Origin of the sequence: Streptomyces sp. NPDC094032, assembly GCF_040303965.1 — a bacterium.
In the GTDB taxonomy this organism is placed as follows: Bacteria; Actinomycetota; Actinomycetes; order Streptomycetales; family Streptomycetaceae; genus Streptomyces.
On sequence record NZ_JBEOUE010000030.1, the window covers coordinates 1 to 57,671 of the forward strand.

The window sequence follows — 57,671 nt, forward strand, 5'->3', positions numbered from 1 at the left end:
CGTAGTCGAGCTCCCTGCCGTCGACCAGCAGCCCCTCCACCGTGCGCGTGTCGGGATCGATGTCGGCGACCAGGCCGTGGCCCTCGTAGATCGGTCGCAGTCCGGACACCCCCACCCCCGCGGAGGTACCGGCCCCCGTGGGGCACGGGGTGAAGCGGTAAAGCCGCGAGAACCGCAGGCCCGGCGAGATCCCACCCCCACAAACAGGCCACACACCGACCCGCCCCACCCGGCCTCGTAGAATCAATCCACCATGGCTTACCTCGACCACGCCGCGACCACGCCCATGCTCCCCGAGGCGATCGAGGCGATGACCGCCCAGCTCGCCGTCACGGGCAACGCCTCCTCGCTGCACGCCGCAGGCCGGCGCGCCCGCCGGACCGTCGAGGAGGCCCGCGAGACGCTGGCGAGCGCGCTGGGCGCCCGCCCCAGCGAGGTCGTCTTCACCTCCGGCGGCACGGAGGCCGACAACCTGGCGGTGAAGGGCCTCTACTGGTCCCGCCGCGCCGCGGACCCGCGCCGCACCCGCGTCCTGTCGAGCCCGGTGGAGCACCACGCCGTGCTGGACGCCGTCGACTGGCTGGCCACGCACGAGGGCGCGACGGTCGAGTACCTCCCCGTCGACGCGTACGGCAGGGTGCACCCCGAGGCCCTGCGCGAGGCGATCACCCGGGACCCGGACTCGGTGGCCCTGGCCACCGTGATGTGGGCGAACAACGAGATCGGCACGATCATGCCGATCCGCGAACTGTCGGACGTAGCGGCGGAATTCAACGTCCCCCTGCACGCCGACGCGGTCCAGGCCTTCGGCCAGATCGAGGTCGACTTCGCGGCCTCGGGCCTGGCCGCGATGACCGTCTCGGGCCACAAGATCGGCGGCCCGTACGGCATCGGCGCCCTGCTGCTCGGCCGCGAGTACACCCCCGTACCCGTGCTGCACGGCGGCGGCCAGGAGCGCCACGTCCGCTCCGGCACGCTGGACGTCCCGGCCATCGCGGCCTTCGCCGTGGCGGGCCGCCTGGCGGCGGAGGGCCGGGAGGAGTTCGCCCGCACCGTCGGCGCACTCCGCGACGAGCTGGTCACGGCCGTCCGCACGGCGGTCCCGGACGCGCTCCTGGGCGGCGACCCGGAGAACCGCCTCCCGGCCAACGCGCACTTCACGTTCCCCGGCTGCGAGGGCGACTCCCTGCTCCTCCTCCTGGATGCCGCGGGCATCGCGTGCTCGACGGGCTCCGCCTGCACGGCGGGCATCGCGCAGCCGAGCCATGTGCTGCTGGCGACGGGCGCGGACCCGGACCTGGCCCGCGGCACCCTGCGCTTCACGCTGGGCCACACGTCCACGCGGGAGGACGTGGCGGCGGTGGCGGAGGCGATCGGCCCGGCGGTGAAACGAGCGAGGACCGCGGGCCTAAGCTGACGAGGCCGAGGCCGACGGAGCCCGACGGAGCCCGACGGACCTCAGCCGGTCGAGGCGGTCGCCCGGTCCATCCGGTCCCGCTCCTTCCGCACAAGCCCCATATACCGCTCCCAGTCCCAGTGCGCCCCGGGATCGGTGTGATCGGTCCCCGGCACCTCCACATGCCCGATGACATGCTCCCGGTCGACGGGTATCCCGTACCGCCGGCATATGTCGGCCGTCAGCTTCGCCGAAGCCGAGTACATCGCCGCGGTGAACCCCTCGGGCCGGTCGACGAACCCCTCGTGCTCGATCCCGACACTGCGCTCGTTCATGTCCCGGTTGCCCGCGTGGAAGGCGACGTCGAGCTCACGCACCATCTGGGCGATGTGCCCGTCCTTGCGCACGACGTAGTGCGCGGCGGCGGCGTGCCCGGGATCCTTGAAGACCCGCACGGCCGAGTCGTAGCTCCCCTGCACGACATGGATCACGACCCGATCGATCACATAGTCGTCGGGCCGGTCCGCCCGCCGCCAGTTGTACCGGGACGCGGCGGTCCACTCGGCCCCCTTGTGATCGAGCGCGCCCTCGACCCGCTTCCGCTCGGTCCCGGGCAGCCGCCACCACAACCGCGCCAACTCGTCCCGAGCCAGCACGGCGGTACCGACGACGGCGACCCCGCCCCCGATCAGAAACGCCCGCCGCGAGGCCCCACCCTGCACACTCTTGCCACTGTTCCGCTTCCCCATATGACCGAGAACGCTTACTCCGGCGACCACGGTTCCCCGGCCCCGTACCCTGGTAGGGCTATGACTCAGACCCCGCAGCAGCGCCCCCTCCGTGTCCTCGCCGCCATGTCCGGCGGAGTCGACTCCGCCGTGGCCGCGGCCCGTGCCGTGGAGGCGGGCCACGACGTCACCGGCGTCCACCTCGCCCTGTCCGCGAACCCGCAGTCCTTCCGTACCGGAGCGCGGGGCTGTTGCACGATCGAGGACTCGCGCGACGCCCGCCGGGCGGCGGACGTGATCGGCATCCCCTTCTACGTGTGGGACCTGGCCGAGCGCTTCCGCGAGGACGTCGTGGACGACTTCGTAGCGGAGTACGAGGCGGGCCGCACGCCCAACCCGTGCCTGCGCTGCAACGAGAAGATCAAGTTCGCGGCGCTCCTGGACAAGGCCCTCGCGCTCGGCTTCGACGCCGTGTGCACCGGCCACTACGCGACGGTGCTGCTGCGCGAGGACGGCACGCGCGAGCTGCACCGGGCCTCGGACATGGCCAAGGACCAGTCGTACGTCCTGGGCGTCCTCGACGAGAAGCAGCTGGCGCACGCGATGTTCCCGCTGGGCGACACCCTGACGACCAAGGACGAGATCCGCGCGGAGGCGGAGCGGCGCGGCCTGGCGGTCGCCAAGAAGCCCGACAGCCACGACATCTGCTTCATCGCGGACGGCGACACGCAAGGCTTCCTGGCGACCCGCCTGGGCACGGCGGAAGGCGACATCGTCGACGAGTCGGGCACCAAGCTGGGCACCCACGAGGGCGCCTACGGCTTCACGATCGGCCAGCGCAAGGGCCTCCGCATCGGCCACCCGGCAGCCGACGGCAAGCCCCGCTACGTCCTCGACATCTCCCCGGTGAACAACACGGTCACGGTAGGCCCGGCGGAGTCCCTCGACATCACCGCCCTCACCGCGATCAAGCCCCGCTGGTGCGGCACGGCCCCCGAGGGCCCGGGCCGCTACACCGCCCAGCTCCGCGCCCACGGCGGCGAGACCCCGGTGAACGCGGAGCTGACCGACGGCGAGCTGAAGGTCACCTTCGACACCCCGGTCAGGGGCGTGGCCCCCGGCCAGGCGATCGTCCTGTACGACGACACCCGCGTGGTCGGCTCGGCGACGATCGCGACGACGGTCCGCCGCCCGGCGACGCAGCCGGCCTGAGTACGCGGCGCGGGGAGATGAGCACGCGCGCCCATGCCGGGCGGGCGGCCCAGAGGTGACGCTGGGGTCCACCTGACCCGGAGGAGCCGATCATGAACCCCGACACGTACGACGCCCTCTACGGCCCCTACCGCCCGGCGGCGCGGCGCCGGGGGACCGGGGTCGCCGTGCTGGCGGGCGTGCTGTGGGCGCTGGCCCTGCACCTACTCGCAGGGATCGCGTTCCTGGCGATGTGGGCGGAGGCCGATGCGGGGCCGACCGACGGGCTCCCCGTCCGATGGGTGGTGATCGGCCTGGCCGTCGCCGCCGCGCCGATCGGCCTGGCCCGCACGCCCGCGGTCCGTCGCCTGACCGTCCCGGGCCGGGCGCTGGTCACCGGTCTCGCCAGCTTCCTGATCGCGATCGGCCTCGCGGTCTGGGCCTGCGTTCAGAACTAAGGCGCGCCGCGCCCGGTCTACGCCGTGTAGAAGTCGGCCAGCACCGGCGCCAGGACATGCGGCGCCACTTCGTACGTCTGCCCGGTCAGCGTCCGATGCCGCCCCCGGGGAACGGCCGCGGCGACCGTACGCGCCGCCCTCCGCGTCCCGGCCGGGCTGGCGCCGCCGTCGACGACGAGGACGCGCGCGGGGACCCGCCCGAGCCGGTCGGCGGCCTCCGCCTCGTAGGGCGGCTCGTAGACCGACACGGCCCCGACCGGCACCCCGGCCGCCGCGGCGGCGAGCACCAGGTCGCCGCCGGACGCCGTCCCGTGCACGGCGGCGACGCCGCCCAGGGCGTCCACCAGGGCGGCGAGAGCGGCGATCCCGTTGCCTAATGGATCGGGCCCGCCGGGCCGCTCGTAGAGGATGACGGGGAAGCGCCGGGCGAGGAGCCCGGCGAGTGCCCGCTCACCACCGCCCCGCTCGCCCCCGCCGACCAGGATCACCGGGTCGCCGCCCCCGGCCCCGTACCGCTCGTACGAGAACCGCGTTCCGTCCTGCGCCGTGAAGTACACCTCGTCCATGGAAGCTCAGACCGGGACCGCTCCCCGAACTCATCGCTCCCCGGCGGAACTTCCCGGCAGAAATCTCGCCGCCGCCGCGAAGGCCTACCGTGGACCCCATGAACATCTGCGTCTTCCTCTCCGCCGCCGACCTCGACGAGCGTTACACCACCCCGGCCCGCGACTTCGCCACCCGCCTCGGAAAGGCGGGCCACACCCTGGTCTGGGGCGGCTCGGACACGGGCCTGATGAAGGTCGTGGCGGACGGGGTCGAGGAGGCGGGCGGGCGTCTGGTCGGCGTCTCGGTCGACTTCCTCGCGGCGAAGGCCCGCTCCCGCGCGGACGAGATGGTCATCACGAAGGACCTCGCCGAGCGCAAGGCTCAGCTCCTCGCCAAGTCCGACGCGATCGTCGTGATGGTCGGCGGCACGGGCACCCTCGACGAGGCCACCGAGATCCTGGAACTGAAGAAGCACGGCAAGCACACGAAGCCGGTCGTCCTCCTCAACACCGCCGGCTTCTACGACGGCCTCAAGTCCCAGTTCCGCCGCATGGAGGAGGAGGGCTTCCTCCCGCTCCCGCTCACCGACCTGGTCTTCTTCGCGGAGGACGGGGCGGCGGCGCTGACCTATCTGAAGGAGGCCGTGGGCGCGCGCGGATGATGCGAGCATGGGCCCCATGGCAACTCATGTGATCACCGGAGCGGGCTCCGGCATCGGTGCCGCCGTCGCGCGGCGGCTGCACGCGCGGGGGGACGAGCTCGTGCTGCACGCGCGGGACGCGGGGCGGGCGAAGGAGCTGGTGGCCGAGTTCCCGGGGGCGCGGACGCTCGTCGGGGACCTGGCGGACCCGGACCGGCTGTCGTGGGCGTTCTCGCATCAGAGCCTGCCCGAGCGGATCGACAGCCTGCTGCACATCGCGGGCGTCATCGATCTGGGGGCGGTCGGCGAACTCACGCCGAAGGCGTGGCATCACCAGCTCAACGTCAACCTGATCGCCCCCGCCGAGCTGACCCGGCACTTCCTGCCCCAACTGCGCCTCACCAAGGGGCACGTCGTCTTCGTGAACTCGGGCGCCGGCCTCAACGCGCACGCCGAATGGAGCGCGTACGCCGCCTCCAAGCACGGCCTGAAGGCGCTCGCCGACTCGCTGCGGCACGAGGAGCACGGCAACGGGGTGCGGGTCACCTCCGTGTACCCGGGGCGCACGGCCAGCCCCATGCAGGCGAAGGTGCACCAGCAGGAGGGCAAGGAGTACGACCCCGAGAAGTGGATCGACCCCGAGTCCGTGGCGACGACCATCGTCATGGCGATCGACCTGCCGCGCGACGCCGAGGTCAACGACCTGTCGGTCCGCCCGGGACGCTGAGCCGATGACGGGGGGCGGGGCGGCGGCGTACAACTCGGTCACCGGCGGGACGCACGGCACCGTCGTCCAGGCCGGGCACATCGAGCACCTCGTCGTGCGGCAGGCCCCGCCGCCGCCCGACGAGGTGACCGTCGCCCCGCCCTGGGGACGCCGGGGCACCCCGCTCCGAGGGCGGGACGAGCTGCTCGCGCGGCTCCGGGCGGCCGACGGCACGCATGTCGTGTACGGGCTCGGGGGCGTCGGCAAGACCAGTCTCGCCCTGGAGGTCGCGAGTGGCTTCGCGGCCGAGGGGGCGCCCGTGTGGTGGGTCGCCGCCCAGGACGCCGGGCGGCTCGCGGACGGGCTGCGCGCGGTCGCCCGGCGGGTGGGCCTGCGCGAGGACGACCTGGCCGCCGGGCAGACCGCCGACCTGCTGTGGGAGCGGCTGGCGTCCTTCGCCGGGCGCTGGCTGCTCGTCGTCGACAACGCGGACGAGCTGGCCCTGCTCGACGGACCCGGCTCCCTCGCCGCCGGTACGGGGTGGGTGCGCGTCCCGGCGGGCGGGGGCGGGGGCGGGCTCGTGCTCGTCACCACACGGGACGGCGACCCGGCCGCCTGGGGTACCGGGCCCGTACTGCACCCGTTGAGCGCGCTGCCGGGGGAGGAGGGTGCCCGGGTTCTCGTGGACCGGGCGGGGGAGGAGTCGGGGCCGCCTGCGGACGCCGAGTCGCTCGCCGTACGCCTTGGTGGGCTGCCGCTCGCCCTGGATAGCGCCGGTCTCTATCTGGCCTCCGTCACCGAACGCCCGGCCTTCCTCCGTACCCCCGGCGAACCCGCCACGTACGGGGCCTATCTCGCCGCCCTGGGGTCCGGGGACCTCGCCGTGGACGGGGACGGCACCCTCGCCCGTATCTGGGCCATGTCCCTGCGGCTGCTGCGCGACCGGGGGCACGCCCATGCCGAGGAGCTGCTGCGCCTCCTTGCCGGTTTCGCCGACGCGCCCGTGCCGCTGCGGGTCTTCGCGCCGGAGCGGCTCGCGATCCCGCCCGGCGAGCTGTGGAGCTGCCTCCAGGCCCTGGACCTGCTCGGCCTCGCGTCCCTGCGCGCGGAAGGGGAGCCGGTGGTGACGCTGCATCCGCTGGTGCGGGACGCCTACCGGGGGGAGCGGGAGCGGCTGTCGCAGGAGCTCGGGGTGCGGATCGAGGACCCGAAGGGGCTGGATCCGCTGTGGCCCCTGCTCGTCCCGCACCTGCTGCACGACCTCGGGCCGGGCGTCGGCGAGTCGGGCTGGATGGGCGCCGTCCGCGCGGTGCGGTCGCTGAGCGCGCGGGGCCTGGTCCTGGAGGCCGTGGAACGGGGTCTCGCCGTCCACGAGGGCGCGGCGCGCCACCTCCCGGCGGGCCACCGCACCCTCCTGGCGGCGGGCTGCGAGTACGCGGACGCGCTGCTGGCCTCGGGGCGGGAGGACGAGGCCCTGCACGTCCTCGACCGGCTCATCGGGGAGTCGGCGGCGGCCGAGGCGCCCGACGAGCTGCTCGTGGCGCGGGCCCGGAACCTGCGGGGCGTGGCCCTGCACCAGTGCGGCGATCTCGAAGCCGCCCGGGCCGAGTTCACCGCCCTGATCGAGGACGAGTCCCGCCTCCTGGGGGACGACGACCAGCAGACCCTGGCGGCCCGCGCCAACCTGGCCATGATCCTCGCGCTGCTCCAACGGACCGAGGACGCCCTGGCGGAGATGGACATCGTGCTGGCGGCGGAGACGCGGCTGCTCGGTCCCGACGACCGGGACACGCTCACGACCCGGATGAACCGGGCGTGGCTCCTGGGGGAGCTCGGCGACGAGGAGACGGCCCGCCGGGAGGCGGAGGCCGTCGTCGAGGCCCGGAGCCGGCGCTTCGGCCCCGACCATCCCGACACCCTCGCCGCCCGCTTCAACCTCGCCACCCTGGGCGACCCCGCGACCGCCCACGCCGAACTCACCGCCGTCCTCGCCGCCCGCACCCGCGTCCTCGGCCCCGACCACCCGGTCACGCTCGCCACCCGCGAGGCCCTGGAGCGCACGCCACGTACGCTTCCCGAGTGAGCGACAAGAGCGACAGCAGCGAGAAGAGCGTCTTCCCCTGGGGCCCCGCCACCGGGGTCGGGTCCATGCCGGGCGGGGACGCCCGGGAGGCCGCCAAGACCGTCACCGGGTCCTTCGAGGACTTCCCGTTCCTGGCGGAGCTGCCCGCGCGCGGGCCCGGCGCGGACATGATCGGGCGGACGGCGGGGATGCTCGTCGAGCTGTACGCGCATGTGGAGCCCAGCGGCTGGCGGATCAGTGACCGGCCGGGCCGGGACACCCGGCGGGCCAGGTCCTGGCTGGGGGAGGACCTGGACGCCCTGGAGGAGTTCACCCAGGGGTACGAGGGGCCGCTCAAGGTGCAGGCGGTGGGGCCGTGGACGCTCGCCGCCGCGCTGGAGCTGCGGGGCGGCGAGGCGATGCTCGGCGACGCCGGGGCCGTACGGGATCTGGCGGGCTCGCTCGCGGAGGGGCTGCGCGGGCATCTCGCGGAGCTGCGCAGGCGGGTCCCGGGGGCGCGGCCCGTGCTCCAGCTCGACGAGCCCTCGCTGACCTCCGTGCTGCTCGGGCAGATCCGTACCGCCAGCGGCTACCGCACCCACCGGGCCGTCGACCGGCAGGTCGTGGAGGGCACGCTGCGCGACGTGATGGCGGCGCACGACGGTCCCGTGGTCGTGCACACCTGCGCTCCCGGCGTCCCGTTCGGGCTGTTGCGGCGGGCCGGCGCGGCCGGTGTCTCGTTCGACTTCGGGCTGCTCACCGAGCGTGACGAGGAGCCGATCGGCGAGGCGGTGGAGGGCGGGACCGTGCTCTTCGCCGGTGTGGTGCCGTCGACGGACCCGGCCTCGGGGGCATTGTCGGACCCGGGCGGTAGCGTCATGGGTGTCAGGACGTTGTGGCGCAGGCTGGGGCTGAATCCGGGGACTCTCGCGAAGTCCGTGGTGGTCACCCCGACCTGTGGCCTCGCGGGCGCCTCTCCGGAGTACGCCCGCAAGGCGCTCGCCCACAGCGCCCGGGCGGCGAGATCGCTCGCGGACAACCCAGAGTGACCGGGGTGACCGGGTTTCAGGCATCGGGAGGACGAGAAACGGTGGCAGTCGAGCAGGGGGCCCCCGCCGAGGCGCGGGAGAAGCACGCCGAGCTGGCGGAGCAGGTCGAGGAGCACCGCTTCCGGTACTACGTGAAGGACCAGCCGGTCGTCAGCGACGCGGAGTTCGACCGGCTCCTCAGGTCCCTGGAGGCCCTGGAGGAGGAGTATCCGCAGCTGCGGACGCCGGACTCGCCGACGCAGAAGGTCGCGGGGGCGTACGAGACCGAGTTCACCTCCGTGGAGCACCGCGAGCGGATGCTCTCGCTGGACAACGCGTTCGACGACGAGGAGCTGGCCGCCTGGGCCGAGCGCGTCGGCCGGGACGTCGGCACCTCCGACTTCCACTATCTGTGCGAGCTGAAGGTCGACGGCCTGGCCGTGAACCTGACGTACGAGCACGGGCGGCTGACCCGCGCGGCGACCCGGGGCGACGGGCGCACGGGCGAGGACATCACGCCGAACGTGCGGACGATCGCGGACGTCCCGGACCGGCTGCGCGGCGACCGCGTCCCGGATCTCGTGGAGATCCGCGGCGAGGTCTACTTCCCGATGGACGCCTTCGAGGGGCTGAACGCGCGCCTGGTCGAGGCGGGCGACAAGCCCTTCGCCAATCCGCGCAACGCGGCGGCGGGTTCGCTGCGCCAGAAGGACCCGAAGGTGACGGCGACCCGCCCGCTGCACATGGTGGTGCACGGCATCGGCGCCCGCGACGGCTTCGACATCGACTGCCTGTCGCACGCCTACGAGCTGCTGCGCGAGTGGGGCCTGCCCACCGCCCGGCACAACCGGGTGGTCGACACGCTCGACGGCGTACGGGACTTCATCGCGTACTTCGGTGAGAACCGGCACTCGGTGGAGCACGAGATCGACGGCGTCGTCGTCAAGCTGGACGAGATCCCGCTCCAGGGCCGGCTCGGCTCCACGGCGCGCGCCCCGCGCTGGGCCATCGCCTGGAAGTACGCGCCGGAGGAGGTCAACACCAAGCTGATCGACATCAAGGTCGGTGTCGGCCGCACCGGGCGCGTCACGCCGTACGCGCAGGTGGAGCCGGTGACGGTGGCGGGTTCCGAGGTCGAGTTCGCCACCCTGCACAACCAGGACGTGGTGAAGGCCAAGGGCGTGCTGATCGGTGACACGGTCGTGCTGCGCAAGGCCGGTGACGTGATCCCGGAGATCCTGGGCCCGGTGGCGGATCTGCGGGACGGCAGCGAGCGCCCGTTCGTGATGCCGGCCGAGTGCCCGGAGTGCGGCACGCCGCTGAAGCCGATGAAGGAGGGGGACATCGATCTGCGCTGCCCCAACGCGCGGACGTGCCCCGCCCAGCTGCGGGAGCGGCTGTTCTTCCTGGCCGGGCGCCAGTGCCTGGACATCGAGAACTTCGGCGCGGTGGCGGCGGCGGCGCTCACCCGCCCGCTGGAGCCGGCCGAGCCGCCGCTGGTGGACGAGGGCGATCTCTTCGACCTGACGATCGAGCAGTTGCTGCCGATCAAGGCGTATGTGCTGGATCCGGACAGCGGGCTGCCCAAGCGGGACCCGAAGACGGGCGAGGAGAAGATCGTCACGGTCTTCGCCAACCAGAAGGGCGAGCCGAAGAAGAACGCGCTGGCGATGCTGGAGAACATCGCGGCGGCGAAGACGCGCCCGCTGGCCCGCTTCATCAACGGTCTGTCGATCCGCCATGTGGGCCCGGTCGCGGCCGAGGCGCTGGCCCGCGAGTTCCGTTCGCTGGAGCGGATCGAGCAGGCGAGCGAGGAGGAGCTGGCGGCCGTCGACGGGGTCGGCGGGATCATCGCGACCGCGGTGAAGCAGTGGTTCGCCGAGGAGTGGCACCGGGAGATCGTGCGCAAGTGGCGCGCCGCCGGGGTGACTCTGGAGGACGAGGGGGCCGGTGAGGAGATCGGGCCGCGTCCGCTGGACGGTCTGACGGTGGTCGTGACGGGCACCCTGCAGAACTTCACCAGGGATGGCGCAAAAGAGTCCCTGCAAGCCGGTGGAGCGAAGGTGACAGGTTCCGTTTCGAAGAAGACCGCCTTTGTCGTTGTCGGTGACAACCCGGGTTCGAAGTACGACAAGGCGATGCAGCTGAAGGTTCCGGTTCTGAACGAGGAGGGCTTCGCCGTCCTGCTGGAACAGGGCCCCGAAGCCGCCAGGGAGGTGGCCCTCCCGGTCGCCGAGTAGCCTCTCGACGGGCCGCGGAGGCTCACCCGTTCAGCGCATACCAGATCGTTACGGGTGGCCGGGTCGCATTCGGGCAAGAGAAGAAGAGCGCTGCCCGTAGAAGCCCTCCGCGGCCTAGTGTGGTGACCGTGCGTCCGCCGCGCACGGCTGTGTGAGGGCCCTGCCGGGTGCGGGAGCAGGACACGCGGTACGACGAGCGGCGGCACGACGGCCCAGTGGCATGACGACGGCCCCCGCGTTGCGACGGCACCGCCGGCTGTGAGAGGGACGGGAATGAAACCGACCGAGAGTGCCGCCCCGGTCGCACGGCCGCAAGGCCGTGCGGCGTTCGTGGGCATCACCTCCGGGCTGCCCGGAGCGCTGGTGGGCATCGCCGCCGTCGTGCTCGCCGCAGGGCTGTACCGGACGCTCAGCACCGGCCAGGGACTCTTCCCCGGCGGCGCCGCCGGCTGGTCCCTCGCCGTCCTCACCGGGCTGATCGTCGGCCATCTGGTCGCGCTCGGCCGCGACCGCTGGTGGGGCGGCACCGGCTCAGGCGCCGCCCTCACCCTGGCCGTCCTGCTGCTCTACGGCTGGGTGCCGGCCTGTCTCGTCTCCCTCTCCGTCGTCCTGCTCGTCGCCGCCGCCCGCCGGCACCGCTGGCGGCACGGCCTGCTGCACGGCGCCGTCGACGTGATCGGCGCCTGCGCCGCCGCCCTCGTCCTCGCCACCTTCGGCGACGTCCCGACCGTCGCCGACCCCTGGAGCCCCCTCGACTGGGGGATCGGCGACCTGCCGGAAGTCGCGCTCGCCGCCGTCGCCTACCTCGTGGTGACCCGGCTGCTGCTCTGGTACGCGCTCGCCCCCCAGGGCGGCGCCCTGCCCACCGCCGCCCGCACCGCCCTGCTCCGCCAGGGCCTGGTCGCCGTCGCCCTGCTCGGCATCGCCCCCCTCATCTGCGTCGTCGCCGTCGCCGTCCCCGCGCTGCTGCCGCTCTTCGTCGTCCCGCTGATCGCCCTCGACTCCACCCTGTGGATCGCCCGCGCCCGCGCCGAGGAGCAGCTGCGCGACCCGCTCACCGGACTGCCCAACCGCCAGTGGCTCCTGGAGCGCACCTGGACCGCCCTGGAGGAGGCCGAGGGCGAGGGCGTCCGCTCCGCGCTCGTCCTCATCGACCTCGACCGCTTCCGCTCGGTCAACGACACCCTCGGGCACCTCGCGGGCGACCGGCTGCTCCTCCAGATCGCCGAACGGCTCCGGCTCGCCCTGCCCCGCGGCGCCGAGGCGGCCCGGCTCGGCGGCGACGAGTTCGCCGTCCTGCTGCCCACCGCCGACTCCACCACCAGCGCCCAGCGCGTCGCCCGCCACCTCGTCGCCGAGCTCTCCTCCCCGCTCGACCTCGACGGGCTCACCCTCGTCCTGGAGGCCAGCGCCGGAGTCGCCGTCTTCCCCGAGCACGCCCTCGACGCCGAGGGCCTGCTGCGCCGCGCCGACGTGGCGATGTACCAGGCCAAGCGGGACCGCACCGGCGTCGAGGTGTACGAGTCGAAGCGCGACTCCAACACCCCCGACCGCCTCGGCCTCCTCGGCGACCTGCGCCGCGCCCTCGACGCCGGCGAGGTCGAGCTGCACTACCAGCCCAAGGTCCGCTTCGACGGCCAGGTGGCCGGCCTGGAGGCGCTGGTCCGCTGGGTCCACCCCGAGCGCGGCAAGGTCCCGCCGGACGAGTTCATCGCCATCGCCGAGTCCTCCGGCCTGATGCCCCACCTCACCGAGTACGTCCTGGAGACCGCCCTCGCCCAGGTCGCCCGCTGGCGCGCCCAGGGCCTCAACGTGCCGGTCGCCGTCAACGTCTCCCCGCGCGACGTGCACACCCCCGGCTTCGCGGGCGCCGTCGCCGCCCGGCTCGCCCGGCACGGCGTACCGGCCGGCGCGCTCCAGCTGGAGATAACGGAGCACGTCCTCCTGGAGGACCCGCAGCGGGCCGCCGACACCATGGCCGGGCTCACCGGGCACGGCGTCAAGATGTCGCTCGACGACTTCGGCACGGGCTACTCCTCCCTCGTGCACCTGCGCCGCCTCCCGGTCAGCGAGCTGAAGATCGACCGCTCCTTCGTCGCCCGGCTCGCCGTCGACAACGAGGACGCCGAGATCGTCCGCTGCACCGTCGACCTCGCCCACTCGCTGGGCCTGCTCGTCGTCGCCGAGGGCGTCGAGGACGACGAGACCTGGGAGCGTCTGCGGGACCTGGGCTGCGACGCGGTCCAGGGCTGGCTGGTCGCCGCCGCCATGCCGCCCGGCGAGACCACCGCCTGGCTGCGCGCCCGTGGCGAGCACGGCTGGCGCCGCCCCTCGGAGATCGCGGCGGCGGCCGCCGCGGCCGCCGCCGTGGCGCAGGCCGAGCACCCCTCGGGGCACGTGGTGCAGTGACCCGCGCCCCCGGCCGGGGGACCGGCCGGGGAGCGTCCCGGGACACCCCGGCGGACCGTCCCGGGCAAACCGTTTCACGGGCAGCGGTGCGGGCCCCCTAGGATTGGGCCAACACCATCAAGCACCCCTGAGGATCCGCATGCCTGGCATCACGCGCGAGGAGGTCGCCCACCTCGCCCGGCTGGCGCGTCTGGAACTCGCCGACGAAGAGCTCGATCACTTCGCCGGCCAGCTCGACGACATCATCGGCGCGGTCGCCCGCGTCTCCGAGGTCGCCGACCAAGACGTACCGCCGACCTCCCACCCGCTGCCGCTGACCAATGTCATGCGCGCGGACGAGGTCCGTCCGTCGCTCACCCCCGAGCAGGCGCTCTCCGGCGCCCCGGCCCAGGAGCAGCAGCGTTTCAAGGTGCCGCAGATCCTGGGGGAGGACTAAGAAGTCATGACGGACAACAGCATCATCATCAAGCTCACCGCCGCGCAGATCGCGGCGAAGATCGCCTCCGGCGAGCTCACCGCCGTCCAGGTCACCGAGGCCCACCTGGCCCGGATCGAGGCCGTGGACGAGAAGGTCCACGCCTTCCTGCACGTCGACCGCGAGGGCGCGCTGGCCCAGGCCCGCGCCGTGGACGAGAAGCGTGCCCGCGGCGAGAAGCTGGGCCCGCTCGCCGGTGTCCCGCTCGCGCTGAAGGACATCTTCACCACCCAGGGCATCCCGACCACGGTCGGCTCCAAGATGCTCGAAGGGTGGATCCCGCCCTACGACGCCACGCTGGTCAAGCGCCTGAAGGCCGCCGACGTGGTCATCCTGGGCAAGACCAACATGGACGAGTTCGCCATGGGCTCCTCGACGGAGAACAGCGCGTACGGCCCGACCGGCAACCCCTGGGACCTGACCCGGATCCCCGGCGGCTCCGGCGGTGGCTCCTCGGCCGCGCTCGCCGCGTACCAGGCCCCGCTCGCCATCGGCACGGACACCGGCGGTTCCATCCGCCAGCCCGCCGCCGTCACCGGCACGGTCGGCGTCAAGCCGACCTACGGCGCGGTCTCCCGCTACGGCATGGTGGCCTTCTCGTCCTCGCTCGACCAGGGCGGCCCCTGTGCCCGTACGGTCCTCGACGCGGCCCTGCTGCACGAGGCCATCGCCGGCCACGACCCGCTGGACTCGACCTCCATCGACGCGCCGGTCCCGCCGGTCGTCGAGGCGGCCCGCAACGGCTCGGTCGCCGGGATGCGCGTCGGCGTCGTCAAGCAGTTCCGCGGCGAGGGCTACCAGGCCGGTGTCGTGCAGCGCTTCGACGAGTCCGTCGAGCTGCTGAAGTCGCTCGGCGCCGAGATCGTGGAGCTGGACTGCCCCACCTTCGACCTCGCGCTCTCCGCGTACTACCTGATCGCGCCGTCGGAGTGCTCCTCCAACCTGGCCCGCTTCGACGGTCTGCGCTACGGTCTGCGCGCCGGCGACGACGGCACCCGGTCCGCCGAGGACGTCACCGCGCTCACCCGCGAGGCCGGTTTCGGCCCCGAGGTCAAGCGCCGCATCATCCTCGGTACGTACGCGCTGAGCTCGGGCTACTACGACGCCTGGTTCGGCTCGGCCCAGAAGGTCCGTACGCTCATCACCCGCGAGTTCGAGGCCGCCTTCGAGCAGGTCGACGTGATCGTCTCCCCGACGACCCCGACCACCGCCTTCGCGATCGGCGAGCGCGCCGACGACCCGATGGCGATGTACCTCGCGGACCTGTGCACCATCCCGACCAACCTGGCGGGCAACGCCGCCATGTCGCTGCCCTGCGGCCTCGCGCCGGAGGACGGCCTGCCGGTCGGTCTGCAGATCATCGCCCCCGCCCTGAAGGACGACCGGCTGTACAAGGTCGGTGCCGCCGTCGAGGCCGCCTTCGTGGAAAAGTGGGGTCACCCGCTGCTCGAGGAGGCTCCGTCGCTGTGAGTACCAGTGCACTGCAGAAGGCCAAGGGCTTCAAGAAGTCCAAGACCGGCACGTACGTGTCGATGGGCACCACCGCTTTCGGCGCGCTCAGCGTGGCCAAGCAGGTCAAGAAGGCGCGCGCCGAGCACGACACGCTGAAGCTGGTCGACGCCGTCGTGTCCGCCGCCGCCATCGTCACCGGCCTCGCGATCCTGTACCGCGAGCTGAAGCGTCTCGGCGACGACGACGTCCTGCTGGGCTGAGAGGGAAGTTCCACCGTGACTGTCACTGAACTGCTGTCGTACGAAGCGGCGCTCGCCACGTACGACCCCGTCATGGGCCTTGAGGTCCATGTCGAGCTGGGCACCAAGACCAAGATGTTCTGCGGCTGCTCGACCGAGCTCGGCCAGGACGCGAACACGCAGACCTGCCCGACCTGCCTCGGCCTGCCCGGCGCGCTGCCGGTCGTCAACGCGATCGGCGTCGAGTCCGCCATCAAGATCGGTCTCGCGCTGAACTGCGAGATCGCCGAGTGGTGCCGCTTCGCCCGGAAGAACTACTTCTATCCGGACATGCCGAAGAACTTCCAGACCTCGCAGTACGACGAGCCGATCGCCTTCAACGGCTATCTGGACGTCCAGCTGGAGGACGGCGAGATCTTCCGCGTGGAGATCGAGCGCGCCCACATGGAGGAGGACACCGGCAAGTCCACCCACATCGGTGGCGCGACCGGCCGCATCCACGGCGCCTCGCACTCGCTGCTCGACTACAACCGGGCCGGCATCCCGCTCATCGAGATCGTCACCAAGCCGATCGTCGGTGCGGGGGAGCGCGCTCCCGAGGTCGCCAAGGCGTACGTGGCCGAGCTGCGCGAGCTGATCAAGGCCCTGGGCGTCTCCGAGGCGCGCATGGACAAGGGTCAGATGCGCTGCGACGTCAACCTGTCGCTGATGCCGAAGGGTTCCACCACCTTCGGTACGCGTTCGGAGACGAAGAACGTCAACTCGCTGCGCTCCGTGGAGCGTGCGGCGCGCTTCGAGATCCAGCGCCACGCGGCCGTCCTCCAGGCCGGCGGCTCGATCCTCCAGGAGACCCGTCACTTCCACGAGGACGACGGCTCCACCACCTCGGGCCGCATCAAGGACAACGCCGAGGACTACCGCTACTTCCCGGAGCCGGACCTGGTCCCGGTCGCCCCGGCCAAGGCCTGGGTCGAGGAGCTGCGGGCGGCCCTGCCCGAGCTGCCCCGGGTGCGCCGTAACCGGCTGCGCGAGGAGTGGGGCGTGTCCGAGCTGGACATGCAGGCCATCCTCAACGCGGGCGCGGTCGACCCGATCGTCGCCACGACCGAGGCGGGCGCCGACGCGGCGTCGGCGCGGAAGTGGTGGATGGGCGAGCTGGCCCGTAACGCCAACGAGCAGGGTGTCGCGCTCGACGAGCTCGCGATCACCCCGGCGGACGTCGCCCGTGTGTCGGCCCTGGTCGCCTCCGGTGACCTGAACGACAAGCTGGCCCGCCAGGTCATCGAGGGCGTCCTCGCCGGCGAGGGCACCCCGGACGAGGTCGTCGAGAAGCGGGGTCTGAAGGTCGTCTCGGACGACGGCGCGCTCGGCACGGCCGTCGAGGAGGCCATCGCGGGCAACGCGGCCATCGCCGACAAGATCCGCGGCGGCAAGGTCGCGGCGGTCGGCGCGCTGGTCGGCGCGGTCATGAAGGCCACCCGCGGTCAGGCCGACGCGGCGAAGGTCAAGGACCTGATCCTGGAGAAGCTGGGCGTCAGCGAGGGCTGATCCCGTCTTCCCGTACGGGCACGAGGGCGCCCCGCACCGGAGCTTCGGCTTCCGTGCGGGGCGCTCTGTCGTCGGTGGACGAGGTGTGGATACGATCACGCCGCTCCTTAAAAGATCTTCACATCGACGCAACGGGGGAACGCATGTCCGCCTCACGCAGAGCCCTGGCCTTCCTGGCCGCGGGCTGTCTCTCACTGATAGGCCTCCAGGCCGGACCGCTCGCGCCGGAGGCCGCCGCGGCCACCGACAGCGGCCAGTTCCAGGGGGTCAACTGGGCCGATCCGAGGGACAACTACGCGAGCGACGAGCTGGTCCTCTCGGGCCTCTCGAAGACCGACGACTTCCCGACGACGTACGCCAAGTCGGCGGCGATCGTCGGCCAGTTCCAGAGCAAGTTCGGCGTGAACACGGTCCGGCTGCCCGTCAACCCGGCCACCGTCAACGGCGCGTACTGGCAGTCGTACACGGGGGCCATCGACGCCGCCGTGCACAAGGGCTTCAAGGTCCTGCTGGGCTACTGGGAGGCCCCGGAGACCAAGGACGGGAAGATCGACAACCAGGCGTCCTACGACGCCATGTGGTCGACGATCCTCGCCAAGTACGGCGACTCCCGCCAGGTCTACTTCGAGCCGATGAACGAGCCGTTCGGCTACACGGCCGCGCAGTGGACCGACGTGGCCGCCCGCTGGCTGACCGACCACGGCCAGAACATCGCGCGCGAGCGGGTCTTCGTGGGCGGCTCCGGCTACAGCGAGGACGTGCGCCCGGTCTGCGCCGACTCCCGTCTGGCCGGCACCCACCTCTCCCTGCACCACTACGGCTTCTGGCACGGCGACTGGAAGGACCGCGCCCAGTGGGCGGCCGACCTGCGCACCAAGGTCGGCGGCTGCGCCTCCCGCACGGTCCTGACCGAGTTCGGCTCCAACCTGGCGAGCGGGCTCGACTACAACGGCCCGGTCAACGACTCGAACGAGATCGCGTACCTCCAGGGCGACACGGACACCCTGCGCGAGCTCGGCATGGGCTCCGTCTACTGGCCCGGTCTGCGCAACGGCGACTGGTACAGCCTCACCGAACTCCAGGGCACCGGCACGGACCTGACCCTGCGCACCACCAACCAGTCCGCCGCCGACCGGCTCGCCTGGGCCTGGTTCGGCACCGGCCGCCCGTCCGTCCAGAACGGCGTGCTGCGCGGCATCGGCTCCGGCCACTGCCTGGACGTGCCCGGCGCCTCCCAGCAGGCCGGCAGCTCGCTGATCATCTGGTGGTGCACCGCCGGCTCGCCGAACCAGCAGTGGGCGTACACCCCCGAGAAGGAGCTGCGCGTCTACGGGAACATGTGCCTGGACGCCGACCACGGCGGGCGCGCGCTGATCATCTGGTACTGCAACGGCGGCGACAACCAGAAGTGGACCTTCAACGCCGACGGCACGGTGACCAACCGGATGAACGGCTTCAACATCGACGTCTCCGGCGAGGCCACGGCCCCCGGCAGCTCCGTCGCCCTCTGGTACGGCAACGGCGCGCCGAACCAGCGCTGGCAGCGGAGCTGATCCCGCCCGCCGCGGGCGCGGCGGTGCTCCGGCACGCGTTCACCGCCGCGCCCCCGCGGGGTCTTCTTCCGGCCACCCCGTCTCTCTAGCGTCCCTGACGTACCCAACCCCTGGCTCGAAGGCGAGCCAGGGGTGTCAGGCCCGCGACTGGAGGTCGGTCTTGTCCACGGAGATGAACCCTGAGCTGTCCCGCAGGAGGCTGTTCGCGCTGGGCGGCGGCGCTCTCGGGGTCGCCGCCGCGGGATCGCTGCTGCCGCCGTCGCTCCAGGCGGCGATGGCCGCCGAGCCGCCGGCCGGGGGGCTCTCAGCGGTGCGGCACGTGGTGATCCTGATGCAGGAGAACCGGTCCTTCGACCACTACTTCGGCACCCTGCGCGGTGTCCGTGGATTCGGCGACCGCAATGCCATCGAACTGCCCTCCGGCAGGCCCGTGTTCGAGCAGCCCGCCGCCCCCGGACGGACCGTGCTGCCGTTCCCGGTGCGCGGGGCCGCCGAGACGCAGAAGAAGGACCTCCAGTACATAGGCGACCTCGACCACTCCTGGGGCGGCGGCGCCAAGGCCTGGCACGGGGGGTGGATGGACGGCTGGGTCTCGGCCAAGACCGCGGCCACCATGGCGTACTACGACCGGCGGGACATCCCGCTGCACTACGAGCTCGCCGACACCTTCACCATCTGCGACGCCTACCACTCCTCCATCCACACCTCCACCAGCCCCAACCGCAACCATCTCTGGTCCGGCTGGACCGGACACGAGGCCGACGGCAGCCGCGCCGTCACCAACGCCGCCTACGCGGAGGGCACCCACCCCGGCTACGGCTGGTCCACCTACGCGGAGCGGCTCGAAGCCGCCGGGCGGAGCTGGAAGACGTACACGGAGTGGGAGAACTTCACCGACAACAACATCGAGTTCTTCACCAGCTTCAAGAAGATCGCCCGCAAGGCGCTCGCCGGAACCGGCGGGCACACCTTCATGGAGTCCTTCTACGCGGCCGTCCGCGACACCTCCGACGCCGCCGAGCGGACCCGGCTGCTCGGGCTCCTGGAGGAGGGCGTGGCGACCCTCACCGCCGCCGAGCGCTCCCTGTTCGAGCGCGGTCTGCGCCGGGTCGAGACGGGCACCCTCGCCGACGCCTTCCGCGCCGACGTCGCCGCCGGGACGCTCCCCGAGGTCTCCTACCTGGTGCCCTCGGCGGTCGACTCCGAGCACCCCGGCGCCTCCTCGCCGGTCGCCTCGGCCTCCCTCGTCTACAAGGTCCTCGACGCCCTCGGCGCCCACCCCGACGTCTGGCGCCACACCGTCGTCCTGATCAACTACGACGAGAACGACGGCTTCTTCGACCACGTGCCCCCGCCCGTCCCGGCCGCCGACGACCCGGCCGGCGACGCCGAGCGCTGGAAGGGGCAGCCCACCGGCCTCGGCATCCGGGTCCCGCTGCTCGTGGTCTCCCCGTGGTCGGTCGGCGGCTACGTCTGCTCCGAGACCTTCGACCACACCTCCGTGGTCCGCTTCCTGGAGCGGCTGACCGGGATCCAGGAGCCCAACATCACGCCCTGGCGCCGGGCCGTCACCGGCGACCTCACCTCCGCCTTCGACTTCAAGCGCACCCGGCGGCAGCCGCCCGTGGAGCAGCCCGGGCCCGTCCCGCCCTTCACCGGCCGCTGGCGGCCCCAGCCCCCGGCGGTGCAGTCGATGCCCGTCCAGGAGCCCGGCAGCCGCCCGGCCCGCCCGCTGCCGTACCAGCCGGACGCCTCGGCCACGGTGGGCGAGGGCGCCGTCACCGTCGCGCTGCGCAACACCGGCCGGGCGAGCGCGCACTTCGCGCTCTACCCGTACGCGGGCGAGTTCGCCGTCCCGCAGCACCGGGACGTAAGGGGCACGGCGCAATGGACGGTGCCCCTTACCCGGGACCGCTACCGCTTCACCGTCACCGGCCCCAACGGCTTCCGCCGCGAGTTCGAGGGCCCCGCCGGCGGGGGCGCCCAGCTCACCTCGCGCGTCGACCACCACGACCGTGACCTGCACCTCACCGTACGCAACGACTCCACGGCCCCGGTCTCCTTCACCGTCCGGCCGCTGGGGTACGTCGACGAGCGCGACCTGCGCGACTGGACCCGCACCGTCACGGTCAAGCCGGGCCGGACCCGTACCGTCGTGCACTCCGCGGCCGACGCCCACGGTTGGTACGACGTCGAGGTGACCGGGCCCGACGGCTTCCGCCGGCGCCTGATGGGCCACATCGAGAACGGGCGTCCCAGCGTCTCGGGGTAAGTCGTCCCCCGGGGGTCGGGACCTCGGTCCCGACCCCTCCGGACAACCTGTGAGGATCGCCACGAAACGGTCAAACGATCACTTTTGGCTGTAACAGTGGGGCGAGTACCGATCCACCCAGGGAGCGCGTCCGTTGGCAGCCATCGCACGGTGGTGCATCAAGCACCGCCTCGTCGCCGTTCTCCTCTGGCTGTTCGCCCTCGGCGGGGCCGCGACCGGAGCGGTGGTCGCCGGCAGCGCGTACTCCAACGACTACGAGGTCCCCGGCACCGAGTCCGGCCGTGCCACCGCCCTGCTCGACCAGGGCTTCCACGGCGCCGGCGGGGACACCGACACCATCGTCTGGCACACCGACCGGGGCAGCGTCCGCGCCGCCGCCACCGAGCAGCGGATGACCGCCATGCTCGACCAGGTCGCCGACCTCCCCGGCATCGCCTCCGTTGCCTCCCCGTACGGCCCCGGCCCCGCCCAGGGCCAGATCAGCGAGGACGGGCGCACCGCCTACGCCACCGTCACCTTCGACGCGCAGGCCGACGACATCCCCGAGAGCCAGGCCAAGGCCCTCGTCGACACCGCCAAGGCCGCCGCTACCGACGACGTCCAGGTCGCGCTCGGCGGCAGCGCCGTCGCCCTCACCGAGGCCCCCGGCGGGCACATCGCGGAGGCCGTCGGCGTGATCGTCGCGGCGGTCGTCCTCTTCGTCGCCTTCGGCTCGCTCGCCGCCTCCGTGCTCCCCATCGCGACCGCCCTGGTCAGCGTGGGCATCGCCTACTCCGGCATCGTGCTCCTCGGCCACCTCATGACCGTCGCCGACTTCGCCCCGATGCTCGGCATGCTCATCGGCCTCGGCGTCGGCATCGACTACGCGCTGTTCATCGTCACCCGGCACCGCAAGGGCCTCAAACGCGGCCTGCCCGTGCCCGAGGCCGCGCGGATCGCCGTCGCCACCACCGGCCGCGCCGTGGTCTTCGCGGGCGCCACCGTCTGCATCGCGCTGCTCGGCATGCTGATCCTGCGGCTCAGCTTCCTCAACGGCGTCGCCATCGCCGCCTCCCTGACCGTCGTGCTCACCGTCGCCGCCTCCGTCACCCTGCTGCCCGCGCTGCTCTCCCTCATCGGGATGCGCGCCCTCAGCCGCAGGGAACGCCGGCAGCTCGCCGAGCACGGCCCCCAGCCCGAGCTGCCCACCGGCTTCGCCGCCCGCTGGTCCGCCTTCGTCGAGCGCCACCCCAAGCTGCTCGGCGCGGTCGCCGCCGTCGTCATGGTGGTGCTCGCGCTGCCGACCTTCTCCCTCCACCTCGGCACCTCCGACCAGGGCAACAACCCCGCCTCCGCCACCACCCGGCAGGCCTACGACCTGCTCGCCGAAGGCTTCGGGCCCGGCGTCAACGGGCCGCTGACCCTCGTCGCCTCGCTCGACGGCGCCGACGCCAAGGTGGCCATGAACGAGCTGCCCGCCACGCTCGCGCACACCAAGGGCGTCGCCTCGGTCTCCCCGGTCACGTACAACGGCAGCGGCGACACCGCCGTGCTCACCGTCGTCCCCGACTCCTCGCCCCAGTCGAAGGCCACCAGCGAGCTCGTCGACCGGCTCCGCCACGACGTCCTGCCGACCGCCTCGGACGGCACGTCGCTCCAGGTCCACGTCGGCGGCGTCACCGCCTCGTACGACGACTTCGCCGACATCATCGTCGGCAAGCTGCCGCTCTTCGTCGGCGTCGTCATCGCCCTCGGCTGCGCCCTGCTGCTGCTCGCCTTCCGGTCGATCGGCATCCCGCTCAAGGCCGCGCTCATGAACGTCATGGCCGTCGCCTCCGCCTTCGGCATCGTCGTCGCGATCTTCCAGTGGGGCTGGGGCAGCGAACTCCTGGGCCTGGGCAGCGCCGGACCGATCGAACCCTTCCTGCCCGTGATCATGGTGTCGGTGCTCTTCGGGCTCTCCATGGACTACCAGGTCTTCCTGGTCAGCCGGATGTACGAGGAGTGGCTGGAGACCGGCGACAACCGGCGGGCGGTCCGGGTCGGGCTCGCCGAGACCAGCCGGGTGATCAACTCCGCGGCGGTCATCATGATCTCCGTCTTCCTCGCCTTCGTCCTCTCCGGCGACCGTGTCATCGCGATGTTCGGCATCGCGCTCGCCGCCGCCGTCGCGCTCGACGCCTTCGTCCTGCGCACCCTCCTGGTCCCCGCCCTCATGCACATGCTCGGCGGCGCGAACTGGTGGCTGCCCCGCCGCCTCGACCGGCTGCTGCCCCGGATCAGCATCGAGCCCCCGGAGTGCCGGGCCGCCGCGGACGCCCGCGACGCCGACCCCGGCCATGCGAAGATCCCTGCGCAACGAGTGACCGTTCCGCAGGCCGAGGAGCACGACGATGTTCGCGATACAACTGGGTGACGACGGTGCCGCGCTGACCCCCCTGGAGCCCTGGCAGGCCGAGGAGCTGCTCGCCCACATGGACCGGGGCCGGGAGTTCATCGGCGCCCACGTCGGCCTCCCCGACGTCGTCACCGACCTCGCGTCGGCCCGCTCCTACCTCCAGTCGTACGCCGACAAGACCGCCCGCGACGAGGGCCGGCTCTACGGCATCCGCCTCGACGGCGCCCTGGTCGGCGGCGTCATGTTCCGGATCTTCGACACCGAGAGCGGGATGGCCGAGGCCGGCTGCTGGGTCGAGCCCGGGTACGCGGGCCGGGGCCTGGTCACCCGCGCCTGCCGCGCGATCATCGACTGGGCGATCGAGGTGCGCGGCATCCACCGCGTCGAGTGGCACGTCTCCTCCGCCAACACCCCCAGCATCGGCGTCGCCCGCCGCCTCGGCATGAGCCGCGACGGCGTCATGCGGGAGAGCTACCCCTACCGGGGCAAGCGCGCCGACATGGAGGTCTGGTCGGTCCTGGCCCACGAATGGCGGGCGGCGAAGGCGTCCTAGGGCCCCGGCCCGGCACCACCTAGGGTCCCCCTAGGCGGCCCCTAAGGCCCCTCAGGCATCACCTAAGGCCCCCCGTACGCCGAACATGCGGCACTCTCCCGATGTGACCGCACCCCCTGGGCGAGCAAAGTAGTGGTCATCGCAAGGAGCGAGGAACACAGAAGCCCAGGGAGCACGACATGTTCGAGTACGAACTCCACCGCATCCACCACGCCGAGCTCATCCGGGAGGCCGCCGCCGAGCGGCTCGCGCACGAGGCCGCCCGTGCCGCCAAGGGGCGCCGCTGGGGTCGGAAGCACGCCGCGGAGGGGCGGGTGAACGCCGACCAGGACCGTTTCGCCCGGGCCGCGTGACCCCCGTATGGGTGCGAACGCGGACGTCTGTGCGATGCTCGGCGCCGTGGAGACCAAGTCAGTGAGCCCCGTGTTCGTCGGCCGGGCCGGCGAACTCACCGCCCTCACCGAGGCGCTCTCCCGCGCGACCGCGGGAGAGCCCCAGGCCCTGCTCGTCGGAGGCGAGGCCGGCGTCGGGAAGACCCGCCTCATCGAGGAGTTCACCGCACGCGCCCGCACCCAGGGCGCGGTCGTCGCCCTCGGCGGCTGTGTCGAGATCGGCGCCGACGGGCTGCCCTTCGCGCCCTTCTCCACCGCCCTGCGCGCGCTGCACCGGCTCCTCCCCGACGAGCTCGCCGCCGCCGCCGACGGCCAGCAGGGCGAACTCGCTCGGCTCCTCCCCGAGTTCGGCGACGTCACCCACCACGAGCCGGCCGCCGAGGACTCCACCGCGCGCCTCTTCGAGCTGACCGTACGGCTCCTGGAGCGCGTCGCCGCCGACCGCACCGTCGTCCTGGTCCTGGAGGACCTGCACTGGGCCGACGCCTCCACCCGGCACCTGCTCGCCTACCTCTTCCGCACCCTGCACCGCGGCCGCATCGTGGTCGTCGCCACCTACCGCGCCGACGACATCCACCGCCGCCACCCGCTGCGCCCGCTCCTCGCCGAGCTGGACCGGCTGCGCTCCGTCCGGCGCATCGAGCTCTCCCGCTTCACCCGCACCGAGGTGCACCGCCAGCTCACCGGCATCCTCGCCGCCGAACCCAGCCCCGTCGTCCTCGACGAGGTCTTCGAACGCTCCGACGGCAACGCCTTCTTCGTCGAGGAGCTCATCGCCTCCCACGAGTGCGGCACCGCCCTCGGCTCCCTCAGCGAATCCCTCCGCGACCTCCTCCTGGTCCGCGTCGAGGCCCTGCCCGACGACGCCCAGCGCGTCGTCCGCGTCGTCGCCGAGGGCGGCTCCACCGTCGAGTTCGACCTGCTCGCCGCCGTCGCCCGGCTCGCCGAGGACGAGCTCATCGAGGCCCTGCGCGCCGCCGTCGGCGCCAACATCCTGCTCGCCGCGCCCGACGGCGACGGCTACCGCTTCCGGCACTCCCTCGTCCGCGAGGCCGTCAGCGACGACCTGCTGCCCGGCGAGCGCTCCCGGCTCAACCGCCGCTACGCCGAGGCCCTGGAGGACGCCCCCGGCCTGGTCCGCGCCGACGCCCGCGCCAACCGGCTCGCCACGTACTGGTACCACGCCCACGACGCCGCCCGCGCCCTGCCGGCCGTCCTGCGCGCCTCCGTCGAGACCCGCAAGCGCTACGCGTACGCCGAGCAGCTGCGGCTCCTCGAACGCGCCATGGAGCTCTGGGACGACGCCCCCGCCGAGGTCCGCCGCGCTCTGCGCCCCATGGACTACGCCGAGGCCTACCCCTCCTGCGGCTGCGACCCCGACACCCCGCTGAGCTACCTCGACCTGCTCGCCGAGGCCGCCGTCGCCGCCCGCCTCTGCGGCGAGCGCGAACGCGCCCTGAAGATCGGCAAGATGGCCCACCGGCTGCTCGACGCCTCCGGGGACGACGACCCGCTGCGCTCCGCCTGGTTCTGGGTCGAGCGGGCCCGGCTCCAGTCCAACCTGGCCCGCGGCGACGGCTGGGACGAGATCTCGCGCGCGCAGGAGCTCGTCCGGGGTCTGCCGCCGTCCGCCGTCCACGCCGTGGTGCTCGCCTTCGCCGCCGGCTGGGGCATGCTCCGCAACCCGGGCGCCGACGCGCTCGCCGCCGCCGAACGGGCCGTCGAGTACGCCCGCCTGGTCGAGGCCGAGGGGACCGAACTCGCCGCCCGGCTCACCCTCGGCACCATCATGGTCTCCGCGGGCGACACCGAGAACGGGCTCGCCGCGATGCGCGAGGTGGGCGAACGGACGCTGGCGCTCGGCCAGTTCCACGAGGCCTCCCGCGCCGCCGTGAACATCTCCTCCGCCCTGGAGGGACTCGGCCGCTCCCGCGAGGCCGTCGAGGTCGCCACCCACGGGATCGCCATGGCCCGCTCCCACGGCCTGGTCGACAGCGCCGGCTGGGTCCGGGCCAACCTCGCCGAGTCGCTCCTCTCGCTCGGCGAGTGGGACCGGGTCCAGGAGGAGTGCGAGCTGCTGCTGCGCACCGGCGCGGCCGGCTCCAAGCCGGGCGGCACCGCCCTGCTCCAGCTCGCCCACCTCGCCGTCGGGCGCGGCGAACCCGCCGTGGCCGCCGCCCGCCTCGCCGAGGCCGCGTCCCGCTACGGCACCCGGGACCCGATCCCGCAGTACACGCTGCCGATGACGCACCTGACGACCGCCGTGGCCGCCGCCGAGGGCCGCCTCGCCGACGTACGCGCGGAGCTCGCCGCGGTCGCCGCGTCCGGCTTCCCGGCCGGCACCCACCGCTACGGCTGGCCGCTGGTCCTCGTCGCCGTCACGGCCGAGGCCGACGCCCGGGGGCTGCCGGCCGCCGCCGAGGGCCGCGCCGCCGCCCTGGACGCGGTACGCCGCTCCGTACGGTCGCTGGCCGCCCAGGCGCCCGTGTGGCAGGCCTACGCGCTCCAGGTCTCGTCCGAGCTGGCCCGCGCCGAGGCCCGGGACACCGCCGAGCGCTGGGCCGAGGTCGTCGCCGCCTTCGAGCCGCTCGACCGCCCCCACGAGCTGGCCCGCGTCCGGCACCGGCTCGCCGACGCGCTGCTCGCCGAGGGCGGCCGGCGCGAGGAGGCCGCCGCGCTGCTGCGCGAGGCCCACGCCACCGCCGTACGCCTCGGGGCGCATCCGCTGCGCGAGGACGTCGAGCTGCTCGCGGCCCGCGCCCGCCTCCCGCTGACCGCCCCCGACGTGGCCGAGGGGCCGGCGGAGCCGGAGGACGACGCCTCCGACGCCTTCGGGCTCACCCCGCGCGAGCAGGACGTGCTGCGGCTGGTCGCCGAGGGGCGCACCAACCGCCAGATCGCCGAGGAGCTGTTCATCTCACCGAAGACGGCGAGCGTCCACGTCTCCAACATCCTCGCCAAGCTGGGCGTCGCCGGACGCGGTGAGGCCGCCGCCCTGGCCCACCGCCTCCGTCTCCTGGAGCCGACCGCCTAGGCGCTCGCGTCCCGGTCGTCCGCCGAGGGGGAGGGCACCTCGGCGGCGCCGGGCAGGCGCATCACGACCTTGCCGGAGGTGAGGTCTATCGGGCCCTTGTAGGGGTCGGCGTCGCCCATGTCCTCCCTGGTCAGGGCGAGCCGCTGCCGTTCGTCGTCGGTGTGCTTGCGGCCCGGCGCGAACAGCTCTTCCATCAGGTTGAACATCCGCCTCGCCCTCCTACCCGACCTCCAGCCGGAGGATCTTGTCGTCACCGGGCCCGGGGGTGCCCCGGGTGTCGGTCTCACTGGTCACCAGCCAGAGCCGGGTGCCGCCCGCGGTCGCCAGGACCGTGCGCAGCCGCCCGTACTCACCCGTCAGGAACGCCTCGGGCTCGCCGGAACGTTCCGCTCCGGCGAGCGGGATCCGCCACAGTCTCTCGCCCCGGAGCGCGGCCATCCAGACCGCCCCCCGCGCGAACGCGATCCCGCTGGGCGAGGCCTCGGCCGGCCGCCACTCGGCCACCGGGTCCGTGAACCCGGCCCGGCCCGCGCGGCCCTCCACCACCGGCCAGCCGTAGTTCCGGCCGGGCTCGATCAGATTCAGCTCGTCCCAGGTGTCCTGCCCGAACTCGGAGGCCCACAGCCGCCCGGCCGGGTCCCAGGCGAGGCCCTGCACGTTCCGGTGCCCGTACGAGTAGACGGGGGAGCCCGGGAAGGGGTTGCCCGGCGCGGGGCGGCCCTCCGGGGTGAGGCGCAGGATCTTCCCGCCGAGCGAGCCCCGGTCCTGCGCGAGCTCCCTGCGCCCGGTCTCGCCGGTCCCGGCGTACAGCATCCCGTCCGGCCCGAAGGCGATCCGCCCGCCGTTGTGGATCACCCCCTTGGGGATGCCGGTGAGCACCGGCTCGGGGGCGCCCAGCCGGTCGCCCGCGCCGCCCCCGTACCGCATGCGGACGATCCGGTTGTCCGTCGCCGAGGTCAGGTACGCGTACACCCAGCCGTCCCGCAGGGCGAGCCCGAGCAGCCCGCCCTCACCGCCCGGCACCACCCCGGGCACCTCGCCGAGCGGCGTCTTGCGCCCGGTCGAGGCGTCGACCCGGGTGATGGTCCGCTCGTCCCGCGAGGACACCAGCAGGTCCCCGCCGGGCAGCTCGACGAGCCCCCACGGCGACCGCAGGTCCCGGGTGAGCACGCCCGCGACGCGCACCGTCCCCGGGGCGGCCGAGGACGCCGCAGGCGCGGGCGCGCGCGAGGCACCGCCCCCGCCCCCGTCCGGCGGCGACCCGCACCCGGCGACCACCAGCAGCGCGGCGGCAGCGGCCACGCCTCCCACGACACATCGTCCTCGGCCCATGCTCCCGGTCCCTTCCGGCGGCGGTGTCCCCACCCTGGATACACCGCCGGGCCCGCGCCGGGGTTCCGCTCCACGCGGGAGTGTCAGCCGGAGGAGCCGCGGGCCGCCGGTCGGCGTGCGATCCGGGTCCCGGCTCAGCGCCGGGTCCCGGCTCAGCGCGGGGGCGGGCTCGCGAGCCCCACCCCCGCCAGGCACGTCAGTCCCACGACCCCCGGGCCGCAGGCAGCGCGGCGATCTCCTTCAGGTCGGCCTCGTCGAGCACGAGACCGGCCGCCCGCGCGTTCTCCACGGCCCACCGCTCCCGCTTCGCGCCCGGGACCGGCACCACGTGCGGGCCGCGTCCCAGGACCCAGGCCAGGGCCACCTGGGCCGGGGTGACGTCCTCGCCGTGCCGGGCCGCCACCCGCCGGAGGCCCGCTACCAGCGGCTGGTTCGCGGCCATCATCTCGGCCGTGAAGCGCGGGTGCCGGGCCCGCAGGTCGTCCTCCTCGAAGCCGCCGCCCGGTGTGAGCGTCCCGGTCAGGAAGCCGCTGCCCAGGGGCATCGCGGCGAGGAAGCCCACGCCGCGCGCCTCGCACCAGGGCAGCAGCCGCTCCAGGGCCTCCGGCGACCAGACCGAGAGCTCGGCCTCGACCGCCGCGACGGGGAAGACCTGCTGGACCCGCTCCAACTGCCGGATCGTTCCCTCATGGACGCCGCCCGCGCGGCCCCGCCGGGTCGCCCGCGCGCCCACCGCGCACAGCCCCAGCGCCCGCACCTTGCCTGCCCGTACCAGCTCGGCCATGGCGCCCCAGGTCTCCTCCACCGGCACCTCGGGGTCCGCCCTGTGCAGCTGGTAGAGGTCGATCACATCGGTCTGGAGCCGCCGCAGCGACGCGTCGCAGGCCCTGCGCACGTACCCGGGGCGCCCGTTCGCCACGATGTGCTGGTCGCCGCCGACGAGCAGCCCGCACTTCGTCGACACGAAGACATCCGCCCGCCGCTCCTTCAACACCCGCCCCAACAGCAGCTCGTTGGTGAACGGCCCGTACATGTCGGCGGTGTCGAGCAGGCTGGTCCCGGCGTCCAGCGCCGCGTGCACCGTCCGCAGCGAGCGGTCGAACCGCCGCTGCGAAGCGCTGTACGCCCAGTTCATCGGCATGCATCCGAGGCCCACCGCACCCACATCGAGCGCCGCCGCCCCGATCGTCCTGCGCTCCACCTGCCGGTACCTCTCCCTCTGCCGCCCCCCAAAGTAACCAATCGCGCGCGGGATTCTTCGCATAGCCTCCCGGTCATGACGTTCGATGACACCGCCGCTGACGTGTGGCTTCCGATTCCCGCCGACGAGATCGAGGGACTTCCCGAGCCGGGCGCGTCGGGCCTGAACTACCGTTTCTGGGACGGCGGGCCGGAATTCCCGGCCGATCCGGCGCACTGCGCCTTCTACGTCGTGCCGTACATGAAGGGCGAGGAGATCGCGGTGCGCCCGCTCGCCGGGATGACCTCGGTCCGCGCCGTCCAGACCCTCTCCGCGGGCATAGACCATGTGACGCCCGGCCTCGACCGGCTGCGCCCCGGGGTCAGGCTGTGCAACGCCAAGGGGGTCCACGAGGCCAGCACCGCCGAACTGACCCTCGCCCTGATCCTCGCCTCGCTGCGCGGCATCCCCGGCTTCGTCCGCGGCCAGGACGCGGAGCGGTGGCGGGCCGGCTTCTACCCGGCGCTCGCCGACAAGTCGGTGCTGATCGTCGGGTACGGATCGATCGGCGCCGCCATCGAGGACCGGCTCGCCCCCTTCGAGTGCGCGCGGGTCGTGCGCGTCGCGCGCTCCGCCCGTGCCACCGAGCGCGGTCCTGTGCACCCGCTCACGGAGCTGCCCGCGCTGCTGCCCGAGGCCGACGTGGTCGTGCTCTCCACGCCGCTCACCCCCGAGACCCGTCACCTCGCCGACGCGGGATTCCTCGCCCGGATGAAGGACGGAGCGCTGCTGGTCAACGTGGCCCGCGGCCCCGTGGTGGACACGGCCGCGCTCCTCAAGGAGGCGGAGAGCGGCCGGATCACCGCCGCGCTCGACGTCACCGACCCGGAGCCGCTGCCCGCCGGGCATCCGCTGTGGCACGCCCCCGGCGTCCTGATCAGCCCCCATGTCGGCGGCTCCACCTCGGCGTTCATGCCGCGCGCGAAGCGTCTGCTGGCCGCGCAGCTCACCCGCTTCGCCGCCGGTCAGGACCTCGCGAACGTCGTCCTGACCACCTGAGACGCGCGCCCCCGGTGCGCGCCGGGCACGAGCCCCCAAGGTCGTCACGGAGAGTACTGCGACCCTGTCCCTGAGTGACGATCCTGGTGTATCGTCCCGGAGCGGGGGACTGCGTCGAGAACGGGCAGACGCTGGGGAGCGAAGTGACGGGTCATCAGATTCCGAGGGGGGTGACGGGTGGAGCACGGCCGAGCGGGCGACGAACCGACGCGGCGGAGCCGTCGGCGACCCACCCGCGCCCCACAGCCGCCCTGCCGGAACAGCCGGGCCCGGGTCGGCCCGCCACCGTCGGCCCCGGCGGGGACGTGGACCCGGCGGCCTCCTGCGGCCACGCCGTGCCACGTCCCGACGCGCAGACCGAGGCGCTCGGCGACCCCGGCGCGCAGGCGCACCCCGGCGAGAGCCCGGAGGTCCCGGTGAGCACCCCCGGCGCGCTCGTCCAGCACCGGTCCGTGAGCGAGGGGCCCGGCCTCCGCTCCGGGTCCGGCCGGCCCGCCCCCGGGCCCGGACGCCAGGGGCCCGGAGCCGGGGGAGTGCTCACCCAGATCGGCCTCGGCCTGGTCTGCGGGGGATACGCGACCGGCGCCGCCCTCGGCTGGGGCTCCGAGGAACTCGCCCTGTTCATGGGCGACTTCGGGCTGAGCGCCGCCGCCCTCGCCGCCGCGGTCTCCTGCTTCCTCTACGCCCGGGGCCACCGCGGCAGCTTCCGCCCCGCCTGGCTCCTTTTCGCCTTCTCCTCCTTCATGGCCTCCGTGGGGAACGCCGTCTGGGGGTGGTACGAGGTCGTCCTCGACCGCGAGGTGCCCACCCCCTCGCTGGCCGACCTCTGCTTCCTGCTCTTCGCCCCGCCCGCCATCGTCGGCCTGCTCGTCCTCGCCAGGAAACCCGTGACCCGGGCCGGCTGGGTCTGCCTCGCCCTCGACGCCTGGCTCATCGGCGGCTCCCTGCTCACCCTCTCGTGGAGCCTGGCCCTCGCCCACACCGCGCGCGTGGAGGTCGCCGAGGGCGAGAGCGTGGCCCGCTCCGCGCTCTCCCTCGCCTACCCGCTGCTGGACATCGTCCTCGTCAGCATGGTGCTGGCCCTCCACTTCCGCCGCTCCAGCGTCAACCGCTCGGCGATCAACACCGCCATCGCGGCCCTCGCGCTCACCGTGCTGTGCGACGCCCTGTTCACCTCGCCGCTGCTGCGCGAGCACTACAGCTCCGGCCAGCTGCTCGACGCCGGCTGGTTCGCCGGCTCCCTGCTGCTCGCCTACGCGCCCTGGGGCGCCCGCCGCACCGTGGACCCGGCCGCCGCCCGCGCCCGGCAGCCGCACAGCCGCCCCATCGCCGGATCGCTCGCCGCCCTCACCCCGTACCTCGCGGCGGCGGTCTGCACACTCGGCATCCTGTACAACGTCGTCGAGGGACGAAGAGTGGACCGCGTGGTCGTCCTCACCGGCTGCACGGTCGTGCTCGCCCTGGTCCTGCGGCAGGGCATCATGCTGCTCGACAACATCGCCCTCACCCACGAACTGGCCCAGAAGGAGAACCACTTCAGGTCCCTCGTGCAGGGCTCCAGCGACGTCATCATGATCGCCGCGCCCACCGGGATACTCCGGTACGTCAGCCCCGCCGCCTCCGGGGTGTACGGCCGCGAGGCGGAGGAGCTGATCGGCTCCGAGCTGGCCTCCCTCATCCACCCCGAGGACCTCGGCGGCGTCGTCCACGAGGTGCGCCGCTTCCTCGCCGCGCAGCCCTCCGAGGAGCCCACCACCCGGATCGAGTGCCGCTTCCGCTCCGGCCGAGGCGACTGGCTCAACGTCGAGTCCACCGTCAACCGCCACCAGGGCGGCCTGATCTTCAACAGCCGGGACGTCACCGAGCGCGTCCGCCTCCAGGCCCAGCTCCGGCACAACGCCGAGCACGACCCGCTCACCGACCTGCCCAACCGGGCGCTGTTCACCGAGCGGGTCCGGGGCGCCCTCGGCGGCCGCCGCTCCTCCGACCCCGGCACCGCCGTGCTCTTCATCGACCTCGACGGCTTCAAGGGTGTCAACGACCGGCTCGGCCACCAGGCGGGCGACGAGCTGCTCGTGCAGGCCGCCCGGCGCCTCCAGGACTCCGTACGGGCCGGGGACACCGCCGCGCGGCTCGGCGGCGACGAGTTCGCCGCGCTCATCATGGGCGACGGCAACCGGGACCGGGCCGCCCGCGAGTGCCAGGTGCACGAGATCGCCGACCGGCTGCGCGTCACGCTCTCCCAGCCGTACCGCGTCGACGCCGCCAACGAGGTGCGGGTGGCCGCCTCCATCGGCGTCGCCTTCGCCGAGCCCGGCATCAGCGCCGGGGACCTGCTGCGCAACGCCGACCTCGCCATGTACCGGGCCAAGGCCGCCGGCAAGGACCGCGTCGAGCTCTACGCCCCCCAGATGCAGGCCGAGGTCGTCCGCCGCACCGAGCTCGCCGCCCGGCTGCGCACCGCCCTGCACGACGGCGAGTTCGCGCTGCTCCACCAGCCCGTGGTGGACCTGGGCACCGGCAGGATCTCCGCCGTCGCCGCCCAGGCCCGCTGGCGCTCCGCCCAGGGCATCCTGTTCACCCCCGCCGAGTTCCTGCGGGTCTCCGACGACAGCGAGCGCACCTCCGAGCTCGGCCGCTGGCTCCTCGAAGAGGCCGTCGAGCAGGCCGCCGAGCGGGCCGGCATCGGCCATCGCACCCCGGTCACCATCCGGCTCTCCGCGCGCAGGCTGCTCGACCGCTCCCTGCCGCTCGGCTCCATCGAGGCCCTGCTGACCCGGCACGGCCTGCCGTCCGGCTCGCTCATCATCGAGCTGGCCGAGAGCGACCCCCGCGACCCCCGGGTCAACTTCGACGAGCTGGAGCAGCGCCTCGCCGCCCTGCGCCGCCTCGGGGTGAAGATCGCCCTGGACGGATTCGGCAGCGGACACGCCGCCATCAACGCCCTGCGCCGGCTCCCCGTCGACATACTGAAACTGGACCGGGGTCTGGTCGAGGGCGTCGTGGAATCGGCCAGACTGCGCAAGATCACCAGTGGGCTGCTGCGGATCGCCGGCGACCTCGGGATGCAGTCCGTGGCCGACGGGGTGGACGTGCCCGAGCAGGTGCTCGCCCTGCGCTCCATGGGCTGCACCCACGGCCAGGGCATGGCCTTCGCGGGCCCGCTGGACGAGTACCGGCTGCGCAGGGCCCTGGTGAGGGACGAGTATCCGCTGCCGGGACCCGTCCCGGTGAGTGTCGGAAACCGTCCTCCGATCCGCTCACATTCTGAGACGCCCGTCCCACCCACTTGACAGTGACTGTGCGTCGGGGAGAGGGTCAGTGCCATGCGCACCCGAATTCTCGTACTTGGAAAGCGCGTCGGCTGAGGCAGGGCCACTGAAGGCCCGCCTGTAACGCTCCGACGCGCTCCCCTCGCTTGCCTCCCGGCACGAGGGGTTTTTTGTTGCACCGGCTCCCCCCGAAGTCGTAACGAACCCTCGCAAAACGCCTCGCACACCACCTGGCGCCAACCCTCTGCTTCGAGAAGAGAATGCTGATGACCGAGCAGGCCACCGGGCACCATCCGCAGCCGCGGCCCCGTAACGGCGCGCAGCCCGCGACCACCGTCGAGCACGTCACGGGTGCGCAGTCCCTCATCCGTTCTCTTGAGGAAGTGGGCGCCGACACCGTCTTCGGCATTCCGGGCGGGGCGATCCTGCCCGCGTACGACCCGATGATGGACTCGAAGCGAGTGCGCCACGTCCTGGTCCGGCACGAGCAGGGCGCGGGCCACGCCGCCACCGGCTACGCGCAGGCCACCGGCCGGGTCGGTGTCTGCATGGCGACCTCGGGCCCCGGTGCCACCAACCTGGTCACGCCGATCGCCGACGCCCACATGGACTCCGTCCCGCTGGTCGCGATCACCGGCCAGGTCGCCTCCAAGGCGATCGGCACGGACGCCTTCCAGGAGGCGGACATCTGCGGCATCACGATGCCGATCACCAAGCACAACTTCCTGGTCACCAAGGCCGAGGACATCCCGCGGACGATCGCCGAGGCCTTCCACATCGCCTCCACCGGCCGCCCGGGCCCGGTCCTGGTCGACATCGCCAAGGACGCCCTCCAGGCGAAGACCACCTTCAGCTGGCCGCCCGTCACGGACCTGCCCGGCTACCGCCCGGTGACCAAGCCGCACGCCAAGCAGATCCGCGAGGCCGCCAAGCTGATCACCGGCGCCAAGCGCCCCGTCCTCTACGTCGGCGGCGGCGTCCTGAAGGCCGGCGCCACCGCCGAGCTGAAGGTCCTCGCGGAGCTCACCGGCGCCCCGGTCACCACCACCCTGATGGCCCTGGGCGCGTTCCCCGACAGCCACCCGCTGCACGTGGGAATGCCGGGCATGCACGGTGCGGTCACCGCCGTCACCGCGCTGCAGAAGGCCGACCTGATCGTCGCCCTCGGCGCCCGCTTCGACGACCGCGTCACCGGCAAGCTGGACAGCTTCGCCCCGTACGCCAAGATCGTCCACGCCGACATCGACCCGGCCGAGATCGGCAAGAACCGCACCGCCGACGTCCCGATCGTCGGTGACGCCCGCGAAGTCATCGCCGACCTGGTCCAGGCCGTCCAGGCCGAGTACAGCGAGGGCCACAAGGGCGACTACACCGCCTGGTGGAGCGACCTGAACCGCTGGCGCGAGACCTACCCGCTCGGCTACGACCTGCCGGAGGACGGCAGCCTGTCGCCGCAGCAGGTCATCCAGCGCATCGGCGAGCTCGCCCCCGAGGACACGATCTTCGCGGCGGGCGTCGGCCAGCACCAGATGTGGGCCGCCCACTTCATCAACTACGAGCGCCCCGCCACCTGGCTGAACTCCGGCGGCGCCGGGACGATGGGGTACGCGGTCCCCGCCGCGATGGGCGCCAAGGCGGGACAGCCGGACCGCCCAGTCTGGGCGATCGACGGCGACGGCTGCTTCCAGATGACCAACCAGGAGCTGGTCACCTGCGCGCTGAACAACATCCCGATCAAGGTCGCCATCATCAACAACGGCGCCCTCGGCATGGTCCGCCAGTGGCAGACGCTGTTCTACAACCAGCGCTACTCCAACACCGTGCTGCACTCCGGTCCGGACGACGTCAACCCGCAGGCGCGGGGCACCCGTATCCCGGACTTCGTCAAGCTGTCCGAGGCCATGGGCTGTGTCGCGCTGCGCTGCGAGGACCCTGCCGACCTGGACAAGGTCATCGAGCAGGCCAACGCCATCAACGACCGCCCGGTCGTGGTCGACTTCATCGTCCACGAGGACGCCCAGGTCTGGCCGATGGTCGCGGCCGGCACCTCCAACGACGAGGTCATGGCCGCGCGGGGCGTCCGCCCCGACTTCGGCGACGGCGAAGACGACTGACGAGCGAAGAGCTGAAGAGCCAAGGGAAGTGACCCACACCATGTCCACCAAGCACACGCTCTCCGTCCTGGTCGAGAACACGCCCGGCATCCTCGCCCGGATCGCCGCCCTGTTCTCCCGCCGCGGCTTCAACATCGACTCGCTCGCCGTCGGTGTCACCGAGCACCCCGACATCTCCCGCATCACCATCGTGGTCAATGTCGAGGACCTGCCCCTTGAGCAGGTGACCAAGCAGCTCAACAAGCTGGTCAACGTCCTGAAGATCGTCGAACTCGAGCCCAGCGCCGCGATCCAGCGCGAGCTCGTCCTGGTGAAGGTCCGCGCCGACAACGAGACCCGCTCCCAGATCGTCGAGATCGTCCAGCTGTTCCGCGCGAAGACGGTCGACGTCTCGCCGGAGGCGGTCACCATCGAGGCCACCGGTTCGAGTGACAAGCTGGAGGCGATGCTCAAGATGCTGGAGCAGTTCGGCATCAAGGAGCTCGTGCAGTCAGGCACGATCGCCATAGGGCGTGGCGCCCGGTCCATCACGGACCGGTCCCTGCGGGCCCTCGACCGCAGCGCGTGACGTCCCCGATCGTCAACGGGCGCTGACCGCGGGTCCATCCCGCGGTCCGCCTGGCGAGACCCGAAAACCTTCCTCCCGCACCCCGCCGTACGGTGGGACGCAACACCAGCACCTCAAGGAGATACCCAGTGGCCGAGCTGTTCTACGACGCCGACGCCGACCTGTCCATCATCCAGGGCCGCAAGGTCGCCGTGATCGGGTACGGCAGCCAGGGCCACGCCCACGCGCTGTCGCTCCGTGACTCGGGTGTCGACGTCCGTGTCGGTCTGCACGAGGGCTCCAAGTCCAAGGCCAAGGCCGAGGAGCAGGGCCTGCGCGTCGTCACCCCGGCCGAGGCCGCGGCCGAGGCCGACGTCATCATGATCCTGATCCCGGACCCGATCCAGGCCCAGGTCTACGAGGAGTCCATCAAGGACAACCTGAAGGACGGCGACGCGCTGTTCTTCGCCCACGGCTTCAACGTCCGCTTCGGCTTCATCAAGCCCCCGGCCAACGTGGACGTCGCCCTGGTCGCCCCGAAGGGCCCGGGCCACCTGGTCCGCCGTCAGTACGAGGAGGGCCGCGGCGTCCCCGCGATCGCGGCGGTCGAGCAGGACGCGACGGGCAACGCCTTCGCGCTGGCGCTCTCCTACGCCAAGGCCATCGGCGGCACCCGCGCCGGCGTCATCAAGACGACCTTCACCGAGGAGACCGAGACCGACCTCTTCGGCGAGCAGGCCGTCCTCTGCGGTGGCGCCTCCGCGCTCGTCAAGGCGGGCTTCGAGACCCTGGTCGAGGCCGGCTACCAGCCGGAGATCGCCTACTTCGAGTGCCTCCACGAGCTGAAGCTGATCGTCGACCTCATGTACGAGGGCGGCCTGGAGAAGATGCGCTGGTCCGTCTCCGAGACCGCCGAGTGGGGCGACTACATCACCGGCCCGCGGATCATCACCGACGCCACCAAGGCGGAGATGAAGAAGGTCCTCACCGACATCCAGGACGGCACCTTCGCCAAGAACTGGATGGACGAGTACCACGGCGGTCTGAAGAAGTACAACGAGTACAAGACCCAGGACGAGCAGCACCTCCTGGAGACCACCGGCAAGGAGCTGCGGAAGCTCATGAGCTGGGTGAACGACGAGGAGGCGTAAGCCCCTCGGTGCGGGGCCGGACAAGGTGTCCGGCCCCGTGCCACATCGTTGGACACCCCGTCCAACCACGGACGGGTGATCCTTCCAACGAGGCGTACGAGCTGCGCCGACGCACCACTACACTGCTCAACAACATACGCGTCAGGCCCACAGCGTCGTGCGCTTTCACGCGGCAAGCCCCCTCCACGCCTGCGGCCGTCGGGACGGCCGTCCGCACTGGATCTGTGAGGACTCACGTGAGCTCGAAACCTGTCGTACTCATCGCTGAAGAGCTGTCGCCCGCCACCGTCGACGCGCTGGGCCCGGACTTCGAGATCCGGCACTGCAACGGCGCGGACCGCGCCGAGCTGATCCCCGCCATCGCCGACGTCGACGCCATCCTCGTCCGTTCCGCGACCAAGGTCGACGCGGAGGCCATCGCCGCCGCGAAGAAGCTGCGGGTCGTCGCCCGTGCCGGCGTGGGCCTGGACAACGTGGACGTCTCCGCCGCCACCAAGGCCGGCGTGATGGTCGTGAACGCCCCGACCTCCAACATCGTCACGGCCGCCGAGCTCGCCTGCGGCCTGCTGGTCGCCACCGCGCGCAACATCCCGCAGGCCAACACCGCGCTGAAGAACGGCGAGTGGAAGCGCTCGAAGTACACGGGCGTCGAGCTGAGCGAGAAGACCCTCGGTGTCGTCGGTCTCGGCCGCATCGGCGTCCTGGTCGCCCAGCGCATGTCCGCGTTCGGCATGAAGATCGTCGCGTACGACCCCTATGTGCAGCCGGCCCGCGCCGCCCAGATGGGGGTGAAGCTGCTGGCCCTGGACGAGCTCCTGGAGGTCGCCGACTTCATCACCGTCCACCTGCCCAAGACCCCGGAGACCCTCGGTCTCATCGGTGACGAGGCGCTGCACAAGGTCAAGCCCTCGGTCCGGATCGTCAACGCCGCGCGCGGCGGGATCGTGGACGAGACGGCGCTGTACTCGGCGCTGAAGGAGGGCCGGGTCGCCGGCGCGGGCCTCGACGTGTACGCGAAGGAGCCCTGCGTCGACTCGCCGCTCTTCGAGCTCGACGAGGTCGTCTGCACCCCGCACCTGGGCGCCTCCACCGACGAGGCCCAGGAGAAGGCCGGTATCGCGGTGGCCCGTTCGGTGCGCCTGGCGCTCGCCGGCGAGCTCGTCCCCGATGCGGTCAACGTCCAGGGCGGCGTCATCGCCGAGGACGTGAAGCCGGGTCTGCCGCTCGCCGAGAAGCTGGGCCGGATCTTCACGGCGCTGGCCGGCGAGGTCGCGGTGCGCCTCGACGTCGAGGTGTACGGCGAGCTCACCCAGCACGATGTGAAGGTGCTCGAACTCTCCGCGCTCAAGGGCGTGTTCGAGGACGTGGTCGACGAGACCGTGTCGTACGTGAACGCCCCGCTGTTCGCGCAGGAGCGCGGTGTCGAGGTCCGCCTCACCACGAGCTCCGAGTCGCCCGACCACCGCAACGTGGTCACCGTGCGCGGCACCCTGTCGGACGGCCAGGAGGTCTCGGTCTCCGGCACGCTCGCCGGTCCCAAGCACCTCCAGAAGATCGTCGCGGTCGGTGACTACGACGTGGACCTGGCGCTCGCCGACCACATGGTGGTGCTGCGCTACGAGGACCGCCCGGGCGTCGTCGGCACGGTCGGCCGGATCCTCGGCGAGGCCGGTCTGAACATCGCGGGCATGCAGGTCTCCCGTACCGAGGAGGGCGGCGAGGCGCTCGTCGTGCTCACCGTCGACGACACGGTCCCGGCGGCCGTGATCGCCGAGATCTCGGAGGAGATCGGCGCCACCTCGGCCCGCTCGGTCAACCTGATCTGACCCGGCTCCTCGGACGCGCACTCCGTACCCGGTGCGCTAGACGCTCGTCTTACACGAGCGTCTAGCGGCCGGGTACAGTGCTGTCATGGGACACAAGGAAGACCTGCTCGAAGGCGCCAAGCGCTGCCTCCTGGAGAAGGGGTACGCCCGCACGACCGCCCGTGACGTCGTGGCGGCCTCGGGCACCAACCTCGCCTCCATCGGCTACCACTACGGCTCCAAGGACGCCCTGCTCCAGCAGGCCTTCCTGGCCCTCACCGAGGAGTGGGGCGAGCGGGTCGGCGGGGCGGACGCCGAGGGCGGGCCGAAGCTGCCGGACGATCCGTACGAGCGCTTCCGCGCCGTCTGGGAGCCCCTGATCGGGGCGGCCGAGGCCAGCCGCCCGGTCTGGAAGCTGCAGACCGAGGTCGTCACGCGTCTGGACGACGACGAGAAGCTGCGCGAGGCGATCAAGGAGCCGCAGCGCGAGGGCCGGCTCGGGATGGCCGAGGGCATGCTCGGCCTCGACCCGGAGGCGGACCCCGAGCGGGCCAGGGTCGCGGGGCTGCTGCTCCAGGCGCTGGCCACCGGCGTGATGATCCAGTGGGTGGTCGACCCGGAGACCGCGCCGAGCGCGGACGACCTCACGGCGGGCCTGAAGGTCCTGATGGGGGAGCGCGACTGACGCCCCCGGGCCCTACAGCTTCGCCGCCTTCAGCGCCATGTGCAGCAGCAGCCGGTCCTCGCCCGCGTCCAGGTCGAGGCCGGTGAGCTGCTCGACGCGGGCGAGGCGGTAGTAGAGGGTCTGCCGGTGGATGCCGAGGGCGGTCGCCGTGCGGCCCGCCTGGCCCGCGTGGTCGAGGAACACCTCGGCGGTGCGGGCCAGCTCGGTGTGGGCCGGGGCGAGCAGCGCGCGGACCGCCGGGTCGGGTTCGGCCGGCGGAAGCGCGGTCAGCAGCCGGTACGGGCCGATCGCGGACCACTGGGCGAGCGGGCCCAGATGCGGCTGGGCGGTCGCCGCGCGGGCGGCCGCGCAGGCCTCCCGCCAGGACAGGTCGAGGTCCGCGAGCCCCCGCCGGGGGGTGGCCGCGCCGGTGACGGCCGCGGGTCCCGCGGAGCCGCCGAGCCGGGTCGCCGCGCCGGTCACGGGGGAGAGGTTGTCGGCCGACCTGAGCCGTACGAGCACGGCGAGGGCGCGGGGGACCGGCGGCGGCTCCGGAGCCCGCCCGGGTCCGGCGGGCGTGGCGGGCGTCGCACCGGCGACCGGGTGGGCGGGGGGCCGCCACGGGAGGGTGCAGAGGGCCGCGGCGCCCGGGACCGTGCGCGGGGACGGGCTGTCCTCTCGCGGCCACGGCGCCAGGCACAGCACCGTGTGCAGGCCGTCCGCGCCCGGGCCGAGGGCCGTGCGCAGGGCGGCGAGCGCCATGTCGTACTGCCAGCCGCGCTCGGCCGACAGGGCGGCCCGCAGCTCCCGGGAGAGGTCCGTCCCGGCCCGCTCCTCGTCGGCGAGCAGCTCGCCGATCCGGGCGGCGACCTCCATGGCGGCGCTGAGCCGTTCGTGCGAGGGGCCGGGCTCGGCGTCCAGCAGCCAGACATAGCCGAGGACCACCCCCCGATGGCGTACCGGCAGACAGATCCGGTCCCGGAAGACGCCCGCGTCGGGGGCGGCCGGGATGCGGACCGGGCCGGTCGCCCGGGTGATGCCGAAGCCCTCGAACCAGGCCCGGACGGCCGGGGTGGACTTCCTGGTCAGGATCGACCGGGTGCGGACCGGGTCCATCGCCTCGTCGTCGTCGCTGTCGTGCGCGCCGAAGGCGATCAGCCCGAAATCCCGGTTCTCCAGGGTCGCGGGGGCGCCGAGCAGCGCCGAGATCTCGTCCACCAGCTCCTGGTAATCGCCCTTCACGGCGCCATTCTCGCACCACCCGCCCCGGTGCTTCAGACAGATGTCTGAGAGCGCGGCCACGGATGCGTGACAGCTGTAGATGGCGGACGATCGGAGCGGTCCTTAGGTTTCACGGTGGTTCTTCGTGCTGTTCCCGAATCCTTACGAAACATTCGGGTACGGCACCCTTCGTCACCCTGCCTTCTGGAGGTGCCCCGTGCTGGGTCCCGTGATCCTCGCCGCGTCGCGCAGCGACAAGATGCGCCGTTTCGTGTCGGCCGCGCCCGGGACCAAGCAGGTCGTGGCCCGCTTCATCGCCGGTGAGTCCGTCAATGACGTCGTCCCGATCGTGCAGGACCTGGCGGCCCGTGGCCTGGAGGTCACCCTCGACGTGGTCGGTGAGGACATCACCACCGTCGAGCAGTCGCACGCCGCCCGCGACGCCTACCTGGAGCTGATCGGGCGCCTCAAGGAGCTCGGCCTCGGCGAGCGCGCCGAGATGTCCGTCAAGCTGTCGATGTTCGGCCAGTCGCTGGAGAACGGCCACGAGCTCGCGCTGGCGAACGTCCGCCCGGTCGTCGCGGCCGCCGCCGAGATCGGCACCACGGTCACCCTGGACGCCGAGGACCACACCACCCTCGACTCGATGTTCGCCATCCACGACGAGCTGCGGAAGGACTTCCCGCAGACCGGCTGCGTCATCCAGGCGTACCTCTTCCGCACCGAGGACGACGCCCGCCGCCTGGCCGAGAACGGCTCGCGCGTGCGCATCGTGAAGGGCGCCTACAAGGAGCCCGCCGAGGTCGCCATCCAGGACAAGCCGGAGATCGACAAGGCGTACGTCCGGATCATGAAGATCCTGATGGAGGGCGAGGGCTACCCGATGATCGGGTCCCACGACCCCCGCCTGATCGCCGTCGGCCAGGAGCTCGCCCGCCGCGCCGGGCGCAAGCTGGACGAGTACGAGTTCCAGATGCTGTACGGCATCCGCAGCGAGGAGCAGAACCGGCTCGCGGCCGAGGGCCACCGGATGCGCGTCTACACCGCCTACGGCACCGACTGGTACGGCTACTTCATGCGCCGCCTCGCGGAGAAGCCGGCCAACCTGCTCTTCTTCGTCCGCTCCATCCTCACCAAGGGCTGAGCCCCCACCCCTCAAGAAGGAGTCACGCGACCCATGGACGCTGTCACCCAGGTCCCCGCTCCGGTCAACGAGCCGGTGCACAGCTACGCCCCCGGCTCGCCCGAGCGCGCCCGTCTCGAGGTCAAGCTCAAGGAGCTCGCCGAGAACCCGCGCGAGCTGCCGATGACCATCGGCGGCGTCAAGCGCATGGGCGGCGGCGAGCGCGTCGACGTCGTGCAGCCGCACAACCACAAGGCCGTCATCGGCACCTTCGCCGGCGCCACCCAGCAGGACGCCCAGGACGCGATCGACGCGGCCCTGGCCGCCGCCCCGGCCTGGCGCGCGATGGCCTTCGACGACCGCGCGGCGATCATCCTGCGCGCCGCCGAGCTGCTGGCCGGCCCGTGGCGCGAGACGCTGGCCGCCTCCACCATGCTCGGCCAGTCCAAGACCGCCCAGCAGGCCGAGATCGACACCCCGTGCGAGCTCGTCGACTTCTGGCGCTTCAACGTGGCCTACGCCCGCCAGATCCTGGCCGAGCAGCCGCCGGCCAACTCCCCGGGCGTGTGGAACCGACTGGACCACCGCCCGCTGGAGGGCTTCGTCTACGCGATCACGCCGTTCAACTTCACGGCCATCGCGGGCAACCTGCCCACCGCCCCCGCCCTCATGGGCAACGTGGTGGTCTGGAAGCCGTCCCCGACCCAGACCCACTCCGCCGTGCTCCTCATGGAGCTCCTGGAGGAGGCCGGTCTGCCCAAGGGCGTCATCAACCTGGTGACCGGCGACGGCATCGCCGTCTCCGAGGTGGCCCTGAACCACCGCGACCTGGCCGGCATCCACTTCACCGGCTCGACCAAGACCTTCCAGCACCTGTGGAAGACGGTCGGCAACAACATCGAGTCGTACCGCTCCTACCCGCGGATCGTCGGCGAGACCGGCGGCAAGGACTTCGTCGTCGCGCACCCGAGCGCCGACCGCGCGATCCTGAAGACCGCGCTGACCCGCGGCTCCTTCGAGTTCCAGGGCCAGAAGTGCTCCGCGTCCTCGCGCGCCTACGTCCCGGCCTCGATCTGGAACGACGGGTTCAAGGAGGAGTTCGCGGCCGAGGTCGACGGCATCACCATGGGTGACGTCACCGACCTGTCGAACTTCATCGGCGCCGTCATCGACGACCGCTCCTTCGCCAAGAACAAGGCCGCGATCGACCGCGCGAAGGCCGACGCCTCCTGCACGATCGTCGCGGGCGGCACGTACGACGACTCGGAGGGCTACTTCGTCCGCCCGACCGTCATCGCGTGCACCGACCCGGAGAACGAGGTCTTCACGACCGAGTACTTCGGCCCGATCCTCGCGGTGTACGTGTACGACGACGCCAAGTACGACGAGATGCTGACCCAGATGGAGTCGGCCTCGGACTACGCGCTGACGGGCTCGGTCATCTCCCAGGACCGTGCCGCCGCCGCGTACACGATGGAGAAGCTCCGCTTCGCCGCGGGCAACTTCTACATCAACGACAAGTCGACCGGCGCCGTCGTCGGCCAGCAGCCCTTCGGCGGCGGCCGCGCCTCCGGCACCAACGACAAGGCCGGCGCCCCGCAGAACCTGATGCGCTGGACGCTGACCCGCGCCATCAAGGAGACGCTGGTCCCGCCGACCGAGTACGGCTACCCCCACATGGGCTGACGCCCCCGCCTCCCCCTTCGCGGGGGAGGCCCCTGATCACCGCCCCCCTCCTCGGCCCCCACCGAGGACGGGGGCGGTTCTCATTCCGGCGCCGCCGCGTTCCTCGCCGCCGCCACCTTGCCCCGGTCCGTCTCCAGCTTGGCCGTGTAGACGGCGGACAGGGCGCCGCCCAGGGCGAAGAGGACCGCGAGGCCCGGCAGGCCCAGGGAGAGGTACGCGGCGCCCGAGGCCAGGGCCCAGACGACGAGCAGGGCCTTGGCGCGGCGGCTCAGGAACAGGCGTCGGTCCGGTGTGGCGGGCACCGTCCCAAGGGCTCCGGCGGGGCCGGTGGTCGCCGCCTTCGGGCGCTTGAAGTAGCCGTACACCAGCCACTCGCCGCACAGCTCCCAGCCCTCGGGGTCCAGCTCGGCCAGCAGCTTCGCGCGGCGCCGGCCGGCGATCACCTCGCGGCGGTACTCCCAGGCGAGCGGCGCCCCGGGCGCCCGGCGGCAGACGAAGCGGCCCAGCGAGTCCAGCTGCTCGACCTCCCAGCCCTGGTCGCCGTGGACCGCCAGCATCCGCCGGTCGTTGAAGAGGTCGGCCGTCCAGGTCCAGTGCTCGGCCGTCTCGTCCGGTTCGCCCGGCGCCGGGGCGAGCCCGCCGAGCGAGGCAGCGAAGCGGGCGGCGGGGCCGAACTCCTCCTCGGGCGCGGTGCCCGACTCGGCGAGATGGCCGCGCAGCTCGTCGGCCGTCCGGGTGATCTGCTCCTCGGGCACCCCGGCGGCGCGCAGCGCCCCGGACAGCTCGGTGAACCAGCGGTTCGTCATGTCGTTCCCCCTGTGTGCAGCTTGCTGCCGACGGCCCGGTGGAATCGCGTCCAGGCCTCGCTCTCGGCCGCGAGATGGGTCCGCCCGGCGTCGGTGAGCCGGTAGTAGCGGCGCCCGGGGCCCCGTTCGGCGGCGCGGAACTCCGCCTCGACGAGGCCCGCCTCCTCCAGGCGGTTCAGCACGGGATAGAGCGTCCCGCCCTTGATCTCGCCGAGTCCCGCCTCGGCGAGCGCCTTGGCGATCTCGTACCCGTAACTCTCACCGTCGGTCAGGCAGGAGAGGACGAGCAGGTCGAGGACTCCCTTGAGCCAGCTGGATCTGCGGTCTGCGGCCATGGCGGCATTCCACCACTACCTAGGTAGGAATGCAATCTAGGTAGGGAAGTGGATGTCGTCTCAGTCGTCTCAGATAGTAGGAAGTCCGAGTAATTGTGGAGACAGTTCGGCCGAGCTGTCCTAGCTTTGTAGAAGCCGAACGTCCCGCTCCATCGAGCGCAGGGCGGTCGAGAGCGTCACGCCCCGAGCAGGCAACCCCTGCGGCGACGCTCCCCGCCCCTTCCGGCGCCTTCGATCACCACCGATCTCGTATCACCGTGGATCTCGGATCAACGCTGATCTCAAGGAGTCGATCTCTCATGGCCGCTCAGACCACCCGCCGCGTCCGCCACTCCGTCGCCCGCCCGAGCGACGACGCCCGCAAGAACGCCGCCGCCGCCCTCCAGCGCGCCCTCGACCGCCGTGACAACGGCGGCGAGACGGGGCACTGACGGGCACTGGCCGGCACTGACCGGCGCTGACCAGCGCGGGTCTCCGGAGGTTCGTCCGTATCCTGGACAAGATGTGTCAGACGATGGGACGAAGAGTAGGGTGCCGACATGTCTCACAGCATCGATCTCGCAGTCATCCCCGGCGACGGCATCGGCCAGGAGGTCGTGGCCGAGGGCCTCAAGGTCCTCGCGGCCGTCCTTCCCCAGGATGTGAAGCTGGAGACCAAGGAGTACGACTTCGGCGCCACGCGCTACCACGCCACCGGTGAGACCCTCACCGACGCCGACCTCGACTCCCTCAAGGGCCACGACGCGATCCTGCTCGGCGCGATCGGCGACCCGTCGGTCCCGTCCGGCGTCCTGGAGCGGGGCTTCCTCCTGAAGCTGCGCTTCGCCTTCGACCACCACGTCAACCTGCGTCCCTCGAAGCTGCTCCCCGGCGTCGCGACCCCGCTCGCCGGCCAGCCCGAGATCGACTTCGTCGTCGTCCGCGAGGGCACCGAGGGCCCGTACACGGGCAACGGCGGCACCATCCGCAAGGGCACCCCGCACGAGGTCGCCACCGAGGTCTCCGTCAACACCGCCTACGGTGTCGAGCGCGTGGTCCGGGACGCCTTCGCCCGCGCCCAGGCCCGCCCCCGCAAGAAGCTCACGCTGGTCCACAAGAACAACGTGCTGACCTTCGCGGGCCACCTCTGGACGAACATCTTCCACGCGGTCGCGGCCGAGTTCCCCGAGGTCACCACCGACTACCTGCACGTCGACGCCGCGACGATCTTCCTCGTCACCGACCCGGCCCGCTTCGACGTCATCGTCACCGACAACCTCTTCGGCGACATCATCACCGACCTCGCCGCCGCCGTCTCCGGCGGGATCGGCGTCGCCGCCTCCGGGAACATCAACCCGAGCGGCGAGTTCCCGTCCATGTTCGAGCCGGTCCACGGCTCTGCCCCGGACATCGCGGGCCAGGGCAAGGCCGACCCCACGGCCACCGTGCTCTCCGTCGCGCTGCTGCTGCGTCACCTCGGCTACGAGGCCGAGGCCGCCCGGATCGAGGAGGCGGTCGCCGCCGACCTCACCGAGCGCGGCGGCAGCGTCCGTACGACGGCCGAGATCGGCGACGCGCTCGCGGTACGCGTAGCGAGCTGACCCGCCGCTGAACGCACCACCCCAGCCGCCGGGTCGCACTCCGCACCCGGCGGCTGTACCAATGCGGTCGCAGGGTGCCACCATCGAACCCTGGACCGCGTCACCCACCGTTTTCGTGCAGCGGCCCCCACGAGCGATAATCGAACGTGGGGCCGCGGCATGCGGGAAAGCTCGGACGTCCTAGCAGTACTGCGTAGCGGCGTGAGCGCGGTCCGACACACACAACCGGTGAAGGACAAGCACTCATGACGACGCCCACCATCGAGCTCAAGCCCTCCTCCAGCCCGCTGTCCGACGCGGAGCGCGAGGCGATCCTGGCCAACCCGGGATTCGGCCGCCACTTCACCGACCACATGGTCACCATCCGCTGGACGGAGGGCCGCGGCTGGCACGACGGTCAGCTGGTGCCCTACGGGCCGCTCTCCCTGGACCCCGCCACCAACGTCCTGCACTACGCGCAGGAGATCTTCGAGGGCCTGAAGGCCTACCGCCGCCCCGACGGCTCGGTCGCCAGCTTCCGTCCCGACGCCAACGCCCGCCGCTTCCAGGCCTCCGCGCACCGGCTCGCCATGCCGGAGCTGCCGGTCGAGACCTTCGTCGAGGCCTGTGACGTGCTGGTCCAGCAGGACAAGGCGTGGGTCCCGGCGCACGGTGGCGAGGCCTCGCTCTACCTGCGTCCGTTCATGATCGCGACCGAGGTCGGCCTGGGCGTCCGCCCGGCCAACGAGTACCTCTTCGTCGTCATCGCCTCGCCGGCCGGCCCGTACTTCCCCGGTGGCGTCAAGCCCGTCTCCATCTGGCTCTCCGAGAACCGCGTCCGCGCCGTCCCCGGCGGCGTCGGCGACGCCAAGACCGGCGGCAACTACGCGGCCTCCCTGCTCGCGCAGGCCGAGGCCGCCGAGAAGGGCTGCGACCAGGTCGCGTACCTCGACGCCGTCGAGCACAAGTGGGTCGAGGAACTGGGCGGCATGAACCTGTACTTCGTGTACGGGAACAAGATCATCACCCCGGCCCTCACCGGCTCGCTGCTCGCCGGCATCACCCGCGACTCGCTCCTCAAGCTGGCCGCCGACCTCGGTTACGAGGCCGAGGAGGGCCGCGTCTCCATCGACCAGTGGTACGAGGACAGCCGCGACGGCAGCCTCACCGAGGTCTTCGCCTGCGGCACCGCCGCCGTCATCACCCCGGTCGGCACCGTCAAGGCCGACCGGGGCGAGTGGCAGCAGTCCGGCGGGCAGCCGGGCGAGGTCACGATGAAGCTGCGCGAGGCGCTGCTCGCCGTCCAGACCGGCAAGTCCGAGGACGTCCACGGCTGGATGCACGAGCTGGGCAGGTAACCGGCGGACGCGAGCTAGGACTCCGAGTCCACCAGGACGCCCGGGACGGTCTCCGTCCCGGGCGTCTCGCGTTCCGGGGACGGCGTCAGTACGGCGTACAGCGCGCCGCCGACGATCCCCGAGAAGACGAAGCTGCAGTCGATCCCGCCGGTCAGGGCGAGCAGTGGCCCCTCGTAGAGCGGCGTCGACACCGCGGCCAGGCCGACCGCCGCGCCGATCGCCCAGGAGACGGTGGCCCGCGGGTGCCAGCCGGCCGCGTACCAGTAGACGCCGCCGCGCGAGCGCCGGTTGTAGACCTGGAGCGCCTCCGCGTCGTACCGGCCCCGGCAGCGCACGTGCCCGATCAGGGTGATCACCGCCCAGGGCGTGCCGATCGCGGTGAGCAGCAGTACGAACGAGGTCATCGCGGTCTGCGCGTCCGAGGCGAAGTGGCCGAGGAAGACGAAGGCGGTGGCCACCGCCGCCACGACGAGCGTGGCCCGGGCGCGGGTGGCCCTCGGCAGGATCGCGTCGAGGTCCAGGCCCATCGAGTAGAGCATCAGACCGGCGTTGCCGACCGAGCCGGCGGTCGCCGCGAGCAGCAGCGGCACCAGGTACCAGCCGGGCGAGGCCGCGACCAGCGGTCCGGCGTACTCCAGGCCGCCGCGGGCCGCCAGCGCCGTGTACGTACCGAAGAGCTGAGGGATCAGCAGGCCGACGAGGAGGCCGAGACAGGTGGCGCGCCAGACCTTCCTCGGGCTGTGCCTCGTGGGGGAGATGTAACGGGTGTAGTCGCCGAGCAGGGTGATGAAGGCGACCGGTCCGCTGAGCCCGGCGGCGACCGCGGACAGCAGCCAGGTCGGCCAGAACGAGCCCAGCAGGTACGGGGTGTCCGGCACCGCGGCGGTGGTGAAGTCCCCGGCGTACGCGACGAGTCCGAGCGCGAGCAGCAGGGTCATCCCGACGGCGAGGGCCTGGCTCAGCTTCAGCAGCAGCCGGTAGCCGTACACCGCGCCGACCACGGTGAGCGCGGCGAGCAGGGCGTAGACGAGGGTGTGCGCCACGCCGCCGGTCGGCAGCCCGACCAGGCGCTCCAGCGTGCCCACCATCACGTCGCCGCCGATCCACAGGGTCAGCGCGGTGTAGCCGAGCGAGAGCAGCAGGCCGACCACCGAGCCGACGAGCCGGCCGCGTACGCCGAAGAAGGCGCCGGAGGAGGTGGACAGGTTGGTGGCGGTACGCAGGGAGATCAGCGCGAGCGGGGCGGTGACGGCGACGCCGACGACGGTGCCGGTGACGACCGAGGTGACCGACGCCCACAGGCCGAGCCCGAAGGAGACCGGCAGCCAGCCGAAGACGATCACGCCGAGGCAGAGATTGGAGCCGAGCAGGATCGAGACGAGGTCGCGGGGGCCGCTGGTGCGTTCCGCTTCGGGGATGGTGTCGACTCCGCGCTGTTCTATCGCCATGGGGTCTCCTGGGGGAGGGGGCGGGGCAGGGGGGGGGGCGTGGGGGTGTGGGGGTGTGGGCGAGATTTAGAGTGCCGCTCAATGTGACCTACGTGAAGTGGGGACGTCAATCCTTGGAACCTTTGGTCTCAGCATTTAGAGTGGTGCTCAAACAGGAGGTGTTTGGCACGTGCGACTGACCCCCACGGAACGCGACCGGCTGCTGCTCTTCGGCGCCGCCGAGCTCGCCCGCGCCCGCCGGGCGCGGGGCCTGCGGCTCAATGTGCCCGAGGCGACCGCGCTCATCGCGGACACGGTCTGCGAGGCGGCCCGCGACGGCAGGCGACTCGCCGAGGCGATCGAGGCGGCCCGCTCCGTCCTCGGACCCGAGGACGTCCTGCCGGGCGTCGCGGACGTGGTCACCGAGGTCCACGTCGAGGCCGTCTTCGACGACGGCTCGCGGCTCGCGGTGGTCTCCGCGCCCATCGGCGGCGGCTCCCTGGGGGAGCGGGCGCCGGGCGCGCTGCTGCCCGGACCCGGGCACGCCGACCCCGAGCCGGCCCTGGTGCTCCGGGTGCGCAACACGGCGTCGGTGCCGGTGAGTGTGACCTCGCACTTCCACTTCTTCGAGGCGAATCCGCGGCTGGACTTCGACCGCTCGGCGGCGTACGGGATGCGGCTGGCGATTCCGGCGGGTGCGTCGTTCCGGTTCGATCCGGGCGGTGAGGCCGAGGTGGGTCTGCTGCCGATCGGCGGGGCGCGGGTGGCGATCGGTTTCGCGGGTCTGGTGGACGGTCCGCTGGACGCCCCGGGCGCGAAGGAGGAGGCCCTGCGCAGGGCCGCGGCCTGCGGCTACCTGGGCGCGGGGCGCGGTACGGGCATCGAGGAGGAGAACTGATGGATCCCTACGAGTACGCCTCCGTGCACGGACCCCGGGCCGGCGACCGGGTCGTCCTCGGCGACTCCGGGCTCGTCGTCCGGGTCGAGTCCGACTCCCAGAAGCCCGGCGACGAGTTCCTGGCCGGCTTCGGCAAGACCGCCCGCGACGGGCTCCACCTGAAGGCCGCCGCGGTCCGCGAGACCTGCGACGTCGTCATCAGCAACGTCCTCGTGATCGACGCCGTCCAGGGCATCCGCAAGGTGTCGATCGGCATCCGCGAGGGCCGCATCCACGCGATCGGCCGGGCCGGGAACCCCGACACCCTCGAAGGCGTCGACGTCGTCGTCGGCACCGGCACCTCCATCGTCTCCGGCGAGGGCCTGATCGCCACCGCGGGCGCCGTCGACACCCACGTACACCTGCTGTCGCCGCGGATCATGGAGGCCTCGCTCGCCAGCGGCGTCACCACGATCATCGGCCAGGAGTTCGGGCCCGTCTGGGGCGTGGGCGTGAACTCGCCCTGGGCCCTGAAGCACGCCTTCAGCGCCTTCGACGCGTGGCCGGTCAACATCGGCTTCCTGGCCCGGGGTTCGTCCTCGGACCCGGCGCCGCTCGTGGAGGCGCTGGCCGAGGGCGGGGCGTCCGGTTTCAAGGTCCACGAGGACATGGGGGCCCACACCCGGGCGCTCGACACCGCGCTGCGGGTCGCCGAGGAGCACGACGTCCAAGTGGCGCTGCACAGCGACGGGTTGAACGAGTGCCTGTCGGTCGAGGACACCCTGCGGGTCCTGGACGGCCGGACGATCCACGCCTTCCACATCGAGGGCTGCGGCGGCGGACACGTACCGAACGTCCTGAAGATGGCGGGCGTGCCGAACGTCATCGGCTCCTCCACCAACCCCACGCTCCCCTTCGGCCGCGACGCCGTCGCCGAGCACTACGGCATGATCGTCTCAGTCCACGACCTGAAGACCGACCTGCCCGGTGACGCCGCCATGGCGCGCGACCGGATCAGGGCCGGGACGATGGGCGCGGAGGACGTCCTGCACGACCTCGGCGCGATCGGCATCACCTCCTCCGACGCCCAGGGCATGGGCCGCGCGGGCGAGACGGTCCGGCGGACCTTCGCCATGGCCGGCAAGATGAAGGCCGAGCTCGGCCCCCTCGAAGGCGACGGCGCGCACGACGACAACGCGCGCGTGCTGCGCTACATGGCCAAGCTGACCATCAACCCCGCCATCGCGCACGGTCTCGCCCATGAGATCGGCTCCATCGAGGTCGGCAAGATGGCCGACATCGTGCTGTGGCGGCCCGAGTTCTTCGGCGCCAAGCCGCAGATGGTGCTCAAGTCCGGCTTCCCCGCGTGGGGCGTCACGGGCGATCCCAACGCCGCCACCGACACCTGTCAGCCGCTCGTCCTCGGCCCCCTGTTCGGCGCCCACGGCGCCACCCCGGCCGACATCTCCGTGGCCTTCGTCGCCCAGGCCGCCGTCGACCTCGGCTCCGACCGGATGCCGACCCGCCGCCGCCGCGTCGCCGTGCGCGGCACGCGCGGCATCGGCCCCGCGGACCTGCTGCTCAACTCCCGGATCGGCGACGTCCAGGTCGACGGCCACAGCGGCCTCGTCTCCCTTGACGGCTCGCCGATCCGCTCCGAGGCGGCCGAGTCCGTCTCCCTCAACCGCCTCTACTTCCTCTGACCCGCTAGGACCGCACCCCATGACGTACCGCATGCCCGCCGAGTGGACCCGCCACGAGCGCACCTGGATGGCCTGGCCGAGCCCCAACCCGACCTTCACCAACGCCGAGGAGCTCGCCGAGGCCCGTACCGCCTGGGCCTCGGTGGCCCGCGCCGTGCGCCGCTTCGAGCCGGTCACCCTGGTGGTCGCCCCCGGCGACGCCGACTCCGCCCGCGCCCTGGTCGGCGAGGACGTCGACCTCGTCGAGCGGGAGCTGGACGACGCCTGGATGCGCGACATCGGGCCGACCTTCGTCACCGACGGCACCGCGCTGGCCGCGGTCGACTGGGTCTTCAACGGCTGGGGCGGCCAGGACTGGGCCCGCTGGGAGCACGACTCCAAGATCGCCCGCCATGTCGCCGACGCCGCCGGGGTCCCCGTCCTGTCCTCGCCGCTCGTCAACGAGGGCGGCGCGATCCACGTCGACGGCGAGGGCACGGTCCTCCTCACCGACACCGTCCAGCTGGGCGCGGGCCGCAACCCCGAGTGGACCCGCCGCCAGGTCGAGGAGGAGATCCACGCGAAGCTGGGCACCACCAAGGCGATCTGGCTCCCGCACGGCCTGGCCGGCGACTACGGCCTGTACGGCACCCAGGGCCATGTCGACATCGTCGCCGCCTTCGCCCGCCCCGGCACCGTCCTGGTCCACAGCCAGCAGGACCCGGCCCACCCCGACTTCGAGCGCTCCCGCCTGTACGTGAACCTCCTGCGCGGCCAGACCGACGCCCAGGGCCGCCCCCTGGAGGTCATCGAGGTCCCGGCCCCGACCGTCCTGAAGGACGAGGAGGGCGACTGGGTCGACTACTCGTACATCAACCACTACCTGTGCAACGACGGCGTCGTCCTGTGCGCCTTCGACGACCCGCACGACGAGCTCGCGGCAGAGATCTTCCGCCGCCTCTTCCCGGAGCGCGAGGTCGTCCTGGTGGACGCCCGGACGATCTTCGCGGGCGGCGGCGGCATTCATTGCATCACCCAGCAGCAGCCCGCGGTCTGACGGGCCCCGGGGCCGGATCATGTAGAACGTACGAGTGAGTCAGAGCAACGACCCGGCCCCCCACCCCCGCCGCCGCAACCAGGCCGCCCCGCCCCGCGAGGACGTGCTCGCCGCCGCGATGGACACCATCGCCGAGCGCGGGCTCGACGGGCTGACCATGGCCGGGCTCGGCCGGCAGGTCGGAATGAGCAGTGGGCATCTGCTCTATTACTTCCGGACCAAGGACGAGCTCCTGCTGCGCACCCTGGAGTGGAGCGAGGGGCGGCTCGGGGCCGAGCGCAGCGCGCTGCTGTCCGGGCAGGGGAGCGCGCGCGAGCGGCTCGACGGCTATGTGGACGTGTACGTGCCCGTGGGGCCGCGCGACCCGCACTGGACGCTGTGGCTGGAGGTCTGGAACCGCTCGCAGAACGCCGACGACGACGCCCGGGTCCGGCAGGCCGCCATCGAGGGGGCCTGGCACCGGGACCTCGTGGCGATCCTCGCCGAGGGCATCTCGCGCGGGGAGTTCCGGGCCGTCGACCCGGACCGGTTCGCGCACCGGATGCGGGCGCTCCTGGACGGCTTCAGCGTGCATGTGGCGGTCGGCATCCCCGGCACCGGACGGGAGCAAGTCCTCGGTCACGTAAGGGAGTTCATCGAGCAAACCCTGATCCCGGGATCTCAAGGCACGTAAGTACTCCCGATCGTTGCGCGGTACGCCCTTGTTGCGGACCTGCTTCCTCCGGCACGGTTCCTGCCCATGGGACGAGAGCACTGGAAGAAGATCTGGGTCGGGTCCGCGGGCAACATGGTCGAGTGGTTCGACTGGTTCGTCTACGCCAGCTTCGCGACCTACTTCGCGGGGGCGTTCTTCCCCGAGGGCAACGACACCGCCAAGCTGATGAACACCGCCGGCATCTTCGCCGTCGGCTTCTTCATGCGCCCGGTCGGCGGCTGGCTGCTCGGCCGGGTCGGCGACCGCAAGGGCCGCAAGGCCGCGCTGACCCTCACCGTCACCCTGATGTCCGCCTCGGCCCTCCTCATCGCCGTCGCCCCCACCTACGCCGTCGCCGGATACGGCGGCGCCGCCGTCCTCCTCGTCGCCCGGCTCCTCCAGGGCCTGTCCGTCGGCGGCGAGTACGCCGCCAGCGCCACCTACCTCACCGAGGCCTCCGCCCCGGAGCACCGCGGCTTCGCCTCCAGCTTCCAGTACGTGTCCATGACGGCCGGCCAGATCCTCGGCCTGGGCATCCTGCTCGTCCTCCAGAGCACGATGTCCACCGAGGCCCTGCACGGCTGGGGCTGGCGCATCCCGTTCATCGTCGGCGCCCTCGGCGCGGCCGTCGTCTTCTACCTGCGCCGCACCATGCTGGAGACGGAGGTGTACGAGGAGTCCGCCGACACCGGGGTCGCGCGGGACGAGAAGGGCACCCTCAAGGCCCTCTGGGCGCACAAGCGCGAGGCCTTCCTCGTCGTCGCCCTCACCATGGGCGGCACCGTGGCCTACTACACGTACACCACCTACCTGACGAAGTACCTGTCCAACTCCGCCGGTCTTCCCAAGCGGACCGCCACCCTCGTCTCCTTCTGCGCGCTGATCGTCTTCGCCTGCCTCCAGCCGCTCGCCGGCCGCCTCTCCGACCGGGTCGGCCGCCGCCCGCTGCTCATCACCTTCGCGGTCGGCTCCACTCTCCTGACCGTCCCGATCATGACGATGCTCCGGCACGCGGGCTCCTTCTGGCCGGCCCTCGGCCTCTCCCTGCTCGCCCTCGTCGTCGTCACCGGCTACACCTCGATCAACGCCTGTGTGAAGGCCGAGCTCTTCCCGACCGGCATCCGCGCCCTCGGCGTCGCCCTGCCGTATGCCATCGCCAACGCCCTCTTCGGCGGCACCGCCGAGTACGTGGCGCTCTGGTTCAAGGACGCCGGGATCGAGTCCGGCTTCTTCTGGTACGTGGCGGGCTGCGCGGCCGTCTCGCTGGTCGTCTACCTCACGATGCGCGAGACCCGCGACATCGACCTGGGCCGGGTGGGCGGCGCCGCGCCGCCCGGGCAGCGCGCCGCCGGGGAGGAGAAGGCCGCCGCCCCGGCGTCCTGAGCCCCACGTCCTGAGCCCCACGTCCTGAGCCGCTCCGCGGACCGGCCGCCCGCATGCTGAGACCACGCCCCTTTCGGCCACAGGGCTGTGGCAGACTGCGGGCGTGCTTGCTACCACGATGATTATCGGCAGCAGCGCGCCGGTCCGCAGTGGCCGCTGACGCGTGGAACAACCCCCACGCAGGCGGACACCGTGCCCCAGACCCGCGCGCAGACCTCTCGCACCCGCGAGGGGTTTTTTCGTTTTCCGGCCCCACCACCGCCGAAAACGGACCGCGCGTGAGAATGGGGGCAAGTGGATCCAGACTTCCGGAGCCACATCCGACAGGAGCCATCACAGTCATGACCACGGAGAACGACGAGAGCCCGCGTCTCGACGACAGCTTCCATGTCTTCGACACCACGCTGCGCGACGGCGCCCAGCGTGAAGGAATCAACCTCACCGTCGCGGACAAGCTGACGATCGCGCGCCACCTCGACGACTTCGGCGTCGGCTTCATCGAGGGCGGCTGGCCCGGCGCCAACCCGCGCGACACCGAGTTCTTCGCCCGCGCCCGGCAGGAGATCGCGTTCAAGAACGCGCAGCTCGTCGCCTTCGGCGCCACCCGCAGGGCCGGCGGCAGCGCCGCCCAGGACCCGCAGGTCAAGGCGCTGCTCGACTCCGGCGCCCCGGTGATCACCCTCGTCGCCAAGTCGCACGACCGGCACGTCGAGCTCGCCCTGCGCACCACCCTCGAAGAGAACCTGGAGATGGTCCGCGACACCGTCTCCCATCTGCGCGCCCAGGGCCGCCGGGTCTTCGTCGACTGCGAGCACTTCTTCGACGGCTACAAGGCCAACCCCGGCTACGCCAAGGACGTCGTCCGCACCGCGCACGAGGCCGGCGCCGACGTCGTCATCCTCTGCGACACCAACGGCGGCATGCTGCCCGCCCAGGTCCAGGCCGTCGTCGCCACCGTCCTCGCCGACACCGGCGCCCGGCTCGGCATCCACGCCCAGGACGACACCGGCTGCGCCGTCGCCAACACCCTGGCCGCCGTCGACGCGGGCGCCACCCACGTCCAGTGCACCGCCAACGGCTACGGCGAGCGGGTCGGCAACGCCAACCTCTTCCCCGTCGTCGCGGCCCTTGAGCTCAAGTACGACAAGCGGGTGCTGCCCGAGGGCGCCCTCGCCGACATGACCCGGATCTCGCACGCCATCGCCGAGGTCGTCAACCTCACCCCCTCCACCCACCAGCCGTACGTGGGCGTCTCCGCCTTCGCGCACAAGGCGGGCCTGCACGCCTCCGCCATCAAGGTGGACCCGGACCTCTACCAGCACATCGACCCCGAGCTGGTCGGCAACACCATGCGGATGCTCGTCTCCGACATGGCCGGCCGCGCCTCCATCGAGCTCAAGGGCAAGGAGCTCGGCGTCGACCTGGGCGACGACCGCGCGCTGGTCGCCCGCGTCGTCGAGCGGGTCAAGGAGCGCGAGCTCAAGGGCTACACGTACGAGGCCGCCGACGCCTCCTTCGAACTGCTGCTCCGCGAGGAGGTCGAGGGCCGCCCGCGCCGCTACTTCCGCACCGAGTCCTGGCGGGCCATCGTCGAGGACCGCCCCGACGGCACCCACGCCAACGAGGCCACCGTGAAGCTGTGGGCCAAGGGCGAGCGGATCGTCGCCACCGCCGAGGGCAACGGCCCCGTCAACGCCCTCGACCGGGCCATCCGGGTCGCCCTGGAGCGGATCTACCCGCCGCTCGCCAAGTTCGGCCTCGTCGACTACAAGGTGCGCATCCTGGAGGGCCGCCACGGCACCGAGTCCACCACCCGGGTCCTGGTCACCACCAGCGACGGCAACACCGAGTGGTCGACCGTCGGCGTCGGCGGCAACGTCATCGCCGCCTCCTGGCACGCCCTGGAGGACGCCTTCACCTACGGGCTGCTGCGGGCGGGCATCGACCCGGCCGAATAGGCCCTCTATGTCCTGTTCGATGCCGTTCGGGTAGCGTCGAACCATGAGGACCAGGGCGATACCCGTATGGTCGGCCCTCGCC

Annotated in this window: 47 protein-coding genes (1 of these 47 running past the window's edge); 38 read left to right on the forward strand and 9 right to left on the reverse strand. The window is 72.4% G+C overall.

Going from position 1 to position 57,671, the window contains the following annotated elements:
* Positions 1-253: 253 nt before the first annotated feature.
* Entirely contained in the window at positions 254-1,417 is a 1,164-nt protein-coding gene (locus tag ABTZ54_RS30625; RefSeq protein WP_351669411.1) for a cysteine desulfurase family protein, read from the forward strand.
* A gap of 41 nt (positions 1,418-1,458) precedes the next feature.
* Here the strand turns inward: ABTZ54_RS30625 and ABTZ54_RS30630 are convergent, their stop codons facing one another.
* Complete coding sequence (locus ABTZ54_RS30630) at positions 1,459-2,145, reverse strand: N-acetylmuramoyl-L-alanine amidase (protein ID WP_351669413.1); 687 nt, start codon at positions 2,143-2,145, stop codon at positions 1,459-1,461.
* Between the two features lie 60 nt (positions 2,146-2,205).
* Here ABTZ54_RS30630 and mnmA point away from each other — a divergent pair, with 60 nt between their 5' ends.
* Both mnmA and ABTZ54_RS30640 read left to right on the forward strand, forming a co-directional pair.
* Positions 2,206-3,336: a tRNA 2-thiouridine(34) synthase MnmA gene (mnmA, locus tag ABTZ54_RS30635; RefSeq protein ID WP_351669415.1), complete on the forward strand. Its 1,131-nt coding sequence runs from the start codon at positions 2,206-2,208 to the stop codon at positions 3,334-3,336.
* 92 nt (positions 3,337-3,428) lie between these two features.
* A complete protein-coding gene (locus ABTZ54_RS30640) occupies positions 3,429-3,773 on the forward strand; it encodes a hypothetical protein (protein ID WP_351669417.1) in 345 nt (114 codons plus the stop codon).
* 17 nt (positions 3,774-3,790) lie between these two features.
* On the opposite strand, the gene ABTZ54_RS30645 is transcribed toward ABTZ54_RS30640, so the two are convergent.
* On the reverse strand, positions 3,791-4,339 hold the full coding sequence (locus ABTZ54_RS30645; protein WP_351669419.1) for a hypothetical protein: 549 nt from the start codon (positions 4,337-4,339) through the stop codon (positions 3,791-3,793).
* A gap of 98 nt (positions 4,340-4,437) precedes the next feature.
* Here ABTZ54_RS30645 and ABTZ54_RS30650 point away from each other — a divergent pair, with 98 nt between their 5' ends.
* The 16 genes from ABTZ54_RS30650 (at position 4,438) to ABTZ54_RS30725 (ending at position 27,299) form a co-directional block, all read left to right on the forward strand.
* Positions 4,438-4,980: an LOG family protein gene (locus tag ABTZ54_RS30650; RefSeq protein WP_351669421.1), complete on the forward strand. Its 543-nt coding sequence runs from the start codon at positions 4,438-4,440 to the stop codon at positions 4,978-4,980.
* 7 nt (positions 4,981-4,987) lie between these two features.
* On the forward strand, positions 4,988-5,686 hold the full coding sequence (locus ABTZ54_RS30655; protein ID WP_351669423.1) for an SDR family oxidoreductase: 699 nt from the start codon (positions 4,988-4,990) through the stop codon (positions 5,684-5,686).
* Positions 5,687-5,690: 4 nt separating this feature from the next.
* Complete coding sequence (locus ABTZ54_RS30660; RefSeq protein ID WP_351669425.1) at positions 5,691-7,748, forward strand: tetratricopeptide repeat protein; 2,058 nt, start codon at positions 5,691-5,693, stop codon at positions 7,746-7,748.
* A 65-nt stretch (positions 7,749-7,813) separates the two neighbouring features.
* On the forward strand, positions 7,814-8,776 hold the full coding sequence (locus ABTZ54_RS30665; RefSeq protein ID WP_351669511.1) for a methionine synthase: 963 nt from the start codon (positions 7,814-7,816) through the stop codon (positions 8,774-8,776).
* Positions 8,777-8,817: 41 nt separating this feature from the next.
* Complete coding sequence (gene ligA, locus ABTZ54_RS30670; protein WP_351669427.1) at positions 8,818-10,995, forward strand: NAD-dependent DNA ligase LigA; 2,178 nt, start codon at positions 8,818-8,820, stop codon at positions 10,993-10,995.
* 273 nt (positions 10,996-11,268) lie between these two features.
* On the forward strand, positions 11,269-13,404 hold the full coding sequence (locus tag ABTZ54_RS30675) for a putative bifunctional diguanylate cyclase/phosphodiesterase (protein ID WP_502997342.1): 2,136 nt from the start codon (positions 11,269-11,271) through the stop codon (positions 13,402-13,404).
* 139 nt (positions 13,405-13,543) lie between these two features.
* Positions 13,544-13,840, forward strand: coding sequence for an Asp-tRNA(Asn)/Glu-tRNA(Gln) amidotransferase subunit GatC (gatC, locus tag ABTZ54_RS30680; protein WP_046905390.1), 297 nt, complete (start codon positions 13,544-13,546; stop codon positions 13,838-13,840).
* A gap of 6 nt (positions 13,841-13,846) precedes the next feature.
* On the forward strand, positions 13,847-15,349 hold the full coding sequence (gene gatA / locus ABTZ54_RS30685) for an Asp-tRNA(Asn)/Glu-tRNA(Gln) amidotransferase subunit GatA (protein ID WP_351669431.1): 1,503 nt from the start codon (positions 13,847-13,849) through the stop codon (positions 15,347-15,349).
* On the forward strand, positions 15,346-15,591 hold the full coding sequence (locus ABTZ54_RS30690) for a membrane protein (protein WP_046905392.1): 246 nt from the start codon (positions 15,346-15,348) through the stop codon (positions 15,589-15,591). Before gatA ends, ABTZ54_RS30690 begins: the two co-directional genes overlap by 4 nt.
* Before the next feature lie 15 nt (positions 15,592-15,606).
* Positions 15,607-17,118, forward strand: coding sequence for an Asp-tRNA(Asn)/Glu-tRNA(Gln) amidotransferase subunit GatB (gene gatB / locus ABTZ54_RS30695; RefSeq protein WP_351669434.1), 1,512 nt, complete (start codon positions 15,607-15,609; stop codon positions 17,116-17,118).
* A 143-nt stretch (positions 17,119-17,261) separates the two neighbouring features.
* Positions 17,262-18,671, forward strand: coding sequence for a ricin-type beta-trefoil lectin domain protein (locus ABTZ54_RS30700; RefSeq protein ID WP_351669436.1), 1,410 nt, complete (start codon positions 17,262-17,264; stop codon positions 18,669-18,671).
* A gap of 172 nt (positions 18,672-18,843) precedes the next feature.
* Positions 18,844-20,943, forward strand: a complete 2,100-nt coding sequence (locus tag ABTZ54_RS30705) for a phosphocholine-specific phospholipase C (RefSeq protein WP_351669513.1) — start codon at positions 18,844-18,846, stop codon at positions 20,941-20,943.
* 133 nt (positions 20,944-21,076) lie between these two features.
* Positions 21,077-23,338 carry an MMPL family transporter gene (locus ABTZ54_RS30710; protein WP_351669438.1) on the forward strand — a complete coding sequence of 754 codons (2,262 nt, stop codon included), beginning with the start codon at positions 21,077-21,079 and terminating at the stop codon, positions 23,336-23,338.
* Positions 23,316-23,873 carry a GNAT family N-acetyltransferase gene (locus ABTZ54_RS30715; RefSeq protein ID WP_351669440.1) on the forward strand — a complete coding sequence of 186 codons (558 nt, stop codon included), beginning with the start codon at positions 23,316-23,318 and terminating at the stop codon, positions 23,871-23,873. The genes ABTZ54_RS30710 and ABTZ54_RS30715 overlap by 23 nt, the downstream gene beginning before the upstream one ends.
* 179 nt (positions 23,874-24,052) lie before the next feature.
* On the forward strand, positions 24,053-24,226 hold the full coding sequence (locus ABTZ54_RS30720) for a hypothetical protein (RefSeq protein WP_351669442.1): 174 nt from the start codon (positions 24,053-24,055) through the stop codon (positions 24,224-24,226).
* A gap of 7 nt (positions 24,227-24,233) precedes the next feature.
* Positions 24,234-27,299: a helix-turn-helix transcriptional regulator gene (locus ABTZ54_RS30725; RefSeq protein WP_502997343.1), complete on the forward strand. Its 3,066-nt coding sequence runs from the start codon at positions 24,234-24,236 to the stop codon at positions 27,297-27,299.
* On the opposite strand, the gene ABTZ54_RS30730 is transcribed toward ABTZ54_RS30725, so the two are convergent.
* The 3 genes from ABTZ54_RS30730 to ABTZ54_RS30740 all read right to left on the reverse strand — a co-directional run bounded on the left by ABTZ54_RS30730 (position 27,296) and on the right by ABTZ54_RS30740 (position 29,832).
* Complete coding sequence (locus ABTZ54_RS30730; protein WP_351669444.1) at positions 27,296-27,505, reverse strand: DUF6191 domain-containing protein; 210 nt, start codon at positions 27,503-27,505, stop codon at positions 27,296-27,298. The two genes, ABTZ54_RS30725 and ABTZ54_RS30730, sit on opposite strands and share 4 nt — an antisense overlap.
* A gap of 13 nt (positions 27,506-27,518) precedes the next feature.
* Positions 27,519-28,610, reverse strand: coding sequence for a PQQ-dependent sugar dehydrogenase (locus ABTZ54_RS30735; RefSeq protein WP_351669446.1), 1,092 nt, complete (start codon positions 28,608-28,610; stop codon positions 27,519-27,521).
* A 217-nt stretch (positions 28,611-28,827) separates the two neighbouring features.
* On the reverse strand, positions 28,828-29,832 hold the full coding sequence (locus tag ABTZ54_RS30740) for an aldo/keto reductase (RefSeq protein ID WP_351669448.1): 1,005 nt from the start codon (positions 29,830-29,832) through the stop codon (positions 28,828-28,830).
* 75 nt (positions 29,833-29,907) lie between these two features.
* On the opposite strand from ABTZ54_RS30740, the gene ABTZ54_RS30745 reads away from it, so the two are divergent.
* The 7 genes from ABTZ54_RS30745 to ABTZ54_RS30775 all read left to right on the forward strand — a co-directional run bounded on the left by ABTZ54_RS30745 (position 29,908) and on the right by ABTZ54_RS30775 (position 40,444).
* On the forward strand, positions 29,908-30,870 hold the full coding sequence (locus ABTZ54_RS30745) for a 2-hydroxyacid dehydrogenase (RefSeq protein ID WP_351669450.1): 963 nt from the start codon (positions 29,908-29,910) through the stop codon (positions 30,868-30,870).
* A 533-nt stretch (positions 30,871-31,403) separates the two neighbouring features.
* Positions 31,404-34,163 carry a putative bifunctional diguanylate cyclase/phosphodiesterase gene (locus tag ABTZ54_RS30750; RefSeq protein ID WP_502997344.1) on the forward strand — a complete coding sequence of 920 codons (2,760 nt, stop codon included), beginning with the start codon at positions 31,404-31,406 and terminating at the stop codon, positions 34,161-34,163.
* Between the two features lie 239 nt (positions 34,164-34,402).
* Positions 34,403-36,256, forward strand: coding sequence for an acetolactate synthase large subunit (locus ABTZ54_RS30755; RefSeq protein WP_351669452.1), 1,854 nt, complete (start codon positions 34,403-34,405; stop codon positions 36,254-36,256).
* 40 nt (positions 36,257-36,296) lie between these two features.
* Positions 36,297-36,824, forward strand: a complete 528-nt coding sequence (gene ilvN / locus ABTZ54_RS30760; RefSeq protein ID WP_046905405.1) for an acetolactate synthase small subunit — start codon at positions 36,297-36,299, stop codon at positions 36,822-36,824.
* Between the two features lie 128 nt (positions 36,825-36,952).
* On the forward strand, positions 36,953-37,954 hold the full coding sequence (gene ilvC / locus ABTZ54_RS30765; RefSeq protein ID WP_046905406.1) for a ketol-acid reductoisomerase: 1,002 nt from the start codon (positions 36,953-36,955) through the stop codon (positions 37,952-37,954).
* A 236-nt stretch (positions 37,955-38,190) separates the two neighbouring features.
* The gene (gene serA, locus ABTZ54_RS30770; protein WP_351669455.1) at positions 38,191-39,780 is read left to right on the forward strand and encodes a phosphoglycerate dehydrogenase; all 1,590 of its coding nucleotides are present in this window, start codon (positions 38,191-38,193) and stop codon (positions 39,778-39,780) included.
* 85 nt (positions 39,781-39,865) lie between these two features.
* Positions 39,866-40,444: a TetR/AcrR family transcriptional regulator gene (locus ABTZ54_RS30775; RefSeq protein ID WP_351669457.1), complete on the forward strand. Its 579-nt coding sequence runs from the start codon at positions 39,866-39,868 to the stop codon at positions 40,442-40,444.
* Between the two features lie 12 nt (positions 40,445-40,456).
* On the opposite strand, the gene ABTZ54_RS30780 is transcribed toward ABTZ54_RS30775, so the two are convergent.
* Positions 40,457-41,665, reverse strand: coding sequence for a PucR family transcriptional regulator (locus ABTZ54_RS30780; RefSeq protein WP_351669459.1), 1,209 nt, complete (start codon positions 41,663-41,665; stop codon positions 40,457-40,459).
* 196 nt (positions 41,666-41,861) lie between these two features.
* Here ABTZ54_RS30780 and ABTZ54_RS30785 point away from each other — a divergent pair, with 196 nt between their 5' ends.
* Together ABTZ54_RS30785 and pruA are read left to right on the forward strand one after the other, a co-directional pair.
* The gene (locus ABTZ54_RS30785; RefSeq protein ID WP_351669461.1) at positions 41,862-42,788 is read left to right on the forward strand and encodes a proline dehydrogenase family protein; all 927 of its coding nucleotides are present in this window, start codon (positions 41,862-41,864) and stop codon (positions 42,786-42,788) included.
* 33 nt (positions 42,789-42,821) lie between these two features.
* Entirely contained in the window at positions 42,822-44,453 is a 1,632-nt protein-coding gene (gene pruA, locus ABTZ54_RS30790; RefSeq protein WP_351669463.1) for an L-glutamate gamma-semialdehyde dehydrogenase, read from the forward strand.
* Positions 44,454-44,533: 80 nt separating this feature from the next.
* On the opposite strand, the gene ABTZ54_RS30795 is transcribed toward pruA, so the two are convergent.
* Positions 44,534-45,259 (reverse strand): hypothetical protein, encoded by a 726-nt coding sequence (locus ABTZ54_RS30795; RefSeq protein ID WP_351669465.1) that lies wholly within the window; start codon positions 45,257-45,259, stop codon positions 44,534-44,536.
* Positions 45,256-45,594: a PadR family transcriptional regulator gene (locus ABTZ54_RS30800; protein WP_351669467.1), complete on the reverse strand. Its 339-nt coding sequence runs from the start codon at positions 45,592-45,594 to the stop codon at positions 45,256-45,258. Before ABTZ54_RS30800 ends, ABTZ54_RS30795 begins: the two co-directional genes overlap by 4 nt.
* A gap of 299 nt (positions 45,595-45,893) precedes the next feature.
* Here ABTZ54_RS30800 and ABTZ54_RS30805 point away from each other — a divergent pair, with 299 nt between their 5' ends.
* The 3 genes from ABTZ54_RS30805 to ABTZ54_RS30815 all read left to right on the forward strand — a co-directional run bounded on the left by ABTZ54_RS30805 (position 45,894) and on the right by ABTZ54_RS30815 (position 48,511).
* Positions 45,894-46,025 (forward strand): hypothetical protein, encoded by a 132-nt coding sequence (locus ABTZ54_RS30805; protein ID WP_351669469.1) that lies wholly within the window; start codon positions 45,894-45,896, stop codon positions 46,023-46,025.
* A gap of 108 nt (positions 46,026-46,133) precedes the next feature.
* Positions 46,134-47,174 carry a 3-isopropylmalate dehydrogenase gene (locus tag ABTZ54_RS30810; RefSeq protein ID WP_351669471.1) on the forward strand — a complete coding sequence of 347 codons (1,041 nt, stop codon included), beginning with the start codon at positions 46,134-46,136 and terminating at the stop codon, positions 47,172-47,174.
* Between the two features lie 245 nt (positions 47,175-47,419).
* Positions 47,420-48,511: a branched-chain amino acid aminotransferase gene (locus ABTZ54_RS30815; protein ID WP_351669473.1), complete on the forward strand. Its 1,092-nt coding sequence runs from the start codon at positions 47,420-47,422 to the stop codon at positions 48,509-48,511.
* A gap of 14 nt (positions 48,512-48,525) precedes the next feature.
* Here the strand turns inward: ABTZ54_RS30815 and ABTZ54_RS30820 are convergent, their stop codons facing one another.
* Positions 48,526-49,959 (reverse strand): cytosine permease, encoded by a 1,434-nt coding sequence (locus ABTZ54_RS30820; protein WP_351669475.1) that lies wholly within the window; start codon positions 49,957-49,959, stop codon positions 48,526-48,528.
* Between the two features lie 169 nt (positions 49,960-50,128).
* Between ABTZ54_RS30820 and ureA the strand changes: the two genes are divergently transcribed.
* The 7 genes from ureA to ABTZ54_RS30855 form a co-directional block, all read left to right on the forward strand.
* Positions 50,129-50,836 carry an urease subunit gamma gene (ureA, locus tag ABTZ54_RS30825; protein ID WP_351669477.1) on the forward strand — a complete coding sequence of 236 codons (708 nt, stop codon included), beginning with the start codon at positions 50,129-50,131 and terminating at the stop codon, positions 50,834-50,836.
* Complete coding sequence (locus ABTZ54_RS30830) at positions 50,836-52,518, forward strand: urease subunit alpha (RefSeq protein ID WP_351669479.1); 1,683 nt, start codon at positions 50,836-50,838, stop codon at positions 52,516-52,518. Before ureA ends, ABTZ54_RS30830 begins: the two co-directional genes overlap by 1 nt.
* Positions 52,519-52,537: 19 nt before the next feature.
* The gene (locus ABTZ54_RS30835; protein ID WP_351669481.1) at positions 52,538-53,554 is read left to right on the forward strand and encodes an agmatine deiminase family protein; all 1,017 of its coding nucleotides are present in this window, start codon (positions 52,538-52,540) and stop codon (positions 53,552-53,554) included.
* A 118-nt stretch (positions 53,555-53,672) separates the two neighbouring features.
* Positions 53,673-54,227, forward strand: coding sequence for a TetR/AcrR family transcriptional regulator (locus ABTZ54_RS30840; protein ID WP_351669519.1), 555 nt, complete (start codon positions 53,673-53,675; stop codon positions 54,225-54,227).
* A 66-nt stretch (positions 54,228-54,293) separates the two neighbouring features.
* Positions 54,294-55,631, forward strand: a complete 1,338-nt coding sequence (locus tag ABTZ54_RS30845; RefSeq protein ID WP_351669483.1) for an MFS transporter — start codon at positions 54,294-54,296, stop codon at positions 55,629-55,631.
* A 341-nt stretch (positions 55,632-55,972) separates the two neighbouring features.
* On the forward strand, positions 55,973-57,589 hold the full coding sequence (cimA, locus tag ABTZ54_RS30850; protein WP_351669485.1) for a citramalate synthase: 1,617 nt from the start codon (positions 55,973-55,975) through the stop codon (positions 57,587-57,589).
* Positions 57,590-57,632: 43 nt separating this feature from the next.
* Positions 57,633-57,671: the beginning of a hypothetical protein gene (locus tag ABTZ54_RS30855; protein ID WP_351669487.1), read on the forward strand. Its footprint extends 1,320 nt past the window's final position; the window shows 39 of its 1,359 coding nt (coding positions 1-39); its start codon is at positions 57,633-57,635; its stop codon lies off the right edge, out of view.

Bases quoted from the DNA above. Each gene is read 5' to 3' on its own strand.
- ABTZ54_RS30625 (WP_351669411.1), top strand. From the start codon at position 254: ATGGCTTACCTCGACCACGCCGCGACCACGCCCATGCTCCCCGAGGCG.
- ABTZ54_RS30630 (WP_351669413.1), bottom strand. From the start codon at position 2,145: ATGGGGAAGCGGAACAGTGGCAAGAGTGTGCAGGGTGGGGCCTCGCGG.
- mnmA (WP_351669415.1), top strand. From the start codon at position 2,206: ATGACTCAGACCCCGCAGCAGCGCCCCCTCCGTGTCCTCGCCGCCATG.
- ABTZ54_RS30640 (WP_351669417.1), top strand. From the start codon at position 3,429: ATGAACCCCGACACGTACGACGCCCTCTACGGCCCCTACCGCCCGGCG.
- ABTZ54_RS30645 (WP_351669419.1), bottom strand. From the start codon at position 4,339: ATGGACGAGGTGTACTTCACGGCGCAGGACGGAACGCGGTTCTCGTAC.
- ABTZ54_RS30650 (WP_351669421.1), top strand. From the start codon at position 4,438: ATGAACATCTGCGTCTTCCTCTCCGCCGCCGACCTCGACGAGCGTTAC.
- ABTZ54_RS30655 (WP_351669423.1), top strand. From the start codon at position 4,988: ATGGGCCCCATGGCAACTCATGTGATCACCGGAGCGGGCTCCGGCATC.
- ABTZ54_RS30660 (WP_351669425.1), top strand. From the start codon at position 5,691: ATGACGGGGGGCGGGGCGGCGGCGTACAACTCGGTCACCGGCGGGACG.
- ABTZ54_RS30665 (WP_351669511.1), top strand. From the start codon at position 7,814: ATGCCGGGCGGGGACGCCCGGGAGGCCGCCAAGACCGTCACCGGGTCC.
- ABTZ54_RS30675 (WP_502997342.1), top strand. From the start codon at position 11,269: ATGAAACCGACCGAGAGTGCCGCCCCGGTCGCACGGCCGCAAGGCCGT.
- gatC (WP_046905390.1), top strand. From the start codon at position 13,544: ATGCCTGGCATCACGCGCGAGGAGGTCGCCCACCTCGCCCGGCTGGCG.
- gatA (WP_351669431.1), top strand. From the start codon at position 13,847: ATGACGGACAACAGCATCATCATCAAGCTCACCGCCGCGCAGATCGCG.
- ABTZ54_RS30700 (WP_351669436.1), top strand. From the start codon at position 17,262: ATGTCCGCCTCACGCAGAGCCCTGGCCTTCCTGGCCGCGGGCTGTCTC.
- ABTZ54_RS30705 (WP_351669513.1), top strand. From the start codon at position 18,844: ATGAACCCTGAGCTGTCCCGCAGGAGGCTGTTCGCGCTGGGCGGCGGC.
- ABTZ54_RS30715 (WP_351669440.1), top strand. From the start codon at position 23,316: ATGTTCGCGATACAACTGGGTGACGACGGTGCCGCGCTGACCCCCCTG.
- ABTZ54_RS30720 (WP_351669442.1), top strand. From the start codon at position 24,053: ATGTTCGAGTACGAACTCCACCGCATCCACCACGCCGAGCTCATCCGG.
- ABTZ54_RS30725 (WP_502997343.1), top strand. From the start codon at position 24,234: ATGGGTGCGAACGCGGACGTCTGTGCGATGCTCGGCGCCGTGGAGACC.
- ABTZ54_RS30730 (WP_351669444.1), bottom strand. From the start codon at position 27,505: ATGTTCAACCTGATGGAAGAGCTGTTCGCGCCGGGCCGCAAGCACACC.
- ABTZ54_RS30745 (WP_351669450.1), top strand. From the start codon at position 29,908: ATGACGTTCGATGACACCGCCGCTGACGTGTGGCTTCCGATTCCCGCC.
- ABTZ54_RS30755 (WP_351669452.1), top strand. From the start codon at position 34,403: ATGCTGATGACCGAGCAGGCCACCGGGCACCATCCGCAGCCGCGGCCC.
- ilvN (WP_046905405.1), top strand. From the start codon at position 36,297: ATGTCCACCAAGCACACGCTCTCCGTCCTGGTCGAGAACACGCCCGGC.
- ABTZ54_RS30775 (WP_351669457.1), top strand. From the start codon at position 39,866: ATGGGACACAAGGAAGACCTGCTCGAAGGCGCCAAGCGCTGCCTCCTG.
- pruA (WP_351669463.1), top strand. From the start codon at position 42,822: ATGGACGCTGTCACCCAGGTCCCCGCTCCGGTCAACGAGCCGGTGCAC.
- ABTZ54_RS30795 (WP_351669465.1), bottom strand. From the start codon at position 45,259: ATGACGAACCGCTGGTTCACCGAGCTGTCCGGGGCGCTGCGCGCCGCC.
- ABTZ54_RS30800 (WP_351669467.1), bottom strand. From the start codon at position 45,594: ATGGCCGCAGACCGCAGATCCAGCTGGCTCAAGGGAGTCCTCGACCTG.
- ABTZ54_RS30805 (WP_351669469.1), top strand. From the start codon at position 45,894: ATGGCCGCTCAGACCACCCGCCGCGTCCGCCACTCCGTCGCCCGCCCG.
- ABTZ54_RS30810 (WP_351669471.1), top strand. From the start codon at position 46,134: ATGTCTCACAGCATCGATCTCGCAGTCATCCCCGGCGACGGCATCGGC.
- ABTZ54_RS30815 (WP_351669473.1), top strand. From the start codon at position 47,420: ATGACGACGCCCACCATCGAGCTCAAGCCCTCCTCCAGCCCGCTGTCC.
- ABTZ54_RS30820 (WP_351669475.1), bottom strand. From the start codon at position 49,959: ATGGCGATAGAACAGCGCGGAGTCGACACCATCCCCGAAGCGGAACGC.
- ABTZ54_RS30830 (WP_351669479.1), top strand. From the start codon at position 50,836: ATGGATCCCTACGAGTACGCCTCCGTGCACGGACCCCGGGCCGGCGAC.
- ABTZ54_RS30835 (WP_351669481.1), top strand. From the start codon at position 52,538: ATGACGTACCGCATGCCCGCCGAGTGGACCCGCCACGAGCGCACCTGG.
- ABTZ54_RS30840 (WP_351669519.1), top strand. From the start codon at position 53,673: ATGGACACCATCGCCGAGCGCGGGCTCGACGGGCTGACCATGGCCGGG.
- ABTZ54_RS30845 (WP_351669483.1), top strand. From the start codon at position 54,294: ATGGGACGAGAGCACTGGAAGAAGATCTGGGTCGGGTCCGCGGGCAAC.
- cimA (WP_351669485.1), top strand. From the start codon at position 55,973: ATGACCACGGAGAACGACGAGAGCCCGCGTCTCGACGACAGCTTCCAT.